The sequence below is a fragment of the Arthrobacter sp. P1_B11 genome, assembly GCF_056406715.1.
Map to the genome: position 1 here is coordinate 1 of NZ_JBFTZQ010000036.1, position 45,761 is coordinate 45,761.

Here is a 45,761-nt window from a genome sequence, read left to right on the forward strand (position 1 = left end):
GCTGGCGCTGGCGGCCTGGCTCACCCTCTCCCTGGACGCCCCGGTGACGATCGTCGCCGACCCCGCGGGCACCGGTATCCGGCGCGTCCGCCTGAGCCGGGCAAGCGGCGACGTCCAGCTGTTCCGGCCCGGACTGTCAGTGGCCGAACTGACCCAACCGGGCCAGCCTGCCCAGCGGATTTCCCTGCCGCGGCGAAGCCTGCGGGACTGCCTGGCCGAGGAACTGCGGCGTCTGGATCCCGACGAAGTGTTCGGCGAAGTGATTACTATTGGACTGCCACGTACCAATCTAAGGAGTGTCCGTCCCAGTGAGCGCTGACCCGAGAGTAAGCATCCATCCAGACTCTTCCGTCCTCATGGCCGCCATCGCGGCTCGCCTGATCACCAAGCTCGTCGATGTCCAGGACAGGTTCGGTGAGGCAACGGTGGTGCTGACCGGGGGCACGGTGGGCATCGGTACTCTCAAGGCGGTGGCGGACTCACCGGCGGCGCCCGCGGTGGACTGGTCCAAGGTGAACTTCTGGTGGGGTGACGAACGCTTTGTCGGCGCCAAGGATCCCGACCGCAACACGCTCCAGGCCCATGAGGCACTGCTGAAGCACATCGCGGTGGACCCTGCACGCGTCCACGAGCCGGGCTCTTCGGACGATTTCGAAGGCCCGGAGCTGGCCGCCGAGGATTATGCCCGCCGGCTCGCCGACGCTGCGGCGTCCGAACACGCCGCTGACATGTCTGACGACAGGCCCGAGAACCCTGGGAACCTGCCGCGCTTCGACGTTGTCCTGCTTGGTGTGGGGCCGGACGCCCATGTGGCGTCGCTGTTTCCGGAACAGGGCGGCGTCCGCGAGAAGCAGCTCACGGTGGTCGGGGTGCGCAACTCACCCAAGCCGCCGCCGGAGCGGATTTCGCTGACGCTTCCCGCGATCAACACGGCGGCAGAGGTGTGGATGGTTGTTGCGGGCGAGGACAAGGCGGGAGCGGTCGGTTTGGCTCTTGCAGGCGCCAACCCTGTGCAGGTTCCCGCGGCCGGACCGGCCGGGCGCTCCCGCACCCTGTGGCTGATCGACGAAAACGCGGCGTCACGCGTGCCTGAGCAGCTAGTCCGCAAGGCCCCCGCGGGCTCGTAGCCGTTGAAGCGCTCCGGCCAGGACATCTTCCGCGTCCTGGCTGGAGCGTCTTTCTTTAACGTAATCCAGGTGGCTCTTGTAGCCATCCTCGTTTGCTTCCTCCCCCAAGGCTGCCCCGGGGTGCCGGGAGGCGGCTTTCCCGCATCTGCGGCAATCCCACACTTCGGGAATCTGCTCTTCGGGCAGCTTAACGAAAACAGGCCGCGTCTCGTGCCCCTGGACGCACCAGTAGGAGACACAAATACGCGGCAACCGCTCACCGAGCGGGTCTTCGCCCTGATTCCTCAGCCCGGTCCCTTCCGTGACACCTACACGGGTACCCCGGAAACCGGAAGATGAATGCGCCACCGGGAACTCCTCGCTACTAGCACCATTGCTGTTAAGGTCAACAGCCACAGTTTAGTGCGGAGTTCCCGATGGCGGCAGGGTCATGCGCGGCGCCGGGCCTGCGGGGCCGGCCAGGCAGGGCCCGCTAGGAGTCAGCGACGCCGGTAAACCGCATCAGCAGACCGAGCGAGATGATGACCACGCCCCAGGTGATCCCGAGGATGATGGTGAACCTGTTCAGGTTCTTCTCGGCAACGCCGGAGGAGCTCAGGCCGGAACTCATTCCGCCGCCGAACATGTCCGACAGACCGCCGCCACGTCCCTTATGGAGCAGGATGAGCAAGGTCAGCAGGAGGCTGGTGATGCCCAGGAGGATCTGCAGAATGACATGAAGAACGTCCACGACGGCCTTTCAGAAGATAGGAAATGCGGGAATCTGGCCTGCGTCCGGACTAGTCCGTCACCAGGTGACTCTCGAACCTGACAATATTAGCAAACTCGGCAGGATCAAGGCTGGCGCCGCCCACCAACACGCCGTCGACGTCGCGCTCATTCAGGATCGCCGCCACATTGTTGGCTTTCACAGAGCCGCCGTAGAGAAGCCGCACCTTGGCCGCGATGTCCGCGCTGAACAGTTCAGTCAGTTCGGCCCGGATGGCGGCACACATTTCCTGGGCGTCTTCGGGCCCGGCAACTTCACCGGTCCCGATGGCCCAGACGGGCTCGTATGCGACCACGAGTTCCGCGGCCTCCTCTGCGCTGAGCCCTTCGACGTCGGCGCGGAGCTGATCCAGGGTGTGCTGGACGTGCGTGCCTGCCTGGCGGATTTCCAGACCTTCGCCGACGCACAGCATCGGCGTGACGCCGTGGCGGTAGGCGGCCTTGACCTTGGCGTTGAGAACGTCGTCAGACTCGTTGTGGATGGTGCGGCGTTCGCTGTGGCCGACCAGGACGTACGTGCAGCCGAGCTTGTTCAGGAACTGCCCGGAGATGTCCCCGGTGTAGGCGCCGGAGTCGAACTGGGACAGGTCCTGGCCGCCGTAGGCTACGTCGAGTTCGTCGCCCTGGACGAGCGTCTGCACGCCGCGAAGGTCCGTGAACGGCGGGAAGACGGCAACTTCCACGCGGCTGTAATCATGCTTTGCGTCGGACAGGGTCCACGCAAGCTTCTGCAGGAGCGTGATGCCCTGGACATGGTCCATGTTCATCTTCCAGTTGCCCGCAATCAGAGGCTTGCGGTCGAAGGTGCCGTTTGTTGACGTTGTCACGTGTTCTCCAAAAGTGCAGGTCAAAAGTGCGTGTCAGGTGAAACAGCCGGCAGGGCGCACGCATACTGGCGCCCTGCCGGCTGGGAGTGCTTTAGCGGTCCAGGACGCTCAGCCCGGGGAGTTCCTTGCCTTCAAGGTATTCCAGGCTGGCGCCGCCGCCGGTGGAAATGTGGCCGAACTGGTCATCGGCGAAGCCGAGGGTCCGGACTGCCGCGGCTGAGTCGCCGCCGCCCACCACTGTGAAGGCATCCGTCTCGGTCAGAGCCTGTGCCACGGCCTTGGTGCCGGCCGAGAACGCCTCGAATTCGAAGACACCCATGGGCCCGTTCCAGAAGACGGTCCTGCCAGCCTTGATCCGCTCGGCGAAGGCCTTTGCGGAGTCCGGGCCGATGTCCAGGCCGATGCCCTGCGCACCAAAGCTGCTGCTTTCGATGGCCTCCGCACTGACGGTCTCGTGGTCCGCGTCGGCGGCGAACTTTGCTGCCACCACTACGTCGGTGGGCACCACGAATTCCGTGCCGGCGTCGGCTGCACGCTTGAGGTAGTCCTGGACGACCGGGATCTGGTCCTCTTCCAGCAGGCTGCCGGCGACCTTGTGGCCTTCGGCCGCAAGGAATGTGAACAGCATGCCGCCGCCAACGAGGATCGTGTCCGCCTTGCCGATGAGGTTGTCGATGACAGCGAGCTTGTCAGAAACCTTGGAGCCGCCAAGCACCACGACGTAGGGACGCTGGGTGTCTGCCGTGAGCTTGCGCAGCACCTCTACCTCGGTGTGGACGAGGTCGCCCTGGTACGACGGAAGCCGGGTGGCGACGTCGTAAACGCTGGCGTGTTTGCGGTGCACGGCACCGAAAGCGTCATCCACATAGGCGCCGTTTTCTCCGGTCAGGGCCACCAGCTCGTCCGCAAAGGCGCCGCGCTCGGCGTCGTCCTTGGTTGTTTCGCGGGCGTCGAAGCGGACGTTCTCGAGAACGAGAACCTGCCCGTCCTGCAGGGAGGAGGCGAGCTCCTTCGCTGCTGGTCCGACCGTGTCTTCCGCCAGCGAGACGGGGAATGACGCGAGCTCGGCCAGCCGCGCGACAGCGGGCTTGAGCGAGTACTTGTCTTCCGGGGCGCCCTTGGGGCGGCCCAGGTGGGCTGTTACCAGCACGCGGGCACCGGCGTCCGTGAGCTTTCCCAGCACTGGCAGTGAGGCCTTGATACGGCCGTCGTCAGTCACTGTAGAGCCGTCGAGCGGCACATTCAGGTCACTTCTGACAAGAATGTACCGCCCGCGGACACCTTCAGCGATCAGTTCGTTGAGGGTGTGAAATGTCATGTAGCTAACCCTAGCCCAGCTTGGATGCGACGAGCTCCGTGAGGTCCACCAGACGGTTTGAGTAGCCCCATTCGTTGTCATACCAGGAAACAACCTTGACCTGGTTGCCAATGACCTTGGTCAGTCCGGAGTCGAAGATGGAGGAAGCAGGGTCGCCAACGATGTCGGAGGAGACGATCGGCTCATCCGTGTAGGTCAGGAAGCCCTGGAGTGCCTCGGACTCAGACGCCTTCTTCAGTGCTGCGTTGACTTCCTCAACCGTGGTCTCCCGGGAAACCGTGACGGTAAGGTCGGTTGCGGAGCCGGTGGGGACCGGTACGCGGATGGCGTAGCCGTCCAGCTTGCCCTTGAGCTCCGGAAGGACCAGGCCGATGGCCTTGGCCGCACCGGTGGAGGTGGGGACCATGTTGATCGCTGCGGCGCGGGCGCGGCGGAGGTCGTTGTGCGGGCCGTCCTGCAGGTTCTGGTCGGCCGTGTAGGCGTGAATCGTGGTCATGAGACCGCGTTCGATGCCGAACTCGTCGTTGATGACCTTGGCCAGCGGGCCCAGGCAGTTGGTGGTGCACGACGCGTTGGAGATGATGTTGTGGGCTGCGGGGTCGTACAGCTCGTGGTTCACGCCCATCACGATGGTGATGTCCTCGTCTGAGGCCGGGGCGGAGATCAGGACCTTCTTGGCGCCGGCGTCGATGTGCTTCTGCGCTGCGGCGGCCTTGGTGAAGAAGCCGGTGGACTCGATGACGATGTCAACGTTCAGGTCAGCCCAGGGAAGGTTGGCCGGATCCCGCTCGGCAAGGACCTTGATGGCGTTGCCGTTGACGACCAGGTTGCCCTCTTTGACCTCAACGGTTTCGGTCAGGCGGCCGCCGACGGAGTCGTACTTCAGCAGGTGGGCAAGTGCCTCGGGGCTGGTGAGGTCGTTGACAGCAACGATTTCGAGGTCCGCACCCTGTGCAAGTGCTGCGCGGAAGTAGTTGCGGCCGATGCGGCCAAAGCCGTTAATACCAATACGGGTGGTCACTTTTTTCAGTCTCCTTGGTGCTTGTTGAAGCACAACTAGTTGAGCGGGCGTTCTAGCCAACTAACAGATCCCGCACGCCATTGGGCAGAGATGATTACCAGATCGGAGGGCGACCAGCCACATTGCTGAAGGCTAACCGCCTTCCGTGATCCATCTTACGTTTAAGAAGGTCTGCCCCCGCAAGTGCGGGGGCAGACCGTCCACAATTCGGCCCTAAAGACGCCGAATGTGAAGTTTGTTACCAGTGTGCGTTGCGCACATCACAGCCCTAGAGCGTGATCAGACCGGTGGCATTGGCGCGGGCGGCGGCGAAGCGCTGCGCGACATCTGCCCAGTTCACGATGTTCCAGAATGCCTTGACGTAGTCCGCCTTGACGTTGACGTAGTCGAGGTAGAAGGCGTGCTCCCACATGTCCAGCATGAGCAGCGGCGTGGTGCCAAGTGCCACATTGCCCTGCTGGTCGTAGAGCTGCTCGATGACGAGGTTGCCGCCGATGGGCTCGTACGCCAGGAAGCCCCAGCCGGATCCCTGCAGGCCGAGGGCGGCTGCGGAGAACTGGGCGCGGAAAGCGTCGAAGGAGCCGAAGGCGTCGTCGATGGCTGCAGCCAGCTCGCCCTCCGGCTTGTCGCCGCCGTCCGGCGAGAGGTTGTTCCAGAACACGGAGTGGTTGATGTGGCCGCCGGTGTGGAAGGCCAGGTCCTTGGAAAGACGGTTGATGTTGGCGAAGTCGCCCTTGTCGCGGGCCTCGGCGAGCTGGGCCAGCGCGTTGTTGGCGCCCGTTACGTAGGCTGCATGGTGCTTGCTGTGGTGCAGCTCCATGATCTTCGCGGAGATGTGGGGCTCCAGCGCTGCGTAGTCGTACTTGAGTTCGGGCAGAACGTACTCGGTCACAAAATCCTCCAATGTAGTGGACAGCTTGTCCGGTTTGGTAACTCTCGGATTGTGCATCCGGATGACTGGTCACCCGGAAATTTCCAATGGCTGGATCCTGGCACCCTCACCGGTTCCTGAGCCGAAGCTCCCGGCCAGCCAGGGTATCTCCACCATCTGGTCTTGATTCTAGGGGCGCCGCTACTCGTCCAGCATTTCCGGCGTCACATTGGCATCCGTCCCGGGAATGCCGAGATCAGAGGCACGTTTGTCGGCCATGGCCAGCAGACGCCGGATGCGTCCGGCGATGGCGTCCTTGGTCATGGGCGGATCGGCGAGCCGTCCAAGTTCATCGAGGCTGGCCTGTTTGTGGGCAACCCTGAGCTCCCCTGCGTATTTGAGGTGTTCGGGAACGTCGTCGCCGAGGATCTCCAGGGCTCGGTCGACGCGTGCTCCTGCGGCTACCGCCGCCTGGGCCGAACGCCGGAGATTGGCGTCGTCGAAGTTGGCGAGCCGGTTGGCGGTGGCCCGCACTTCCTTCCGCATGCGCCGTTCCTCCCAGACCATCAGCGCGTCGTGGGCGCCCATCCGGGTGAGCAGTGCGGCGATTGTGTCGCCGTCGCGGATCACCACGCGGTCCACTCCCCTGACTTCACGCGCCTTCGCCTGGATGCCGAGCCGCCTCGCGGCACCTACCAGGGCCAATGCGGATTCCGGGCCGGGACAGGTGACTTCCATGGAGGAAGACCGGCCGGGCTCGGTCAGGGAACCGTGGGCCAGGAAAGCACCGCGCCACACCGCCTCGGCGTCGGCGGCCGAGCCGTTGACCACCACCGAAGGCAGTCCGCGCACCGGGCGGCCCCGGGTGTCCAGGAGGCCGGTCTGCCGGGCCAGGGCCTCGCCGTCGCGGACTACCCGCACCACGTAACGGCTGCCGCGTCGCAGCCCGCTGCCGGAGACGACGATGATTTCGCTCTGGTGCCCATAGACTTCGGCGATGGCTGCCCGCAGGCGCCGGGCCGTGGAGGCCAGGTCCACTTCGGCCTCGATGACAATCCGGCCGGAAATGATGTGCAGTCCGCCGGCAAAGCGGAGCATGGCCGAGACTTCGGCCTTGCGGACCGAAGACTTCTTTATGTCCAGGCGGGACAGTTCTTCCTTGACTGATGCTGTCAGTGCCATGGCACCTTCCTAACTGTTCCCAAAAATATCCTGGTAGGCCGTTGCGAGCCGCAGGGGGTCGTGTACAGGACGCCGACCCGGAGCCCCCACTTTACCCAAGACAACCTCGGCTCCGATCATCCCGGCGGCCCGCTCAAACTCCTTCATATCCGAAACGGACGCGGGGTCGGCGAGCACCACGTCCGCGCTGAACTCCGGAGCGTAGGTGCGCAGGACGTGCAGGTGGTCGGCGGCGGACATCCCCGAGGTCTCCTTGGTGTCCATGGCGAGGTTCATGGTCAGGCAGCGTTTGGCCGGCGTGTCACACAGCGCCTGCCGCATCTCCGGCAGCAACAGGTGCGGCAGGACGGAGGTGTACCACGACCCCGGACCGAGAACCACCCAGTCGGCCAGTTCGATTGCCGTCAAAGCCTCCACGCACGCCGGTGCATGTTCGGGCAGCAGCCTGACGCTCTCAAGCGAGCCGGCGACGGCGCAGCGCGCCTGGCCTTTGATGGTGGTGAGCGTGCTGCTGCCGTCGGGCGAGGCAACGCGGACGTCACCCTCGATGGTGAGCGGCACCGTGGACATGGGCAGCACCTGGCCGCGGGCCCCGAGCAGTGCGCCGGCCCACTTCAGCCCGGCCACTGCATCGCCGAGCAGCTCCCAGAGCGTAACGATCAGCAGGTTTCCCATGGCGTGGTCGTCCAGCGAGCCGCCGCCCGGCCCTGACCGGAAGCGGTGCTGCATGACGTCGCGCCAGGTGCGGCCCCAGTCGGTGTCGTCGCACAGCGCGGACAGCGCCATCCGGAGATCGCCCGGGGGCAGGACTCCGTACTCTTCGCGGAGGCGGCCGGAGGATCCGCCGTCGTCCGCCACGGTGACAATAGCGGTCAGCTCGGACGTCAGCAGCCGCAGCGCCGACAACGAGGCCGAGAGGCCGTGGCCTCCGCCGAGGGCCACGACCGAAGGTCCCTTTGCCTGCTGGGAGCCGGCCAGGCCGGAGGGCGGAATGAGCGGCAGCGGGCCGGTGAGAACTCCCATTATTCGCGGCCCAGATCCCGGTGGGTGGTGGTCACCGTGACGCGCGGATATTGCGCCAGTTTCTTGGAAAGCTCGACGGCGACCGCCACCGAGCGGTGTTTCCCGCCGGTGCATCCCACGGCGATGGTGGCGTAGTGCTTGTTCTCGCGGCGGTACCCGTCGAGGACGGGTTCAAGTGCCAGGACGTAGCGTTCGACGAAACTCGGAACGCCTTCGGCCTCGAGGACGTAGTCGCTCACGTCCTGGTCGAGGCCGGTGTGCGGGCGGAGCTTCGGCACCCAGTGCGGGTTGGGAATGAAGCGGACGTCCGCCACATAGTTCGCATCCACGGGCAGGCCGTACTTGAAGCCGAAGCTCATGACGTTCAGCCGCAGGGCCACAGGGCCAGTCTCCGTGAACAGTTCCGTGATGGCGGTGGCCAGCCCGTGCACATTGAGCGCGGACGTGTCGAGGACGAGGTCGGAGGAATCCCGCAGCTCCTTGAGGAGTTCGCGCTCGGCGGCAATGCCGTCCAGGATCCGGCCCCCGCCCTGGAGCGGGTGCGGGCGCCTGCCCTGCTCGAACCGGCGGACCAGGACGTCGTCGCTCGCATCCAGGAACAGCACCCGGAATGTGACTCCACTGGCCGCCAGGGCGCCGAGGGCTGCGCGGATGTCCGCGAACAGCGCCTTGCTCCGCACGTCCATGACGACCGCCAGCTTGGGAATGGACTGCGGGGCGTGGGAGACCAGCTCGGCGAGGGTGCCCAGCATCTGCGGCGGCAGGTTTTCGACGACGTACCAGCCGTGGTCTTCGAGGGCGTCAGCCGCTGTGCTGCGGCCCGCCCCGGACATGCCGGTCACCACCAGCAGTTCTGCCTCGACTGGCTTGACCGGTGTGAGGCCGTCCTCGTCCGCGCCCGATCCCGCCGTCGACTCTGCCATTAAATCCAGCCCCATTCCTGCTCTGCGCTTCTTGTGTGCCTGCGCACGCCAGTGCGCGCGGCAGGATTCCCGTACTTACCCTAGCTAAGATTCAGGACGCTAGCTAAGTTTCCAGGACTTCGCCGGTGGTCATGTTGATGGCTGGCATGGCGTCGGCGGACTCGCTCCCGGCTCCGTTCGAGCTGAAGTGGGTGACGATGGCCGCGGCAAGCGACGGGCCGATGCCTTTAGCCGCGGTGAGCTCGTCGATGGACGCCGCCTTGATTTTCTTGGCGGAGCCGAAGTGCGCCAGCAGCGCCTTGCGCTTGGAGTCGCCGAGGCCGGGCACGCCGTCAAGGACCGAGACGGTCATGGCCTTTCCGCGCTTCTGCCGGTGGAACGAAATGGCAAAGCGGTGGGCCTCGTCGCGGATGCGCTGCAACATGTACAGGCCCTGCGACGAACGGGGCAAAATGACCGGGAAATCACTGTCCGGCAGCCACACCTCCTCAAGCCTTTTGGCCAGTCCCACAACATAGACGTCGTCCACACCGAGCCCCGCGAGGGCGCGTGCAGCCGCGTTGACCTGCGGTTTTCCTCCGTCCACCACCACGAGGTTGGGAGGGTAGGCGAATTTGGCCCGCGGTGCGGGAGTGGTGGTGTCCTCTACCGGCGCGTCGGCCGACCCGGCAGGCTTCGCCGTGACGGTTCCCAGGTCGGAGGCCTCCACCTGTGCCGTCTTATCCAGCAGATAGTGACGGAAGCGCCGGGTGAGGACGTCGTGCATGGCCGCGGTGTCATCCGTAGCCGCCGCTCCCGTGATGGAGAATTTACGGTAGTCGGATTTCTTAGGCAGACCGTCTTCCACCACCACCATCGAGGCCACGACGTTCGTTCCCTGGACGTGGGAGACGTCGTAGCACTCGATCCGCAGCAGCGGCACGGGCAGCTCCAGGGCTTCCTGCAGTTCCTGCAGGGCCTGGGACCGCACGGTGAGATCGCCGGCACGCCTGGTCTTGTGGAGCTTGAGCGCGTGCTCCGCGTTCTCCCGGACCGTCGACATCAGTGCGGCCTTGTCGCCGCGCTGCGGCACCCGGATGTCCACTTTCGCGCCCCGAAGGCCGCCCAGCCACACCGCCAGTTCAGCTGCGTTGCTCGGCTCCACCGGAACCAGCACCTCGCGGGGCAGCCGACCCTGGGTATCGCCGTCCTCCCCGTAGACCTGCTGCAGCAGGTGCTCCACAAGGTCCGGCGTCGTGGAATCCTCCACCTTTTCAACCACCCACCCGCGCTGGCCCCTGACGCGGCCGCCGCGCACATGGAACACCTGAACCGCAGCTTCGAGCTCGTCCTCGTACAGCGCGAAAACGTCGGCGTCCGTGTCTTCAGCGAGCACCACGGCGTTGCGTTCAAAGACTTTGCGGAGGGCGACGATGTCGTCGCGGAGCCGGGCGGCCCGTTCGTAGTCAAGTTCGGCGACGGCGGCTGCCATCTCTTTTTCCAGCCGGGAGATGAAGCGCTTGGCCTCGCCTCCCATGAAGGCGCAGAAGTCCTCGGCCAGAGCCCGGTGCTCCTCGGGCGTAACCCGGCCGACGCAGGGGGCCGAGCATTTGTCGATGTAGCCGAGCAGGCACGGCCGGCCGCTGGCCTGGGCTCGTTTGAGGACACCCGGGCTGCAGCTGCGCACCGGGAAGACACGCAGCAGGGTGTCCATGGTTTCCCGGATGGCGCCCGCCGTGTAGGGGCCGAAGTAGCGGGTGCCCTTGCGCCGCTCGCCGCGCATGACCTGCACACGGGGCAGCTTCTCCCCCATGGTGACGGCGAGGTACGGGTAGGTCTTGTCGTCCCGGAACACGACATTGAACCGCGGCTTGAATTCCTTGATCCACGTGTACTCCAGCTGCAGCGACTCAAGCTCGCTGCCCACCACCGTCCATTCCACGCTGCTGGCGGTATGGACCATGGCGTGGGTCTTGGGCAGGAGGCCCGCGGGGTTGGCGAAGTACGAGTTCAGGCGGGAGCGGAGGTTCTTGGCCTTGCCCACGTAGATGACCCTGCCGTGGGGATCCCTGAACCTGTATACGCCCGGATTGGTCGGAATTTCACCCGTCTGGGGTCGGTAACTTGCTGGATCTGCCACGCTTCAAGTCTACTGAGCTTCAGGCAGGCCCGTTGCCCGGCCCTGGAGGCGCCGGACGACGCCTGGGTGCGGGGGCACTGCCTACTCGACGGCCTTGCTCTGGTTGTAGCTCGTGGAGCGCTCCTGGCCGCTCAGCCCGGCAATGGCGTCCATGATGCGGTCAGTGACCTGGCGGCGTGCCGGCAGGGAGTGGTCCGGGCCGGTCTTCTCGAAATAGAGCGGCTCTCCGACCTTCATCGTGAAGTGCTGGGGTTTGACGGCATTGCGGCCGGCGGGTTGCAGCTTCTCGGTTCCGATGAGGCCCACCGGGATGACTGGCGCGCCCGTCGTGAGTGCAAGCCAGCCAACGCCGGTCCGGCCACGGTAGAGGATCCCGTCCCGCGACCGTGTGCCCTCGGGGTAAATGCCGATGCCTTTCCCGTCCTCCAGGATGTCCAGGAGCGTCTTCAGCGCCTGCACGCTGGCGGCCTGCTCCCCGCGCTCAACGGGAATGGAGCCGACGGCTTCAAAGAACGACTTCATGAGCCGCCCCTTGAAGCCTCTGGTGGTGAAGTACTCCGCTTTGGCGAAGAAAGCGACCGGCCGCGGCATCAGCGCCTGCACAATCACGCTGTCCAGGAACGAGAGGTGGTTGGGGGCCACGATGAACGGGCCCTCCTTGGGGACGTTTTCCAGTCCGATGACCGTTGGCCGGCACGTTCCCGAAATCAGCCCGCGGGTGGTCCAGCGGATGCCGTCAAACAGCTCCATCGTTGCGCACCTCACTCAGGGCGGCGGCGCGGACTGATTCCAGTTCCTCGATGGTGGTGCGCAGGCTGGGGGTGTCGTGAACCACGGCGACTGCCCCGGCTTCCTCCAGTTCGCCGTCAAGGGCAAAACCCCAGCCGACACCGACGCAGTCCAGGCCATTGGCGAGTGCTCCTGCCACGTCCTGGGCGCGGTCCCCCACCATCACGGCATGCTGCGTGCGGAGGTCGGCCATGGCGGCAGCAATGATGCCCGTCTTGCCGACCGGTCCGGCCGCCGCTGCGGTTTCGTTGACCGCGGATCCCCGGACGGACTGGAACCGGTTTGCTATCTTGTGGTGCTGCAGGACAAGCTGCGCCAGGGTTTCCGGCTTCTGCGTGGCTACGGCGACGGGCCGTCCTGCGGCCACGTAGCTGTCGAGGAGCTCCACAATCCCTGGGTACAGGCGGCTCTGCGATATGCCGGTGTCAAGGTAATGCATCCGGTAGCTCCGGATGACTGCAGCAAGCATGGCCGGTGGAACGGCCGCGATATTCAGCAGTGAATCGCTCAGCTTGGGCCCGATCATGGCGTCCAGGACGTCCTGGGCGGGGACGGGAAGGCCAAATTCCCGGAGGGCCGACGCAATTCCGTCTGTTATTCCGCCGGCCGGATCGACAAGAGTGCCGTCCAGGTCGAAGATCACGGGCACTGTTGTTGAAGTCACCGGCTTAGTTTCTCATGACAGCACCTTTGCTCAAACTCACATGCCGTGCAGGGAATACTTCCCCGCACGGCATGGTGAATTTCACCGCCGTCCGCCGAATGGGCTGGTCAGCTGCCTGCTCTAGCCGAGGATCTCCGCCAGGAAGCTGGCGGTGTGGCTCTCCGTCGACTTGGCAAGCTGCTCCGGCGTTCCTGATGCCACGATCCGTCCGCCTCCCGAGCCGCCGTCCGGGCCGAGGTCCACGACCCAGTCCGCACTTTTGATGACGTCCAGGTTGTGCTCGATGGTGATGACGGTGTTGCCCTTGTCCACCAGGCCCTGAAGTACCAGCAGCAGCTTCCGGATGTCCTCGAAGTGCAGGCCGGTGGTCGGCTCGTCCAGGACGTAGATGCTGCGGCCGTTGGAGCGCTTCTGGAGCTCCGCAGCGAGCTTCACACGCTGGGCTTCGCCGCCGGAGAGCGTGGTGGCTGGCTGGCCGAGGCGCACGTAGCCGAGTCCGACATCCACGAGCGTGTTGAGGTGACGGGCAATCGGGGAGAATGCCGCGAAGAATTCGGCCCCTTCCTCGATCGGCATGTTCAGCACGTCCGCGATGGTCTTGCCCTTGTAGTGCACTTCGAGCGTCTCACGGTTGTACCGGGCACCGTGGCAGACCTCACAGGGAACATACACATCCGGCAGGAAGTTCATCTCGATCTTCAGCGTGCCGTCACCCGAACAGGCCTCGCACCTGCCGCCCTTGACGTTGAAGGAGAAGCGTCCCGGCAAGTATCCGCGGACCTTGGCCTCGGTGGTTTCCGCGAACAGCTTGCGGATGTTGTCGAACACCCCCGTGTACGTGGCCGGGTTGGAGCGCGGTGTGCGCCCGATGGGGCTCTGGTCCACATGGACCACCTTGTCCAGGTGCTCCAGCCCCTGGACGGTCTTGTGCCGCCCCGCCACCTGCTTGGCGCCGTTGAGCTTGTTGGCGAGCACCTTGTACAGGATCTCGTTCACCAGGGTGGACTTGCCGGAGCCGCTGACTCCCGTCACGGCCGTAAACAAGCCCAGCGGGAAAGCGGCATCGACATTAATGAGATTGTTTTCCCGGGCGCCGATGACTTTCAGCTCACGCTTTTTGTCGTACTTGCGCCGTTTCTTGGGGACGTCGATCTTCTTCCGCCCCGAAAGGTAGTCACCGGTGAGGGACGCCGTGTTCTCGAGCAGGGCTTCGTAGGACCCGGAGTGGACCACCTGGCCGCCGTGCTCCCCTGCCCCGGGCCCGATGTCGACGATCCAGTCCGCTTCATGGATGGTGTCTTCATCGTGCTCGACCACGATGAGGGTGTTGCCCATGTCCCTGAGCCGGGTGAGCGTCTCGATGAGCCGGCGGTTGTCCCTCTGGTGCAGCCCGATGGAGGGCTCGTCCAAGACATACAGCACGCCCACCAGACCGGAGCCGATCTGCGTTGCAAGCCGGATCCGCTGTGCCTCGCCGCCGGAAAGGGTCGCGGAGGGCCGTTCAAGGTTCAGGTATTCCAGCCCGACGTCCAACAGGAACGTCAGCCGGGCCTGGATTTCCTTGAGGACCTGGTGGGCGATCTGTGCCTCGCGTCCGGTCAGCACGAGATTGCTGAGGAATTCGGCGCAATCCCGCATGGGCAGCGCTGCCACCTCCGCGATCGATTTGCCGTTGATGAGGACAGACAGCGACGCCGGGTTGAGCCTCGCGCCGTTGCATGCAGGGCAGGGAACCTGCCGCATGTATTCCTCGTAGCGGTCGCGGGCCCAGTCCGAATCCGTCTCGCCATGCTTGCGGTGCACGTACTGGATGGCGCCTTCGAACCCGGTGCTGTATTTGCGCTCCCGGCCAAACCTGTTGCGGTACTGAACCACCACGTTATGGTCCTTGCCGTGGAGGACGGTCTGGCGGACGTCGGCCGTCAGCTTCTCCCATGGGGTGTCCATGGAGAAGCCGACGTCCTTGGCGAGTCCGTCCAGCAGCCGGTTCCAGTATTCCGTGGTGGCGGTGCCGAGGGACCACGGCGCGATGGCACCTTCGGCCAGCGAAAGCTCCGCATTCGGAACGATGAGGTCCTCATCGACTTCGAGCTTGGTTCCGATGCCGCTGCAGGCCGAGCAGGCGCCGAACGGGTTGTTGAAGGAGAACGACCTCGGCTCGATTTCGTCGATGGCCAGCGGGTGCTCGTTGGGGCACGCCAGATTTTCCGAGAACGCACGCAGGCGGCCGGGGGCATCGGCGTCGAGGTCCACGAACTCAGCCAGCACGCGGCCTTCGGCCAGTCCCAGGGCCGTCTCGATGGAATCCGTCAGCCGCTGGCTGATGCCCTCCTTGACCACGAGCCTGTCCACTACGACTTCGATGGTGTGCTTGAACTGCTTGCCGAGCTTGGGGGGATCGCTGAGCTGAATGAGCTCCCCGTCCACCCGGGCGCGGGAATAGCCTTTTGCCGTCAGTTCCTTGAAGAGGTCGACGAACTCGCCCTTGCGGCCGCGCACCACGGGTGCGAGGACCTGGAAGCGGGTGCCGTGCTCCAGTTCCAGCAGCTGGTCCACGATCTGCTGCGGTGTCTGCTTGATGACGGGCTCGCCGCAGACCGGGCAGTACGGGCGGCCCACTCGCGCCCACAGCAGACGCATGTAGTCGTAGATCTCGGTGATGGTGCCGACCGTGGAGCGCGGGTTCTTGCTCGTGGACTTCTGGTCGATGGACACCGCCGGGGAAAGGCCTTCGATGAAGTCGACGTCGGGCTTGTCCACCTGCCCGAGGAACTGCCGGGCGTAGGCCGAGAGCGACTCGACGTAGCGGCGCTGGCCCTCGGCGAAGATGGTGTCGAAGGCAAGGGACGACTTCCCCGAACCCGAGAGGCCGGTGAAGACGATCATCGCGTCCCGCGGAAGATCGAGGTCCACGTTGCGCAGGTTGTGTTCCCGTGCGCCCTTGACTACCAGGCGGGACAGATCCGGGCGCGCAGGAGTCGCGCGCTCCGGTTTCGCAGGGTTCAGGGGCACGACGGCGGAGTGGGCATCAACGGCTGATTCTTCAGCTACGGCTTTAGGCACCCACTAATGCTAATCGAAAACTTCTTCGAATATCCATGCGGGCCTGCTATTCGGCGTCGTAGGCCGCGGCGAGCAGGTGGACGGCCTCGGCGAAGCTGGCGCCCTGCGACTTGGCGGCGTCGGCGTATGCGGCGGCGGCCGCCGAGAGCGCACCCCAGCGTTCATCCCGGGCACACACGACCGTCCCGTTCCGCCCTTTGGTGGCCACAACTCCGGCGGCTTCGAGCTCCTTGTAGGCCCTGGCGACCGTGTGGGGAGCGACGCCGAGAAGCTCGGCAAGGTTCCTGACAGCGGGCAGCCGGGTCCCGGGGGCAATCTTTCCCTGGTCTGCCTGCTCGATGACGTGGAGCCGGAGTTGTTCGTAGAGGGCCACGGAACTTCCGTGGTTGGGTTTCCACTCTCCGGGGAATGACTGACCGGCGCTCACAGGGCCGACACCCCGGTACCACCGTTGCCGGCGCCCCGGTGCCGTGCACTCCCCTGCCCCGCACCCTCACGCGCCGCTGCCGCGTCCCCGGTGACGTATGCCCGGTCGAGGCGGCGGAACTGTGAGTTGTAGAGGCGTGTGTAATGTCCACCCGCGGACAGCAGGCTTTGGTGGGTTCCCTGTTCAACGATGCGTCCGTGATCCATGACCAAGATTAGATCAGCGTCGCGGATGGTGGACAACCTGTGGGCAATGACGAAGCTGGTCCTTCCCTGCCGCAGCCTGTTCATGGCCAGCCGGATTTGCACCTCTGTCCGCGAGTCGACAGAGCTGGTGGCCTCATCCAAAATCAGGACGCCGCGCCCCGCCAGTTCCGCCCGCGCAATGGTGATGAGCTGCCGCTGCCCTTGGCTCAGCGAGTCGCCGTCGTTCCCGAGCTCTGTGGAGTAGCCGCCCGGCAGGGCGCGGACGAAGTGGTCAACATGGGTTGCTTCGGCTGCAGCAATGATCTCCGCGTCGCTTGCCCCCGGCCAGCCGTATTCAATATTTTCGCGGATCGTCCCGCTGAAGAGCCAGACGTCCTGAAGCACCACACCAAAGTTGGACCGCAGTGAATCCAGCGGCACGGTGGCGATATCGGTGCCGCCAAAAGTGATTCGGCCGGAGTCCAGCTCATAGAAACGCATCAGCAGGTTCACTACCGTGGTTTTCCCGGCGCCTGTGTGGCCGACGATGGCCACGGTCTGTCCTGGCAGGACTGAAAAGGTCAGCCCCCTCACGGCGGGCACGCCCGGGACATACCCGAAGGTCACGTCATCGAAGTCGATGCGCCCACCCAGGTTCTCTGGCTCCCGGAGGGCGGGTGCAGTCTCCGGAGGGATCTCTTCGGCGTCCAGGAGGGAAAAAACCCGTTCCGCTGACGCCGCGCAGGATTGCATCAGGGTCAGCATTCCACCGATCTGGCCCATGGGCTGCGTGAAGAGCCTGCTGAACTGGATGAAGGCCTGGATGCCGCCAATGGTCATGGTCCCGGCCGCGACTTGGAGGGCACCCACCACGGCCACAGCCACGTAGTTGAGGTTTGCAATGAACACCATGAGCGGCTGCACTGCGCCGGAAACGTATTGTGCCCTGGCGGATGTTCGGGCCAGGCGGTCGTTGCCGTGCCCGAAAATCTCCGCCACGGCTTCCTGCTGCCCAAATGCCTTGATCACCTCGTGGCCCGTCACGAATTCCTCGATGTGGGCGTTCAGCGTTCCCGTCGAAGCCCACTGGTCGGCGAAGTCTGCCTGCGACTTCCGGGCTATCAGCACGGTGATGAGAGTGGATATCGGCACGGAAATGAGGGCGATTGCCGCCAGCAGCGGCGAGATCCAGAGCATCATGGCCAGTGAGCCCAACAGCATGAGGACGGCCATGATCACCTGCGTGAGCAACTGGTTGAGGGACTGCGAGATATTGTCGACGTCGTTGGTCGCCCGGCTGAGCACGTCACCGCGCGTCTGCTCCTGGAAGTGCGACGACGGCAGCCGGTGCAGTTTTGCTTCGACGGCAGAGCGGAGGCCGAAGACGAGCCGCTGCACGGCGCTGGCGGTGAGTGCGCCCTGAAGCCAGTTGAAGAGCGACGTGCCGACGTACATCAGCGCCACCAACAGGAGCAGCCCTGCCAGCTTGCCTTCGTCTAAAGTGCCGCCCACAAAGGACGCCACCACTACGTCCGTGGCGTCGCCGAGGAGTTTCGGCGCCGCGACGTTGAGCGCTGCGAAACCGCAGGTGGCAGCAACGGCAATGGACATGCGGCCCCGGACCGGACGCAGCAGCCCGATGAGCCGGGCGGCAGCCGCCAAGAATATGTTCACCGGCCTCACGGCGGCATGTGCGCCTCTCATGGCAGTTCGTCCAGGGCGAGCTGCGATTCGGCGATCTCACGGTAGGTCCGGGAAGTCCGGAGGAGGTCCGGGTGGGTCCCTTGGGCCACCAGCCGGCCGTCATTCAGGACGAGGATTTGGCCGGCGTCCACGATGCTGGAAATCCGCTCGGCAACAATGATCACGGTGGCTGATTCCAGGGCGGGCACCAGCGCCTCCCGGACACTGGCTTCCGTGGCGTAGTCCAGAGCGGAGAAGCTGTCGTCGAAGAGGAAAAGCTCCGCCTTGCGGAGAATGGCGCGCGCAATGCAGAGACGCTGCCGCTGGCCACCCGAAAGTCCGGCCCCGCCCTGCCCGACCGCGGCGTTCAGGCCGTTCGGGAGGTTGCGGACAAACTCTTCCGCCTGCGCCCGCCGGAGGGCCAGCCACAGGTCTTCGTCCGTGGCCGCGGGCGATGCCATGCGCAGGTTTCCTGCGATGGTGCCGGAAAAGAGGTAGGCACGCTGTGGAACCACCGCCATCCGGCCCCGCAGCTCGTCCAGCTGCAGTGTGCGGATGTCCCGTCCGCCGAACCGGATTTCACCGCCGACGGCGTCCAGGAAGCGCGGCAGCAGATTCAGCAGTGTGCTCTTGCCGCTTCCCGTGGAACCGATGATGGCGGTGACGGACCCGGGGCCGGCCGTGAAAGAGATGCCGGCCAGAACCGGAGTTTCTGCGCCCGGATAGGCGAAAACGACGTCTCGGAATTCCACCGTTCCTCCGGTCGGCGTGCCGGCGTCGGATATTCCGCCAGCAGCGGCACCCTCGACGAAAGCGCCGTCGACGAAAGCGCCGGTCGGGGAGATCGGGGACGGACCCGCAATGGCCGGGTCCACGTCCAGCACGCCCTGGATGCGCTCAGCGCAGACGGCCGCGCGGGGAGCGGTCATGAACACGTACATGGCCATCATGATGGCGAGCAGGATTTGCAGGATGTACGCGATGAAGGCCGTGAGTGCCCCCACTTGCATCTGGCCGCTTTGGATGAGGTGGCCGCCGAACCAGACCACCGTCACGGACGACAGGTTCACCACGATCATGATCATGGGCAGCATGCCGGCGACGAGGAGGGCCGATTGGAGGTTGTTGCCCGTCAGTTTGCGGTTCGCCTCGGCAAAGCGTGCCGCCTCGTGGTCCTGGCGTACGAAGGACCGGATAACGCTGGCACCGATGATCTGTTCGCGCAGGATCCTGGTTGCGCCGTCGATCAGAGCCTGGCCCTGGCGGTAGAGCGGAATCAGGCGCCGCACAATGAGGGCCATGATGACCATCAGGAGCGGAACAATGGCGATCACGACGGCGGACAGGGCCGCGTCCTGCTGGATCGCCAGGATGATGCCGCCGATGCCCATGACGGGCGCGGCGGCCAGCATGGTGAAGACCAGCACGGCGAAGGTCTGGATTTGCTGGACGTCGTTCGTGGCCCGGGTGACAAGGCTGGGAGCGCCGAAGGCACCCACTTCCTGGGAGGACATGGCCTGGACCTTAGCGAAAAGTTCGCGCCGGAGACGGTGGCCGATCTTCATGGCCACCGCGGCACCGAGATAGCCCGCGCCGAGGGCGGCGGCCACCTGGACTACGGAGAGTCCGATCATCCAGCCGCCGAGGCGGAGGATCACGTCCGTCCGCCGCGGCAGGATCCCTTCATCGATGACGCTGGCGTTCAGCGTGGGGAGCAGCAGGTTGCCGGCGGTCTGGAGCATTTGCAGCACGATGATGCCCCACACCGTGGCGCGGTGTTCTCCGAGGAGGCGGCGCATCAAACCAAAGAGCACCGCGCCTCCTCCATCGCCGGGGCAGAACACGGGCCTGGTTAACCGGTCCCCATGCCCGCCTCGCCATTGTAAGCTACATCACATTCGTCACTTCGTTGTCTATAAAGACGCGCCGGAAACGCCTACGGTTCACCGCCGGCCCCAATTAAAGAGGGCCGGAGAAGAACCCGGGAACCGCGCCCTAAAGCTTCCGTGCCACGGCGAAGATCCTTCGGAACGGAAAGACGGTTCCATGGGCCGTGGCGGGGTACGCCTTTGCCAGGAGCGCGGCATATTCGGTCTCGAATTCGCCCCCCTCTTCCGGCGTGAGAGCAGCCAGGACAGGCCGCAGGCCTGTCCCCCGCACCCACTCCAACACCGGGTCTTCCCCGGAAAGCAGCTGCAGGTAGGTGGTTTCCCACGCATCAGCCGCGCACCCGGCGTCGAGCATGATCTCCAGGTACCGTGAGGGCTCGGCAACGGCGTCATCGTGGCGGAGGACGCCGTCGAGCCTTGCGGCCCAGCCCGGCGACTCGGCGAGTTCCCGCATGAGCGTGTGGGAAGGGGACTCGAAGTTGCCCGGCACTTGGAGCGCGAACCACGCACCCGGCCCCAGCGCTTCCAGCCAACCTGGGAGCAGTTCCCGGTGTTCCGGGATCCACTGCAGCGCGGCGTTGCTCACCACAACGTCGGTCTCGGGCGACGGCGTCCAGCCGGCAATGTCGCCGAGGCGGAACTCCAGGCGCGGTGCCGCCGCGTGGATTTCAGCCTTGGACAGCATCTCCGGCGAGGAATCGAGGCCCACTACCCGGGCCCCGGGCCAGCGTTCCGCCAGGGCCGCCGTCAGGTTGCCCGGCCCGCACCCCAGGTCCACCACTTCACGGGGTGCGGCGGCGTCTATGCGGCCGGTCAGGTCAAAAAACGGGCGCTGTCGGTAGTCGCCGAACTGGACGTATTTCGCGGGATCCCAGTGCACTTGGCCTCCGGTGGGTCGTGACGGCGCGGTCAGCGTCAGGTGCGGTCAGCCTGCGCCGCGGCCGCCCTGAACGTGCAGCCACCGCGAGCCTAGCGGCGGGCACGGGAGAAAGCACGCAAGGCAGGCACACGCACTAAGCTGGAAAGCAATGAAACTCGTTGAACAGCTCCCCTCCCCGGCCGCACGGATCGCAACGGCGGAGGTTGACCCGGACACTCTTTACCTGCGGTTCGTGGAGTGGACGGAAAGCCGGGGACTGGAGCTGTACGCCGCCCAGGACGAAGCCATCATGGAATTCGCCTCCGGCGCCAACGTGATCCTTGCGACACCAACCGGTTCTGGCAAATCCCTAGTGGCCATTGCCGCGCACTTCCAGGCGATGGCCCGCGGGGAGCGCAGCTACTACACGGCTCCCATCAAGGCCCTGGTCTCGGAAAAGTTCTTCGCCCTATGCGACATTTTCGGGGCTGAGAACGTGGGCATGATCACCGGCGATTCCGGCGTCAACCAGGACGCCCCGATTATCTGCTGCACGGCGGAAATCCTGGCCAACATCGCGCTGCGGGAAGGTGCCGCAGCGGACCTTGGGGCGGTCATCATGGACGAGTTCCATTTCTATGCGGATCCGCAGCGCGGCTGGGCCTGGCAGGTCCCGCTCCTGGAGCTCCCGCAGGCCCAGTTCCTCCTGATGTCCGCCACGCTCGGGGACGTGAGCCGCTTCGAGGCCGGGATGACCGAGCTCACGGGCCGGCCCACCACCACCGTCAGTTCCGCGGAACGTCCTATTCCGCTGCACTACTACTATCACCAGACCCCCGTCCACGAGACGCTCGAGGAATTGCTGTCCACCAGGCAGGTTCCCGTCTATGTGGTTCACTTCAGCCAGGCCGAAGCCATCGAACGGGCCCAGACGCTGATGAGCATCAACGTCTGCAGCCGCGAGGAGAAGGACCGGATCGCCGAGCTGATCGCGAACTTCCGCTTCGCCGCGGGCTTCGGCAAGACCCTTAACCGGCTGGTCCGGCACGGCATCGGCGTGCACCACGCCGGCATGCTGCCCAAGTACCGCCGCCTGGTGGAGCAGCTCGCCCAGGCGGGCCTGCTGAAGGTCATCTGCGGCACCGACACGCTGGGCGTCGGCATCAACGTGCCCATCCGTACGGTCCTGCTTACCGCGCTGAGCAAATACGACGGTGTCCGCACCCGCCTGCTCAACTCCCGCGAATTCCATCAGATCGCCGGCCGCGCGGGCCGGGCCGGCTACGACACCGCCGGCACAGTCGTGGTCCAGGCGCCGGAGCACGTGGTCGAGAACGTCAAGGCGATGGCCAAGGCAACCGCCAAGTTCGGCGATGACCAGAAGAAGCTGCGCCAGGTGGTCAAGAAGAAGCCGCCGGAAGGCTTCGTGTCCTGGGGCGAGCCCACCTACAACCGCCTGGTGGAATCTGTTCCAGACCCGCTCACCTCCAGCTTCACGGTCACCCACGCGATGCTGATGAACCTGATGGAACGGCCCGGTGATCCCTTCACTGCTGCCCGGCGCCTGCTCACCGAGAACCATGAAACGCGGCCTTCGCAGCTGCGGCTGATGAAGAAGGCGCTCGCGATTTACCGCGAGCTGCTCGCCGCCGAGGTGGTAGAGCGCATCCCGCCGGCAGAGCAGGGCGCCGACGGCAGGAGCGTCCGCCTGACAGTCCATCTGCAGGCCAACTTTGCCCTGAACCAGCCGCTCTCCCCCTTTGCCCTGGCCGCGCTGGAACTGCTGGATCCGGAATCGCCGTCGTACGCACTGGATGTGGTCTCTGTCATCGAGTCCACGCTGGAAAAGCCGCGTCAGATCCTCTCCGCCCAGCAGAAGAAGGCCCGGGGTGAGGCCATCGCCGCGATGAAGGCGGACGGCATCGAGTACGACCAGCGCATGGCGATGCTCGATGAGGTCACGTACCCGCAGCCCCTCGGGGAAATCCTTGGTGAAGCCTTCGAGGTCTACCGGAAGGCGGCGCCGTGGGTGGGCGACTTTGAACTGGCGCCGAAGTCCATCATCCGGGACATGTACGAACGCGCCATGAACTTCGGCGAGTTCGTCCAGTTCTACGGGCTGGCCCGCTCCGAAGGCATCGTGCTGCGGTACCTCGCCGACGGCTTCAAGGCCCTGCGGCAGACCGTGCCGCAGGACGCCCTTCGGGATGATCTCGAGGACCTCATCGCCTGGCTCGGCGAGCTGGTCCGCCAGGTCGACTCGAGCCTGCTGGACGAGTGGGAGGAGCTGACGTCCGGTGCGGCGCCGACTCCCCACGACGCCCCGCCTCCCCCGCCGCCGTCGCTGACGTCGAACATCCGCGCCTTCCGCGTCATGGTCAGGAACGAGATGTTCCGGCGCGTGGAGCTTTTCGCGGACGAGAATGCGGCCGCGCTGGGCGAGCTCGACGGCGATGCAGGCTGGGACGCCGACCGGTGGGAGAACGTCCTGGACGACTACTTCGACGAACACGACGACATCGGTACCGGCCCCGACGCCCGCGGGCCGGGACTGCTGATGATCACCGAGGGGCCGGAAGCATGGAAGGTCCGCCAGATCTTCGACGACCCCGCCCGCAACCACGACTGGGGCATCTCCGCCGAAGTGGATCTGGCCGCCTCCGACGAAACCGGCACCGCCGTTGTCCGGGTGACCGAGGTCAACAGGCTCTGACGGCCAGCCCCTTACGGGAGGACACAGTAAGCTCGGATACATGAGCGCAATCCGTCCCGCAACCCCAGACGACGTCCCCGCAATCCTGCAGATGATCCATGAACTGGCCATCTATGAGAAGGAACCGGACGCCGTCCGGAACACTCCGGAGATGCTGACGGCCGCGCTGTTCGGCGACACCCCCCGTGTGTTTGCCCACATGGCGGAGAACGACGCCGGGCAGGTCCGGGGCTTCGCACTGTGGTTCCTGAACTACTCGACCTGGGAAGGTGTCCACGGCATCTACCTGGAGGACCTCTACGTCACTCCGGAGGCGCGGGGCGAAGGCCACGGTAAGGCGCTGCTGCAGCATCTGGCCGCCACCGCCGTCGAACGCGGTTACGCACGGGTTGAGTGGAGTGTCCTGGACTGGAACGAACCGTCCATCAGTTTCTACCGGAACCTCGGTGCCAACCCGATGGAGGAATGGTCCACCTTCCGGCTTACCGGCGCCGCCCTGGCGGCGTTCGGAACCCGCAGCGGGGCCGGCGTCCGTGGCTGAGGCTGCGGTGGATGCCGCCATCCATACTGTCCGCGCGAGGCACGAATACCGCGGGATGCGCACCGCGGAACACTACTTCTCCGTCCCGCTGGACCATTTCAGTCCAGCCGCAAACGGCGCGGACTCCGAGACCATCACGGTGTTCGCCCGCGAATACGTCTCGACAGAACACAGCGAAGCGGCCGCGGAACGCCTGCCGTGGCTCGTGTACCTGCAGGGCGGCCCCGGCGGCCGCGGCAACCGGCTGATGTCCCTGGGCGGCTGGAGCAAGGCGGCCGCGAAGGACTTCCGCATCCTCATGCTGGACCAGCGGGGCACCGGGCTGTCCTCCCCCATCGACCGCAACACGCTGCCCGCGCGCGGTGACGCCCCGGCCCAGGCCCGTTACCTTGAACATTTCCGGGCCGATTCAATCGTTGCCGACGCCGAGCTGATTCGCCATGCCCTGGGCTCGGAGCCGTGGACCATCTACGGGCAGAGCTACGGCGGCTTCTGCGCACTGACCTACCTCTCGTTCGCGCCAGACGGCCTGCGCGAGGTCCTCATCACCGGCGGCCTGGCCCCGCTCACCGGACCCGCCGACAGGGTCTACCGCGAGACGTTCAAGCGCGTGGCCGCCCGCAATGCCGAGTATTACGGCTGGTACCCGGAAGACCGCGGGGCCGTGAACCGGATCGCCCGCCACCTGCGCGACACCGAGGAATTCCTGCCGGGCGGCGAACGCCTGACCGTGGAACGGTTCCAGATGGTGGGCTCCTTCCTCGGCGGGAACACCCGGGTGGACGGTTTGCACCACCTGCTGGAAGACGCCTTCGTGGACACACCCCGCGGTGCGCGGCTGTCCGATGCCTTCCTGGAGCAGGTCCGCTCGCTGGTCTCTCGGGCGGGCAACCCTCTCTACGCGCTGATGCACGAATCCATCTACGGCCAGGGACGGGCAACGGACTGGGCCGCATGGCGGGTCCTCAGGGAGTTCCCGGAGTTTAGCCCGAACGCCCCGGAGGTGCTCCTGACCGGCGAAATGGTCTACCCGTGGTACTTCGAGCAGGACGCGGCACTGCGCCCGCTGAAAGACGTGGCGGAGCTGCTGGCCGCGAAGACGGACTGGAAGCCGCTGTACGACACAGCGCAGCTGGCAGCCAATACCGTCCCGGCCGCCGCCGCCGTGTACAGCGACGACATTTATGTGGAGCGGGGCCTCTCGCTGGAGACTGCAGCAGCCGTCCGGGGGCTGCAGACCTGGGAATCAAGCGATTTCCACCACGACGGCATTGCCGACGACGGCGAGGCGATCTTCAGCCGCCTGCTGGGCATGGTCCGTTCAGTCCGCAGCTGACGACAGCACACAGCCTCCGCCCCGGCGCGAACGGACACTTCAGCCCCCGCCGCCTGCATAGCAAAAACAGACAACCCCGGCCGCCGGCCGGGGTTGTCTGTTCAGCGCCGCCAAGCGTGGCTGCCGCCCGCTGAACTGGGCGCCTGCTAAACCTAGTCGACGTCGCTCAGGCTCTTCCGGGCGTCCTCCTCGAGGCGGGCGTCCAGTTTGGCCTTCTGTGCGCCGGAACTGACCAGGCTCGCGATCACGGCGATGATGATGGTGCCCACGATGACCGCGAGGGAGACGTACGTGGGGATCTCCGGGGCCCACTCGATGTGGTGGCCGCCGTTGATGAACGGAAGTTCGTTAACGTGCATGGCGTGCAGCACGAGCTTCACGCCGATGAACGCCAGAATGACCGACAGTGCGTGCTTCAGGTAAATGAGGCGGTTCATCAGGCCGCCGAGCAGGAAGTAGAGCTGCCGCAATCCCATGAGGGCGAAAATGTTGGCGGTGAAGACGATGAACGCGCTCTGGGTCAGGCCGAAGATTGCCGGAATGGAGTCCACGGCGAACAGCAGGTCCGTCATGCCGATGGTCACAAAGACGATCAGCATCGGCGTGAAGACCTTCTTGCCGTTCACAACGGTGCGGAGCTTGCCGCCGTCGAACTTCTCCGACATCGGTATCACCTTGCGGATGCGGGCAATGAGGGGATTTTCCTTGTCCTCTTCGTCTTCGCCTTCGTCCTGGGCCTGCTTCCAAGCGGTCCAGAGCAGGAAGGCACCGAAGATGTAGAAGACCCAGCTGAACTGCTCGATGACAATGGCGCCGAGCATGATGAAGATGCCGCGCAGGATCAGGGCGATGATGATGCCCACCATCAGCACTTCCTGCTGGTACTTACGCGGCACGGAGAAGCGCGCCATGATGATGATGAACACGAAGAGGTTGTCGATGCTGAGGCTGTACTCAGTCACCCAGCCAGCAACGAACTGGCCGCCGAACTCCGGGCCGGTAAACAGGAACATTGCGCCGGCAAAAAGCAGGGCCAGGGCCACGTAGAACGTCACCCAGAGGCCGGCTTCCTTCATCGAGGGCTCATGCGGGCGCCGCAGCACCAGGAGCAGGTCCAGAGCGAGGATGATGCCGAGGACGACGAACGAGCCGACCTCGAACCAGACGGGAAGTTGCACAGGGATACCTTTCGCAGGGTACAGAAAACCGGTGTAAGTCTCTCCGGCGAACCTATGCACTTGGTGCTGATGTGGTTGCCCGCTACGCCCGGCAGGGCATCTGTGCCTTGCGTGTTGACGTTCGTAGCGCTTGGGATACTCCCCTACGTGACCTCAACTTTACCCCACACCGGCACTTGCCCGCGCCCTGGACGTGCCAAAGCCCGGACAGCGTTCCACTGTCCGGACACAACGCCCCCGCATTGGCTTTGGCCAACCCGCTCAGGCGTGGCCGGCAGCCTGCATCTGGCGCAGTTCCTTTTTGAGCTCGGACACTTCGTCGCGGAGCCGGGCCGCGAGCTCGAACTGAAGTTCCGCGGCAGCTCCGTGCATCTGCTCGGTCAGCTGCTCGATCAGTCCCACCAGGTCCTCGGCCGGCGCGGCCGCGAGCCCGTCCGCGCGCACGGTAGCTGCCCCCTTTGCCGCGGACTTACCCCGCTTGCCGCCCTTGGCCAGGCGGTTGTTGTTCAGCAGCTCCTGGGTGTCGGCGTCCTCCTTGGCGAGCTGGTCCGTGATGTCCGCGATCTTCTTCCGGAGCGGTTGGGGATCGATCCCGCGCTCCGTGTTGTAGGCAACCTGGATAGCGCGGCGCCGGTTCGTCTCGTCGATCGCGTGCGCCATCGAGTCTGTGATCCGGTCCGCGTACATGTGAACCTGGCCGGAAACGTTGCGGGCGGCACGCCCGATGGTCTGGATCAGGGATGTCGAGGAGCGCAGGAAGCCTTCCTTGTCCGCGTCCAGGATGCTGACCAGCGACACCTCCGGGAGGTCGAGGCCTTCTCGGAGCAGGTTGATGCCTACGAGAACGTCGAAGACACCCATGCGCAGTTCGCGGAGCAGTTCCACACGGCGGAGGGTGTCCACGTCCGAGTGCAGGTACTCCACTTTGACGCCGTGCCCCAGCAGGTAGTCGGTGAGGTCCTCTGCCATCCGTTTGGTGAGGGTGGTGACCAGGACGCGTTCGTTCTTCTCGGTGCGGGTCCGGATCTCACCCAGGAGGTCGTCGATCTGGCCCTTGGTGGGCTTGACGACGACCTCGGGATCGATCAGGCCGGTGGGCCGGATGATCTGCTGGACGAAACCGTCGGCCTTGCCGAGCTCGTACTTGCCCGGGGTAGCGGACAGGTAAACCGCCTGACCCACGCGGTCCTGGAACTCGTCCCACTTGAGCGGTCGGTTGTCCATCGCCGAGGGCAGCCTGAAGCCGTGGTCCACCAGGTTCCGTTTGCGGGACATGTCGCCCTCGTACATGGCGCCGATCTGCGGCACGGTGACGTGGGACTCATCAATCACCAGGAGGAAGTCGTCCGGGAAGTAGTCGATGAGGCAGTGCGGAGCGGTCCCGCGGGCGCGGCCGTCGATATGCGAGGAGTAGTTCTCAATGCCGTTGCAGAACCCCATCTGCTGCATCATTTCCAGGTCATAGGTGGTGCGCATCCGGAGCCGCTGGGCTTCGACGAGCTTGTTCTGGCCTTCCAGTACCGCGAGGCGCTCGGCCAGTTCGTCTTCGATTCTCTTGATCGCCCTGCTCATGCGTTCCGGACCGGCCACGTAGTGCGATGCCGGGAAGACGTACATTTCCTCCTCGTCCCGGATCACTTCACCGGTCAGCGGATGAAGGGTGTGGATGTTCTCAATCTCGTCCCCGAAGAACTCGATCCGGATGGCCAGCTCTTCGTACATCGGAATGATCTCCACGGTATCGCCGCGGACGCGGAACGTGCCGCGGTGGAAGTCCATGTCGTTGCGGGCGTACTGCATGGAGACAAATTTCCGGAGCAGATCGTCGCGGTTCATCTCCGCCCCCTTCCGGAGGGTCACCATGCCGGCGATGTATTCTTCCGGAGTGCCGAGGCCGTAGATGCAGGAGACCGTAGCCACCACAATCACGTCCCTGCGCGTCAGCAGAGCGTTGGTGGCGGAGTGCCGGAGCCGCTCCACTTCCTCGTTGACGGACGAGTCCTTTTCGATGAAGGTGTCCGTCTGCGCCACGTAGGCTTCCGGCTGGTAGTAGTCGTAGTAGGAGACGAAGTACTCGACCGCGTTGTTCGGGAGCAGTTCGCGGAATTCGTTGGCCAGCTGCGCAGCGAGGGTCTTGTTCTGCACCATCACCAGGGTAGGCCGCTGGACCTGCTCGATCAGCCAGGCCGTTGTCGCGCTCTTGCCTGTACCGGTGGCGCCCAGCAGCACGACGTCCTTCTCACCGTTCTTGATTCGTTCGGTCAGTTCCGCGATGGCGGCTGGCTGGTCACCCGCCGGCTGGAACTCGCTGATGACCTCGAAGGGCGCCACGATGCGGTTGATTTCCTGGGCAAGACTCATGTACCTAATCTACAGCGGGGCACGGACAGGAACTCCTGATTCAGCTTTAGGCTGTGCCGGACGTGCCGCCGGAGGTGCTCCCGGATTCCCACGACGGCGGCCGCCAGCCGCTGCTTTCGGCCCACCGCTCCATTTCCGGTCCGGCGGTCTCCGTGAACCAGGGTTCCTTGTCCGCGGCGTACCCGGACGTGGAGGAGTCTGAGGCATGGAGTGCCGCGACCCGGTGTTTCTCGGCCCCGTAGGCATCCCGCGCAGCCTGGTCCGCGGTGAGCCAGTCGCGGAAGCACAGGGCGAACCGCCAGCCAGGCGAGCCGGCCACGCGGACATGGACGTTGACGGGACGTCCCGGATCCGCGCTGCCGTGGAGCCGCTTGGACCACGCTGCGGGATCCGAATGTTGTGAGGTGGGGCTGTCGAGCAGGACCCCTGGCCAGACGGGGAAGCCGGCGTCGCCCAGCAATGGCGCGATGCGGTCCGCCGCGTCCATGTCCTTCACCGCCAGCTGAAGGTCGATGACGTTCTTGGCGGAGAGTCCGGGCACGGCCGTGGATCCGATGTGGTCCACGGCCAGGACGTCGTCAGGGGCGGCCGCCCGGAGCCGGGCCATGAGCAGGGATGCCTGACGTCGCCAGTCAGGGTCGTGCGCGGCCAATACCGGTCCACCATGCCGGGGAGCAACGGCAGCTTTGCTGACGTTCCGGGCAAAGGGCACGAGCCGGTCCTCCCACAGCCGGTCCACGGCAAGCCGCAGGTCCTCCGGCGTCCCGGAGTTGTCCAGCACGACGTCGGCGGCCGCGAGCCTGACATTACGGGCCGCCTGGGCCGCCATCCGGGAGCGGGCCTCTTCCTCGGTCATGTTGCGGTGCTCGACCATCCGCCGGACCCGGACGTCTCCCGCCGCATCCACCACAACCACGAGATGAAAACTGCTTTCCTGACCGGTTTCCACCAGGAGCGGGATGTCCTGGACCACGACGGCGTCCGCGGGGGCGGCGGCGATCACCGCGGCGGCCTGCTGCCGCACCAGGGGATGGACAATGCCATTCAGCACTGCCCGCCGTTCCTGGTCCCCGAACACGACGGCCCCGAGCCGCGGCCGGTCCAGCCGCCCGTCGGCGCCGAGGATATCCGGCCCGAACGTCTGCACCACCGCGGCTAGGCCAGGCGTGCCCGGCTCCACAACATCGCGGGCTATGGCGTCTGCGTCGACGAGGACCGCCCCCAGCTCCTGAAGGCGTGACGCCACCATCGATTTCCCCGAGGCGATGCCGCCCGTCAATCCGATCTTCAGCACTCCCCAAGACTAAACTGAACCGGTGGCTGACGACGCAGATTCCCAGGAGAGCAGGACGTCGTCATACACGACCCTTGCCGCTGGACCCGATTTCCGCCACGAGCTGGAGATCAAGCGATCGCGTTTCATAACAGTGCTGCGCCGCACGGACAGCGAAGACGGCGCACGGGCCCTGGTGGCGGGCCTGCGCCGCGAATTCCACGACGCCCGGCACCATTGCTCGGCGTTCGTTCTGGGCCCGGACCGGGACATCCAGCGCTCCAGCGACGACGGCGAACCCTCCGGGACGGCCGGGATCCCCATGCTGGAGGCGCTGATCCGGCGGGAAACCGCCCCGGGGGTGACGGACCTCAGCGACATCAGTGCCGTCGTCGTGCGTTACTTTGGCGGAATACTCCTGGGTGCCGGCGGGCTGGTGCGCGCCTACTCCGAATCGGTGTCCGCAGCCCTCGAACTCGCTCCCCTGGTGAACCGCAGCCGGCTGCGCCTCTGTGCCGTCCGGGTGGCCCATGCCGCGGCCGGGCGCCTGGAGAACGATCTCCGGGCCGCCGGCTACGTCATGGCCGAAACCGGTTATGAGTCAACAGTCCTGCGGCTCGCCCTGCCGGACTCACCGCGTGTCCTGGCAGATGCGGCCGGGCGGCTCGCCGCCATGACGGCCGGAAGAGCGGACCTGGAGCCGGAGGGCACGGACTGGGTTGACGGGCCGCTCCGCTGCTGATTATTAATCAGCTTAGTTTCTTGCTTCCCAGGGTTACTGGTGTTAGCCCACACAGCGCGCGGTGATACGCACCGGACATATGCAAAAAGGTGGCCGTCCCCGAWGGGACGGCCACCTTTCCGCGTGCTGTGCCGGCGTCCTGCTCTCCGGCCTTAGGGGCCGGCTAGCAGCACGCCGGTGTCACCAGCGCTGGGGCAATTAGTTGCCGGTCAGCTTCTCGCGCAGTGCTGCAAGAGCCTCGTCCGAAGCAAGCGTGCCTGCACCGGTCTCGGTTGCAGCCGGCTCGGAGGAGTAGCTGGTGGTGCCGGAGTCGCTGTCGCCGGACGTTGCAGCTGCAGCGTCGTCGGCAGCGTGCTGGGCAACCTGCTTCTTGTGTGCTTCCCAGCGGGTCTGGGCGTCAGCGTACTGCTGCTCCCAGGCAGCGCGCTGGTTCTCGTAGCCTTCAAGCCACTCGTTGGACTCCGGGTCGAAGCCCTCCGGGTACTTGTAGTTGCCCTCTTCGTCGTACTCAGCGGCCATGCCGTAGAGTGCCGGATCGAATTCGGTGCTGTCGGCGTCAACGCCCTCGTTAGCCTGCTTGAGGGAGAGGGAGATGCGGCGGCGCTCGAGGTCGATGTCGATGACCTTGACGAACAGCTCGTCACCAACGGAGACAACCTGCTCAGCCAGCTCAACGTGGCGGACAGCGAGCTCGGAGATGTGGACCAGGCCTTCGATGCCGTCTTCGACGCGAACGAACGCACCGAACGGAACCAGCTTGGTGACCTTACCCGGAACAACCTGGCCGAGGGCGTGGGTGCGGGCGAAGGTCTGCCACGGGTCTTCCTGCGTAGCCTTGAGCGACAGGGAGACGCGCTCGCGGTCCAGGTCGACCTCGAGAACCTCGACGGTGACTTCCTGGCCAACTTCGACAACCTCGGACGGGTGGTCGATGTGCTTCCAGGACAGCTCGGAAACGTGGACGAGGCCGTCTACGCCGCCAAGGTCCACGAAGGCACCGAAGTTGACGATGGAGGAAACGACGCCGGGACGGACCTGGCCCTTTTCCAGCTTGTTGAGGAACGTGGAGCGGACCTCGGACTGGGTCTGCTCGAGCCATGCACGGCGGGACAGCACAACGTTGTTGCGGTTCTTGTCCAGCTCGATGATCTTGGCTTCGATCTGCTGACCGATGTACGGAGCGAGGTCGCGCACACGGCGCATCTCGACGAGGGACGCGGGCAGGAAGCCACGCAGACCGATGTCGAGGATAAGACCACCCTTGACAACCTCGATGACGGTACCGGTGACGACACCGTCTTCTTCCTTGACCTTCTCGATGTCGCCCCAGGCGCGCTCGTACTGAGCACGCTTCTTGGAGAGGATCAGGCGGCCTTCTTTGTCTTCCTTGGTGAGCACCAGGGCTTCGACCTGATCGCCAACGGAGACGACGTCTCCGGGGTCAACGTCGTGCTTGATGGAAAGCTCGCGGGAGGGGATGACACCTTCGGTCTTGTAACCGATGTCGAGCAGAACTTCGTCGCGGTCGACCTTGACGACGGTACCTTCGACGAGGTCTCCGTCGTTGAAGTACTTGATGGTGGCGTCGACAGCTGCGAGGAAGTCCTCAGCGGTACCGATGTCGTTAATCGCGACTACGGGGGTACCGGGCTTCTCGGTGGAGGTGATGGTCATGTAGTAGGGGCTCCGTTGTGGATAGTTAGTCGGTCAGGCAAACCACCACGCCCGCGTTATTGAACGCAGGCGCAGGTCTCGGCAAATCCGGTGGATTTGCCGGGTCATCCTGATTTTGTGGATTGTAGATACGTGCACGTAGTACACGCCCGTTTATTATAGTGGCCCGCGCCAAGGCCGGTCAAAGCGCCTGGGCTGCCGTGCAGGCCCGCGACCTGCGCGAACACCGTCAGAAGTGCGTCAGGCAGTGCGGCGCGCGTTCGACGGCGAACATGAGGCGCGCTTTCAGCGCAGCTCCCAGGGCATGCTCGGTGATCCGCCCGGCCGAGGCCAGCGTCACCGGACAGACCGCACCAAGGTAGATGGAACCGAGTTCAGCGACGTCCAGCGAAAGCTCCGGGCGCGATCCGGCCGGAGCCTCCGTGACCCTCGCGCTGCCTCCGGTGACATCCAGGATGAACGTGCCGCCCGCAAAGCCAAGGCCGTCGCTGACCCCAAGAACCAGGGACCCGTCCGCGGAATAGTGCCGCGCGGAAAGGGCCTTGCCGGTGTCCAGGATCCGGAGCCACAGCATGTCCCTCTGGTCCGAAGACTCGATGCACCGCGGATCCTCCAGCGCCCACGTCAGGGGGTCGTCCACAGGGGCGTCTGCCCAGCTGACCCGGCCGGTCAGGTCGATGCTGCCGAGGAACTGCCAGAGTTCCAGGTAGGCGGCATCGGTGGCTGCCACCAGGTCAACCAGTTCGATGGTGTAGGGCTTGGTGTCCCAGCCGGCGAACTTGTATGAAACGTAGCCGTCGACCGAGCCCGCCGCGTCATAGTGGAGGGCGCACTTGATGGACTCATCCTCGGCGCCGTCGCGGCCGCACGTGCCGGACACAGTCTGGCGGTAGGCTTCCTGCCGCACGATCGAGCCCGGAGTCAGCCGGTGGACCCCTTCGAACACCTGGGGCGCCAGGTCCAGGAGGACTTTCCGGTCCGCGATTTCCACCGTGCCGGTTGCGGTATGGCGAAGCCGGAACCTGGGCCCGGTATCCACCTTCACCGTGCGCTCGAACGTGGCAACGCCGTAGCCGAAGCGGCCGTAGATCGACCCCTCGGACGCAGTGAGCGCGGCCACCGCCAGGCCGTCGGCTTTTGCGGCCGCGAGGTCCTCGGCCATCATCCGGCGCAGCAGCCCCTGCCGCCGGTGCGTCCCCCGCACTGTCACTGCGGTGACCAGCTGGGCCTCCAGCTGCCGTCCGTAGCCGATGTTCAGATTCTTGCGCAGCGTCCCGAACGTTGCCACGGGAATCTCAGCGCCCAGGGAATGCGGCGCCACCTCCCCCGTCTGGTAGACGCCGGTGAGCTCGCGGTTGTCCGCCCGGTACATGGCCATGAGCTTGTCCACGAACTCGTCGTTCCTGCGGCTGTCATGGAAACCGAAGCCCACGGCGCGGATCCAGTCGGTTCCCCAGGGATAATCCGGAGCTCCCTTGTCCGCTGCCCTGAACCGCCTGATCTCATACTCGTCTGCCACGTACTGCTCCCCCTTGAACGCGAATGTATGACGCGCGCAGGGCGCCGCTCCGGCGCCCTGCGCTTCCTGAAACTGCTAGTGGCCGGCGTCGTACCAGCTGGGGCCGACGCCGATCTGGACGTCCAGCGGAACGCTCAGCTGGGCCGCGGCGCCCATCTGTTCGGTGACCAGCTTCTCCACCGCCTCGCGTTCCCCCGCTGCGACCTCCAGGACCAGTTCGTCATGGACCTGCAGGAGCATGCGCGATTTGAGGCCCTGGGCTGCGAGTTCGGAGTGCACGCCCAGCATGGCGCGTTTGATGATGTCAGCCGCCGACCCCTGGATGGGAGAGTTCAGGGCAATGCGCTCAGCGTTCTCGCGCAGCTGCCGGTCCGTGCTGGTGAGGTCCGGGAGGTAGCGGCGGCGCCCCTCGATCGTGGCGGTGTAACCGTCGATCCGGGCCTGGTCCACCACGCCGCGGAGGTAGTCGCGGACGGCGCCGAACCGGTCGAAGTAGTCCTTCATGAGTGTCCGTGCCTCGTCGACGGAGATCTCCAGCTGTTTGGAGAGGCCGAACGAGGTCAGGCCGTAGGCGAGGCCGTAGGACATCGCCTTGACCTTCGATCGCATGGCACTGGTCACCTGATCGGTGGGCACATGGAAGATGTTGGAACCCACGAAGCGGTGGAGGTCTTCGCCTTCCTTGTAGGCCTGGATCAGGCCGGCGTCCCCCGAGAGGTGGGCCATGATGCGCATTTCGATCTGTGAGTAGTCCGCGGACAGCAGGCAGTCGTAGCCTTCGCTGACCACAAAGATGCCGCGGACGCGCCGGCCTTCCTCGCTGCGGATGGGGATGTTCTGCAGGTTGGGGTTGTTGGAGGAGATCCGGCCGGTGGCTGCCACGTTCTGCGCATACGTGGTGTGGATCCGGCCGTCTTCGGTAACGGACTTCTTGAGCGATTCCAGCATCTGGCGCAGCTTCGAGGACTCGCGGTGGGCCATGAGCTGGACCAGGAATTCGTGCCCTGTTTTCTCCAGCAGGTTCTTGAGCGACGCGGCGTCGGTGGTGTAGCCGGACTTGATCTTCTTGGTCTTCGGCAGCTGGAGTTCTTCGAAGAGTACCGTCTGCAGCTGCTTGGGCGATCCGAGATTGACCTCGTGGCCGATCGCGGCGAAGGCGAGTTCCTGGGCGTTGTCGATCACCTTCGCGAGATCCGCAAGCTGTTCGTCCATGCGCGGCATGTCGATGGCGATGCCAGCGAGTTCCATGTCGGCCAGAACCCGGCTGACGGGCAGCTCCAGGGTGGTCAGCAGGTCCGCCGCCTTGCGTTCCGTCAGTTCCGATTCGAAGAAACGGCTCAGGGCCTGGACTACCGCGGCTACCCGGACCAGCGCGTCGGCAGCGGCGGCGTCGTCGCCGTCGAACGACAGCTCAAGCTGGCCTGCCTTGGCGGTCTCGGCTGACATGCTGATGTTGAGGTGGTGCTGAGCCAGTTCGGCGAGCTCATACGTGCGGCGGTCCGGCTGGATGAGGTACCCGGAGATGGAGGTGTCATCCACTACACCTTCCAGGCCCAGGCCACGGCTGGACAGGGCTTTCAGGGCTGCCTTGTAGCCATGCATGACCTTCGGGGCTTGCCCGTCACGCAGCCACTCCGCCAGGACGTTTTCCGCTGCGGCGTCCTGGGCGGCGAGGTCGATGTAGACGGCGGCGTCGTCACGGACAATGGCCAGTGCTGCGGCGTCTTCGCCGATGCGGCCGGGCACCAGGTCAACGGCGACGGCCGACCGCTTACCGGCTCCGGCCGCCAGGAAAGCACTCAGCTCAGTAGCGCCGGAAGGGGCCACAAAAGCCGGCGTGTCGATGCTCTCCCGCTTAGCGGATTCCACGTCGTCGCTGCCGTAGAGGGCGAAGAGCCGCGTACGGATGGTCTTGAATTCAAGGTCGTCGAACAGTTGCTCCAGGGCGGCCTCGTCCGGGCGGGGTTCCGCGAGTTCGTCCAGCGTTACCGGGAGCTGAAGATCAGTGTGGAGCCTGTTCAGCCGCCGGTTGCGCTTGACGTCCTCGACGTTTTCGCGGAGGGCGTCCCCCACCTTCCCGCCGATCGCGTCGAGGTTCTCCAGAACCCCCTCCAGCCCGCCGTACAGGTTGATCCACTTGGCCGCCGTCTTGGGGCCGACGCCGGGAACGCCAGGGAGGTTGTCCGCGGTCTCCCCGACCAGGGCGGCGAGGTCCGAGTACTGGGCCGGGCTGACAAAGTACTTTTCCTGGATGGCTGTGGCATCCATCCGGGGAATGTCGCTGACGCCCTTCCTGGGGTACAGCACAAAGACGTTGTCCGTAATCAGCTGGAAGGCATCACGGTCGCCGGACACGAGAAGTACCTCGAAGCCTGCCTGTTCACCCATTGCGGCGAGGGTCGCCAGGATGTCGTCCGCTTCGTAGCCGGGCATCTTGATGGTCTTGATGCCCCACGCGCCCATGACTTTGTCGATGAGATCGATCTGGCCGCTCATCTCCCTGGGCGTCTCGTTGCGCCCGCCCTTGTACTCGCTGTACTCGGCCTTGCGGTGGGTGGTTTCGTCCGAGACATCGAAGGCCACGGCAATGTGGGTGGGCTTCTGCTCCTTGATCAGGTTGATGAGCATGGACGTGAAGCCGTGGATGGCGTTGGTGTGCTGGCCAGCGGACGTGGAGAACTTGTCAGCAGGGAGGGCAAAGAAGGCCCGGAACGCCATGGAGTGTCCGTCCAGCACCAGGAGGCGCGGCTGGTCCGTCAGGGGAATAACCGGGGCCACGGTCGCGGAAGCAGCGGGGCCGGCGGGACGCGGGACCGCAATATCCTGCAGGGTGTCGGCGTCGGACGGGAAAGGGGCCGGTTTGGTAGTTTCACTCACAGGTGCCAGCCTAGTTGCCATGATGGACAATTTCACGCCCGGCCAGCCCGCCGAAGAGGTGCGGTTCAAGGACGAACTGATCACGGCCGGCGTCCCGGAGCAGCTGCACGATTGGCTCGGCGAGTTCGGCATCGGCGCCCTGGTGGTGAAGATGGGGATCCGCTTCCTGGAAATGAGCCCCGAGCGGACGGTGGCCACCATGCCGGTGGAAGGGAATACCCAGGTGGCAGGGATCCTGCACGGCGGCGCCCATGTAGTGCTCGCGGAAACCCTCGGTTCCTTCGCGGCCGGCATGCACGCCGGCCCCGGGCGCCAGGCGCTTGGCATCGAGGTGGGCGCTACGCATCACCGGGCCATCGCGGCTGGCACCGTGACGGGAACCTGCACGGCCATCCATCTCGGCCGCACGCTCACCACCCACGAAATCGTCATGACCGATGAGCACGGCCGCAGGCTTTCGACAGCCCGGATCACCAACCTGATCCGGGACATCAACACGTAGCATCACCGGGCCGGCCACACTGGCGTCTGGCGGCGCTCAGGCCGCCTTCCGGCGTGCCGGGTACGCTATCCGGCCTATCCGGCCTCTCCGCCGAAACGGTAGCGGAGCTCCACGATCCCCCGCCCCTGGGTGCGGGACTCAACCAACTCAAGTGGCGGCGTCGGGACGTTCAGGGGAAGCAGCCGCTTCCCCTGGCCCAGCACCACGGGGATGATCGAGACGATGAGCTCGTCCAGCAGGCCGGCATCGGCGAACTGGGCCGCAAGGTCACCGCCGCCCACCACCCACACATTCCTCCCGGCGGCATCGCCCGTGAAGTCCCTGGCGAACTCCTGGACCTGCCCCCGCACGAAGGTGACGTCTGCGCCCGGGGGTGCTGTGAATTCGTGGTGGGTGAAGACCCAGCAAGGGGTTTCGGGATAGGGCCAATTGCCGGACTCGTGGTCCATCAGCCACTGGTAGGTGGTGCCGCCCATGACGATGCAGCCGACGCCGGCCATGAACGAGTCGTAGCTCTCCTTGCCGCCGTCGAAGCCGTCGAACTGGAGCAGCCAGGCAAGATCGTCATCAGCGGTGGCGATGAATCCGTCGAGGGACGATGCAACGTAGTACTGGACGCTGGGCATGGTCTAAGACTAGCCATCCCCGGCCGTGGTTCCCAGAGGCCGCAGAGGCTTGTGTGGCGTCGGTGGGTTAGCCGCTGAAGTAAGGGATGATCAGGTACAGCCCGAAGAGTACGGCGATGCCGCAGAGCCCAAAGCAGGCGTAGGCGAGGTAGCGGACCCACACGGGAGCGGTGACCTGGCGGTCTCCGGCAATGGCAGTCAGGCGGACACCCAGGGAATAGAGGACCACTACGGTTACCGCGGCCACGAGCGTGGCTCCGGCTACTGTGAGGAGTTCCAACCACTTCATTGCTGAGAATCCTTCGGATTGTTCGCCTTGGCACGTGCCCGGGCGAGGGCTTTCTTCTTCGCGAAACGGACAGCCTGTCCGGCTTCTTCGACCTCCACGGCGTTGTGGTGGCCCACTTCGGACTTGCGTGAAACCAGGAACATATAGAGCACGGCTCCGGTGCCGGCGACCGCAGCGATGACCACGCCCACAACACCTGTCTTGACGAGGAGCGCGGTGAGGGCGCCAACGATGCCGGCAGCGGGAAGGGTAAAGAGCCAGCCGAGGGCGATGCGCCCCACCATCCCCCAACGGACGGTTGTGCCCTTGCGGCCCATCCCCGAGCCGATCACTGATCCGGAGGCCACCTGGGTGGTGGAGAGGGCGAAGCCCAGATGCGACGAGGCAAGAATGGCGGAGGCGGTGCTGGACTCTGCCGCGAAGCCCTGCGCGGGCTTCACTTCGGTAAGCCCGGCGCCCATGGTCCTGATGATCCGCCAGCCGCCCGCATACGTGCCAACGGCGATGGCCAGGGCGCAAGCGCCGATGACCCACAGCTGCGGTCCGGTGCCCGGACTCTGCGTGCCGGCCGCGATCAGCACCAGGGTGATGATGCCCATGGTCTTCTGGGCGTCGTTCGTGCCGTGCGCCAGTGCCACCAGGCTTGAGGTGAAGATCTGGCCGGTCCGGAAGCCGCCGCGTTTCTGCGTGAGCTTGCTGCCGGTCTCGGGATCGTGCCGGGACGTGAGCGCGTAGGCGATGCGGGTACAGATGTAAGCGACCACACCGGCGATGACCGGGGCGAAGACGGCCGGCAGAATGACCTTTTGCAGCAGGGTCTCGAGGTTCACGGAATTAAACCCGATGCCTGCAATGGCTGCGCCGATCAGTCCGCCGAACAGGGCGTGCGAGGAACTCGACGGCAGCCCTTTGAGCCAGGTGACCATGTTCCAGAGGATGGCACCCATGAGCCCCGCGAAGATGATGTCCGGGGTGATCTGGACGCCGTCGGCTCCCTCGCGGATGATGCCGCCTGAGACGGTCTTTGCCACTTCCGTTGACAGGAAGGCGCCCACCAGGTTCAGGACCGCTGCGAGCGCAACTGCCGTCTTCGGTTTGATGGCACCGGTGGCAATGGGTGTAGCCATCGCATTCGCCGTGTCGTGAAAGCCGTTGGTGAAGTCGAAAAATAATGCCAGCGCTATGACCAGCGCCACCATGAAGGTGATATCCACCTGTTGCCCAATCTGCAGAGTCGACGGTCAGCAGTTCCACTTTCCCCTGCCTGCCCTGCAAAGCATAGTTCACCGGCTGTTCGGCCGGTGTGACTTGCGGGTGGTTGCAGGACGGGTTTGAAACCTTATAGATCGTACGCGCCCTGAGGATCAGGTCAAACCGTGTCCTCCGCGAAAATCCGGATGGAGTCGAGCTCCACCGGTGACAGTCCGCGCCTCGGGTCAGGCGAAACCAGCAGGGCGCGGGCACCGAGCACTCCTGCCCATGCCTGGGCCCGGCCCTCGAAGGCGAGCTGGTCGTCAATCCAGATGATCCGCTCGGGACGGGTGAATTCGACGTCCGCCTGGATTGCCTCGAGCTTCCACCAGTCCGCCCCGCCTCCCGCGCCGTCCGCGGTCAGCACCGGCCACTGGCCGCCGTCGAGCCCGGTGACCGGGCAAAGGACCGCCGGTGCCAGTTCTTCCCAGCTCGTGAGCCACACGCAGCGGAGACCGGGGGTCGGTGCCAGCCGGTTCAGGGCCACCACCAGCTCCCCCGCATACGCAACCTCAAGCATCCCGGCGTAGGCGTACGTCCACGCCGAGCCCCAGGGGGTGTCGCCGGTGGCCCCGAACGGGCACACCACGCCGTCGACGTCCAGGTACAGCGACACGTTTCCCATGGCTTGGTCCTTCCGGCGCGGTCCTGGCCACGGCCTCTCCCGCCAGGCCGCCTGGCGATGCGTCTGGGCGGACGCCGGCTTTGGGCGGCCCGGGCTCGGGCCGCCCAAGGCTCTGAGGCCAACGCTACGGAACTGGCGTCCGGGCGGGCAAGGGCCTGGCACTTCGACGGTCCGCCACGCCCTTCAGGTATGGGCCGCCCAGATCCGCTATGGGCGTCCGGGCCGTCTCCCGGGAGAAGTAGGCAGCTATTCCGGCGATCACCATGCAGGCTGCGGCAAACAGGGCCACAGGAATCCAGCCGTTCCGTCCAGCGCCCAGCAACAGCCCGGCGATCATCGGGGCGAATCCTGCCACCATCAGGCCAAGCTGGTTTCCGATGGCCATGCCGGAATACCTGATGGGCGCTGCGAACTGTTCCGCGAAGAAGGCCGGCCAGATGCCGTTGAAGCATGAGTAGAAGAGGGTCATGTTGACGAAGGCGGCCAGGAAGATCAGGGTCATGTTCCCGGTGCCCAGGGCCCAGAAGTACCCGAAGATGGTCGCAGAGCAGCCAAGGGCTGCCGTGATGAGGAGCGGGCGCCTCCCCACGCGGTCCGAGAGCTGAGCCGTCACGGGCATCACGAACATCGACAGCCCAATGGAGACGGCATTCACCGTGAGGACTGAGGCCTTGTCCAGACCTACCGTGCCGGTGGCATAGGAGAGGCCGAACACCGTGAAGACTGTCTGCATGACGGACATGATGGACATGCCGATCACGCGCAGCACGTCAGGCGTCTGGAATCTGAACACATCGCGGATAGGCAGTGACTTGACCTCGTCGAACTGCTGGGCGGCCTCTTCGAAGACGGGGGTCTCGTCCAGATGCGTGCGGACCCAGTAAGCGATGGCCAGCACCGCCACAGAGAGCCAGAAGGGGACCCGCCAGCCCCAGCTCATCAGCTGGTCCTGCGGCAGGGCTGAAATCGGGATGAATACCAGTGTGGCCAACACCATGCCGGAGGCGTAACCGGTCATGACAAAGCTGGTGAAGAAGCCGCGCCGCCCCTCCGGGGAATGCTCAAGCGTGAGCGTGGAGGCACCCGCTGACTCTGCGCCCGCGGAGAATCCCTGGAGCAGCCTGCCGGCGGTCAGCAGGATGGGCGCCCAGACACCCACCTGCTCATAGGTGGGAAGGAAACCGATGCCCAGCGACGCCAGTCCCATCATGCCGAGAGTGAACAGCAGCGTGCGTTTCCGTCCCAGCCTGTCGCCGAAGTGCCCCATGACCAGCCCGCCGATGGGCCGCGCCACATAGGCGACGCCGAAAGTGGCGAAGGAGGCCACCAGCCCGACGGCCGGGTTGCCGCTGGGGAAGAACAAGTGGCTGAACACCAGCGCTGCGGCAGAGCCGTAGATGAAGAAGTCGTAGTACTGGAGCGTGCTGCCCAGGAAGGATGCGAGCGCGGCCTTGCCAGGCGTCTTGCGCGGTGGCGCAAGCTCTGCTGCGCCGGCAGGTGAATTTGTGGACATGTGAAATCTCCTTGGGACGTCGTAGTCCGGGCGGACGGGGTCTTGTCGGGATGGACGGGATCTTGTCCACCCGGACGGGACCGTATCCGGATGGACGGGACTAGAGGTGGAAATCGACCGAGAGGATTTGTTCGCTGTTCGGAAAGGAGTATTTCTTCAGCGGTTCGTGCAGCGGGTGCGTGTTGTAGACGGCGACGTCGTCCACTGACGCGAAGTCGGCCACGATGGCGTAGTCGAACGACCGTTCGGTGCCCATGACGTCGGGGCCGTGGGTGAGGCGCAGCAGGCCGGGGATGCTTCCGTCCATGCGGTTCAGGCCGTCGATCCAGGCCTGCCGGTCGGACGCCGGGAAGTCCGGTTTGAAGCGGAACAGGACGGCGTGCCGCATCATGGCCGGGCTCCGGCGAGAGCGGCTGCCCGCTCCCCGGCCGGGTAGCTGGCATTTTGGCCGGCGGCTGTCCGTCCTGCGAGGTAGCCCATCGTCATGATGGGGCCCAGGGTCGCCCCGGCGCCCGGGTAACCGGCCGCGTAGGCATTTTCGGTGGTGTTGCCGGCGGCGAACAGCCCGGCGATCGGCTGGTTGTCGACGTCGAGCACCCGTCCCCGGCCGTCGGTGGCCACGCCGCCGTTGCTGCCGAACGCACCGTTGACTACTTCCAGGGCGTAGTAGGGACCGTTCTGCAGCGGTCCGAGGGACGGGTTGGGCCATGGGCAGTCGTCGTCACCCCAGTACTTGTCGTAGGCGCTCTCACCCCGGCCGAAATCGGGGTCCTCGCCCTTGACGGCGAACTCGTTGAACCGGTCCACGGTGGCGGTCAGCTTGCCCGCAGGCACGCCGATCCTGACTGCCAGTTCTGCCAGGGTGGGCGCCTCAATCAGGTAGTCCGGCGTCTGCATGCCTGCGCGGTGGGCCAGGACGCCGTAGCGCTCCAGGTACGTGTGGTCGAACACCACATGGGCCGGCGTGTTCAGTGTCCGGTTGTTGGGCGAATCCCACGACTGCAGGCAGCGGGCGAGGTCGTTGTAGTTCTGGGATTCGTTGGCGAAGCGCTCGCCGTTGCGGTTGACCATGATGGACCCGGGACCCTGGCGTTCGAAGCGGAGCAGGGTGCCCACAGGCTGTCCGTCCCGGGTGTCCCCCGTGATCGCCATCGGAGCCCACCATGCTTCGCGCGTGCCCCGGGTCTGGCCGCCAACGCGCTGGGACATCTTCAGCCCGTCACCGGTGTTCGACGGCGTGGAGCACATCGCGTACAGCCGGGACGCCAGCAGGGAGTCGGCCAGCTGACGGTCCCATTCAAAGCCACCGGTGGCAAGGACCACGCCGTCGTTGGCCTGAATCTGTTCCCCGGTCTCCAGTTCAACGCCGGTCACCCGGCCGCCGCTGGTCAGAAGCCGGTGCCCCCGCGCGCCGACGGCGAGGGCCGCGCCGTCGCGGACCAGGCTGGCGAGCAGCATGGTAACAAGGGCGTGTCCCTTGGCCACGAGGCCCTCGGCCTGGCGGCGGTTGAGGTCGGCCCACGGGAACTTGGTGAAGGCACCCCACTTTTCGTATTCCTGCATGGTGAAGGGTGCCCGGCCGTCGGAGCGCACGTGCGCGGCGAGGTCGCCGAGGGCTTCGCGGATATTGAAGAGCTCGGGCTCCACGGTGCGTCCGCCTTCCACGGAGCCTGGCAGGTCCTGGCGGTAGTCGGGGAAGTTGTTCAGGAACAGGAACCTGAGGCCCAGTTCCTCTTCCGTGTAGCGGAGCATGGTGTCCCCATAGTCCAGGGCGGCGTCCAGGAGCTCACGGCGCCCCCGCCCCCGCGCCACTGCGGCGACGTATGTCCGGGCGGCTTCCTTGGAGTCGGTGATGCCGGCAGCCCTGGCGTGGTGGTTGTCCGCCACCCACAACATCCCGCCGGAGACGGCGGACGTTCCGCCCAGCAGGGCAGACTTTTCGAGGACAACGACGGACTTGCCGGCGTGCGCCGCGGTGGCGGCGGCAGTCAGGGCACCGGCGCCGGAGCCGACGACGACGACGTCGTAGCGGTCCGCGGGGGTTCCGTAGAGGAATTTCATGGCATGGCCTTTCAGCTGAAGCTTGGTTGTGCGGAAGGAATGGTGCGGCGCTCGCAGGCGCGGATCAGACGGCGGTGTAGCCGCCGTCGATCACAAGTTCGGAGCCGGTGGTGAACCGGGACTCGTCGGACGCCAGGTAGAGGACGCCGTAGGCGATTTCGTCCGGCTCGCCCTGCCGGGGCAGCGGGTTGGAGCCCACCAGCTGCCTGTAGTAGCGCTCGGCTCCGACGTCGGACTGCTCCGCGGAGCGCCGGCTCATCCTGGTGTTCATGGATCCGGGATGGATGGAGTTGACGCGGATTCCGTGGGCGCCGTAGGCGGCGGCATCTGATTTGCTCAGGAGCCGGACTGCCCCCTTGGTGGCATGGTAGAGCGGGACGTTGCGGCCGCCGGTGAGCCCGTGGATGGAGGAGAAGTTGATGATGCTCCCGGCCTTGTTTTCCATCATGCCGGGCACCACATGCTTGGTCATGAGCCAGACGCCCTTGACGTTCACGTTGAAGATGAGGTCGAAGTCCGGGACCGAGGCGGTGTGCGATGCTCCTGCCGGGCCGATAATGCCGGCGGCGTTGACCAGGATGTCGGGGGCGCCGAGGTCGTTGCGGATCCTGGCCACCGCGGCGGCGACGCTGTCCTCATTGGTGACGTCGACGTCGTACTCGGTGACACCGCTGTGCCTCACAGCAGGCGGCGTTCCGGCGATGTCCAGGCTGGCCACCTTTGCGCCGTGCTCTGCGAGGAGGCGGACAGTGGCGCTGCCCAGGTCTCCCCTGCCGCCGGTGACCACCGCGGTTTTTCCTGCTACCCGACTGGCGTTCATTGCATGCTCCTCCTGCCGCTCCGATGCGGCTGGTGTGATCGGGCACCGATCCTGCGGGCAGCACGAAACAGAGCCGGGTCGGCTCGTGCGTGGGGTGGGGTGGCCCCGTACGGGGTCTCTACCGGTTCTGCTCCGCAGTGTTTGGTGCGGTTCTTTTACCTCTCACCACAGACTGGCAGGGCGGATGTGAAGGGAACCACATCATTTCCGTTCATCGGTAATCCGGGACGTCCCTGCTCTGCCGCACCGTACCCGTGAGCTGTTCTCGCCGGCCGAGGGACCGGGAAATGCCGCGGGCGGCTGCCATGAGCACGGGGACGCGGGTCTGGATGTTTTCCTCGTTGCGCGGCACCACCACACTCAGGGCTGCAATCACCGTGTTGTCGGGGCCCGTGACCGGTACGGCGATGCCGCTGGATTCGGGAACGATGAATCCGGGCATGGCCGCGTACCCGCGCTGCCGGATCTCAGCCAGCTGCCGGCGGAGGGCCAGCGGGTCTGTGACGGTAGTTTCCGTGTACTTCTTAAGCGGCCGGGACAGGATCCTGTCCTGGTATTCCGGGGCGGAGTGGGCCAGCAGGACCAGGCCTGACGAGGTGCCGTGCAGCGGAAGCCGGCCGGCGATCCGGGTGATGTTGACGATCGACGAGCTGGCGCCGAGCCGCTCGATGTAGAGCACCTCGTCCGAATCGAGGATGCCGAGCGTGGTGGAGTACTGGACTACGGCCTGGACGTCCTCCATGAAGGGCAGGGCGGCCTCGCGGAGTCCGAGCATTCGCGAACTGCGGAAAACGAGTTCCCAGAGGCGCGTGCCGATCTGCACGCCGGCCGGTCCCCGCTCCAGCAGGCCCTCGGACAGCATTTCGTCCACGAGCCGGTAGGTGGTGGTGACGGGCAGTCCGGTGCGGCGGGCGAGGGCCGCGACGGTCATGCTTCGATGGATCTCGTCGAAGGCGCCGACGATCGTGACGAAGCGGCGGATGACGGATTCACCCGAGGATGAATTGGCCACGATGCCTCCTGATCACAGTGCCTCTTGGATAAAGCGCCGTCCTGCACACGGCGCCTTGAACACCGAGCCGCCCGATTCGGTCCATCTCCAGCTTATGGGGACACAGGAAG

The 45,761-nt window shown here is 65.4% G+C and carries 39 protein-coding genes; 7 read left to right on the top strand and 32 right to left on the bottom strand.

The window, feature by feature from the left end:
• Window positions 1-319 (top strand): OpcA/G6PD domain-containing protein (locus AC1D14_RS20315; protein WP_476969097.1); only part of this gene is annotated, 319 nt, incomplete at its 5' end.
• Complete coding sequence (pgl, locus tag AC1D14_RS20320; protein WP_230117197.1) at window positions 309-1,127, top strand: 6-phosphogluconolactonase; 819 nt, start codon at window positions 309-311, stop codon at window positions 1,125-1,127. The genes AC1D14_RS20315 and pgl, both read left to right, overlap by 11 nt.
• Here pgl and AC1D14_RS20325 read toward each other — a convergent pair.
• The 17 genes from AC1D14_RS20325 to AC1D14_RS20405 form a co-directional block, all read right to left on the bottom strand.
• Window positions 1,098-1,523 (bottom strand): RNA polymerase-binding protein RbpA, encoded by a 426-nt coding sequence (locus tag AC1D14_RS20325; RefSeq protein WP_354962124.1) that lies wholly within the window; start codon window positions 1,521-1,523, stop codon window positions 1,098-1,100. The two genes, pgl and AC1D14_RS20325, sit on opposite strands and share 30 nt — an antisense overlap.
• A 76-nt stretch (window positions 1,524-1,599) precedes the next feature.
• On the bottom strand, window positions 1,600-1,857 hold the full coding sequence (gene secG / locus AC1D14_RS20330) for a preprotein translocase subunit SecG (protein WP_230117199.1): 258 nt from the start codon (window positions 1,855-1,857) through the stop codon (window positions 1,600-1,602).
• Between the two features lie 49 nt (window positions 1,858-1,906).
• Window positions 1,907-2,722, bottom strand: a complete 816-nt coding sequence (gene tpiA / locus AC1D14_RS20335; protein ID WP_230117200.1) for a triose-phosphate isomerase — start codon at window positions 2,720-2,722, stop codon at window positions 1,907-1,909.
• A 91-nt stretch (window positions 2,723-2,813) separates the two neighbouring features.
• Window positions 2,814-4,040, bottom strand: a complete 1,227-nt coding sequence (locus AC1D14_RS20340; RefSeq protein ID WP_476881829.1) for a phosphoglycerate kinase — start codon at window positions 4,038-4,040, stop codon at window positions 2,814-2,816.
• A 10-nt stretch (window positions 4,041-4,050) separates the two neighbouring features.
• Window positions 4,051-5,061, bottom strand: a complete 1,011-nt coding sequence (gene gap / locus AC1D14_RS20345) for a type I glyceraldehyde-3-phosphate dehydrogenase (protein WP_230117202.1) — start codon at window positions 5,059-5,061, stop codon at window positions 4,051-4,053.
• 268 nt (window positions 5,062-5,329) lie between these two features.
• Entirely contained in the window at window positions 5,330-5,953 is a 624-nt protein-coding gene (locus AC1D14_RS20350; RefSeq protein WP_230117203.1) for a superoxide dismutase, read from the bottom strand.
• A 180-nt stretch (window positions 5,954-6,133) separates the two neighbouring features.
• Window positions 6,134-7,114, bottom strand: a complete 981-nt coding sequence (gene whiA / locus AC1D14_RS20355) for a DNA-binding protein WhiA (protein ID WP_230117204.1) — start codon at window positions 7,112-7,114, stop codon at window positions 6,134-6,136.
• A 9-nt stretch (window positions 7,115-7,123) separates the two neighbouring features.
• Window positions 7,124-8,137, bottom strand: a complete 1,014-nt coding sequence (locus AC1D14_RS20360; RefSeq protein ID WP_230117205.1) for a gluconeogenesis factor YvcK family protein — start codon at window positions 8,135-8,137, stop codon at window positions 7,124-7,126.
• Window positions 8,137-9,060: an RNase adapter RapZ gene (rapZ, locus tag AC1D14_RS20365; protein WP_230117314.1), complete on the bottom strand. Its 924-nt coding sequence runs from the start codon at window positions 9,058-9,060 to the stop codon at window positions 8,137-8,139. Before rapZ ends, AC1D14_RS20360 begins: the two co-directional genes overlap by 1 nt.
• Window positions 9,061-9,163: 103 nt before the next feature.
• Window positions 9,164-11,179, bottom strand: coding sequence for an excinuclease ABC subunit UvrC (gene uvrC / locus AC1D14_RS20370; protein ID WP_230117206.1), 2,016 nt, complete (start codon window positions 11,177-11,179; stop codon window positions 9,164-9,166).
• 81 nt (window positions 11,180-11,260) lie between these two features.
• A complete protein-coding gene (locus AC1D14_RS20375; RefSeq protein ID WP_230117207.1) occupies window positions 11,261-11,929 on the bottom strand; it encodes a lysophospholipid acyltransferase family protein in 669 nt (222 codons plus the stop codon).
• Complete coding sequence (locus AC1D14_RS20380) at window positions 11,916-12,632, bottom strand: HAD hydrolase-like protein (RefSeq protein ID WP_230117208.1); 717 nt, start codon at window positions 12,630-12,632, stop codon at window positions 11,916-11,918. Before AC1D14_RS20380 ends, AC1D14_RS20375 begins: the two co-directional genes overlap by 14 nt.
• Before the next feature lie 120 nt (window positions 12,633-12,752).
• Complete coding sequence (gene uvrA / locus AC1D14_RS20385; RefSeq protein ID WP_230117209.1) at window positions 12,753-15,695, bottom strand: excinuclease ABC subunit UvrA; 2,943 nt, start codon at window positions 15,693-15,695, stop codon at window positions 12,753-12,755.
• A gap of 46 nt (window positions 15,696-15,741) precedes the next feature.
• Complete coding sequence (locus AC1D14_RS20390) at window positions 15,742-16,122, bottom strand: GntR family transcriptional regulator (RefSeq protein WP_230117210.1); 381 nt, start codon at window positions 16,120-16,122, stop codon at window positions 15,742-15,744.
• Window positions 16,119-18,011 (bottom strand): ABC transporter ATP-binding protein, encoded by a 1,893-nt coding sequence (locus tag AC1D14_RS20395; RefSeq protein ID WP_476876813.1) that lies wholly within the window; start codon window positions 18,009-18,011, stop codon window positions 16,119-16,121. Before AC1D14_RS20395 ends, AC1D14_RS20390 begins: the two co-directional genes overlap by 4 nt.
• Entirely contained in the window at window positions 18,008-19,804 is a 1,797-nt protein-coding gene (locus AC1D14_RS20400) for an ABC transporter ATP-binding protein (RefSeq protein WP_476969098.1), read from the bottom strand. Before AC1D14_RS20400 ends, AC1D14_RS20395 begins: the two co-directional genes overlap by 4 nt.
• A gap of 181 nt (window positions 19,805-19,985) precedes the next feature.
• Window positions 19,986-20,759 (bottom strand): trans-aconitate 2-methyltransferase, encoded by a 774-nt coding sequence (locus tag AC1D14_RS20405; protein WP_476969099.1) that lies wholly within the window; start codon window positions 20,757-20,759, stop codon window positions 19,986-19,988.
• 148 nt (window positions 20,760-20,907) lie between these two features.
• Here AC1D14_RS20405 and AC1D14_RS20410 point away from each other — a divergent pair, with 148 nt between their 5' ends.
• From AC1D14_RS20410 to AC1D14_RS20420, 3 genes are read left to right on the top strand one after another with little or no spacing between them, the layout of a single operon-like run.
• Complete coding sequence (locus AC1D14_RS20410) at window positions 20,908-23,451, top strand: DEAD/DEAH box helicase (RefSeq protein WP_230117214.1); 2,544 nt, start codon at window positions 20,908-20,910, stop codon at window positions 23,449-23,451.
• 40 nt (window positions 23,452-23,491) lie between these two features.
• On the top strand, window positions 23,492-23,992 hold the full coding sequence (locus AC1D14_RS20415) for a GNAT family N-acetyltransferase (RefSeq protein ID WP_230117215.1): 501 nt from the start codon (window positions 23,492-23,494) through the stop codon (window positions 23,990-23,992).
• A 55-nt stretch (window positions 23,993-24,047) separates the two neighbouring features.
• Window positions 24,048-25,328: an alpha/beta fold hydrolase gene (locus tag AC1D14_RS20420; RefSeq protein WP_230117315.1), complete on the top strand. Its 1,281-nt coding sequence runs from the start codon at window positions 24,048-24,050 to the stop codon at window positions 25,326-25,328.
• 152 nt (window positions 25,329-25,480) lie between these two features.
• Here the strand turns inward: AC1D14_RS20420 and AC1D14_RS20425 are convergent, their stop codons facing one another.
• From AC1D14_RS20425 to coaE, 3 genes are all read right to left on the bottom strand, one after another.
• Window positions 25,481-26,506: a TerC family protein gene (locus AC1D14_RS20425; RefSeq protein ID WP_476876818.1), complete on the bottom strand. Its 1,026-nt coding sequence runs from the start codon at window positions 26,504-26,506 to the stop codon at window positions 25,481-25,483.
• A gap of 261 nt (window positions 26,507-26,767) precedes the next feature.
• Complete coding sequence (gene uvrB / locus AC1D14_RS20430; protein WP_230117217.1) at window positions 26,768-28,867, bottom strand: excinuclease ABC subunit UvrB; 2,100 nt, start codon at window positions 28,865-28,867, stop codon at window positions 26,768-26,770.
• Window positions 28,868-28,913: 46 nt separating this feature from the next.
• Complete coding sequence (gene coaE / locus AC1D14_RS20435) at window positions 28,914-30,161, bottom strand: dephospho-CoA kinase (RefSeq protein WP_476969100.1); 1,248 nt, start codon at window positions 30,159-30,161, stop codon at window positions 28,914-28,916.
• A 22-nt stretch (window positions 30,162-30,183) separates the two neighbouring features.
• Between coaE and AC1D14_RS20440 the strand changes: the two genes are divergently transcribed.
• Window positions 30,184-30,882 (top strand): IMPACT family protein, encoded by a 699-nt coding sequence (locus AC1D14_RS20440; protein ID WP_476969101.1) that lies wholly within the window; start codon window positions 30,184-30,186, stop codon window positions 30,880-30,882.
• A 198-nt stretch (window positions 30,883-31,080) separates the two neighbouring features.
• On the opposite strand, the gene rpsA is transcribed toward AC1D14_RS20440, so the two are convergent.
• The 3 genes from rpsA to polA all read right to left on the bottom strand — a co-directional run bounded on the left by rpsA (window position 31,081) and on the right by polA (window position 36,793).
• On the bottom strand, window positions 31,081-32,556 hold the full coding sequence (gene rpsA / locus AC1D14_RS20445; RefSeq protein WP_230117220.1) for a 30S ribosomal protein S1: 1,476 nt from the start codon (window positions 32,554-32,556) through the stop codon (window positions 31,081-31,083).
• A 229-nt stretch (window positions 32,557-32,785) separates the two neighbouring features.
• A complete protein-coding gene (locus AC1D14_RS20450) occupies window positions 32,786-34,075 on the bottom strand; it encodes a GNAT family N-acetyltransferase (protein WP_230117221.1) in 1,290 nt (429 codons plus the stop codon).
• A gap of 75 nt (window positions 34,076-34,150) precedes the next feature.
• Window positions 34,151-36,793 (bottom strand): DNA polymerase I, encoded by a 2,643-nt coding sequence (gene polA, locus AC1D14_RS20455; protein ID WP_230117316.1) that lies wholly within the window; start codon window positions 36,791-36,793, stop codon window positions 34,151-34,153.
• 178 nt (window positions 36,794-36,971) lie between these two features.
• Here polA and AC1D14_RS20460 point away from each other — a divergent pair, with 178 nt between their 5' ends.
• Window positions 36,972-37,454, top strand: a complete 483-nt coding sequence (locus AC1D14_RS20460; RefSeq protein ID WP_230117222.1) for a hotdog fold thioesterase — start codon at window positions 36,972-36,974, stop codon at window positions 37,452-37,454.
• 74 nt (window positions 37,455-37,528) lie between these two features.
• Here the strand turns inward: AC1D14_RS20460 and AC1D14_RS20465 are convergent, their stop codons facing one another.
• The 9 genes from AC1D14_RS20465 to AC1D14_RS20505 all read right to left on the bottom strand — a co-directional run bounded on the left by AC1D14_RS20465 (window position 37,529) and on the right by AC1D14_RS20505 (window position 45,651).
• Window positions 37,529-38,080: a dihydrofolate reductase family protein gene (locus AC1D14_RS20465; protein WP_230117223.1), complete on the bottom strand. Its 552-nt coding sequence runs from the start codon at window positions 38,078-38,080 to the stop codon at window positions 37,529-37,531.
• Between the two features lie 67 nt (window positions 38,081-38,147).
• Window positions 38,148-38,369, bottom strand: coding sequence for a hypothetical protein (locus AC1D14_RS20470; RefSeq protein WP_230117224.1), 222 nt, complete (start codon window positions 38,367-38,369; stop codon window positions 38,148-38,150).
• Window positions 38,366-39,583 carry an inorganic phosphate transporter gene (locus tag AC1D14_RS20475; protein WP_290369706.1) on the bottom strand — a complete coding sequence of 406 codons (1,218 nt, stop codon included), beginning with the start codon at window positions 39,581-39,583 and terminating at the stop codon, window positions 38,366-38,368. The genes AC1D14_RS20470 and AC1D14_RS20475 overlap by 4 nt, the downstream gene beginning before the upstream one ends.
• 155 nt (window positions 39,584-39,738) lie before the next feature.
• The gene (locus AC1D14_RS20480; RefSeq protein ID WP_230117225.1) at window positions 39,739-40,245 is read right to left on the bottom strand and encodes an HAD domain-containing protein; all 507 of its coding nucleotides are present in this window, start codon (window positions 40,243-40,245) and stop codon (window positions 39,739-39,741) included.
• 124 nt (window positions 40,246-40,369) lie between these two features.
• A complete protein-coding gene (locus AC1D14_RS20485; protein ID WP_476969102.1) occupies window positions 40,370-41,758 on the bottom strand; it encodes an MFS transporter in 1,389 nt (462 codons plus the stop codon).
• Between the two features lie 100 nt (window positions 41,759-41,858).
• Window positions 41,859-42,149, bottom strand: coding sequence for a Dabb family protein (locus AC1D14_RS20490; protein ID WP_476969103.1), 291 nt, complete (start codon window positions 42,147-42,149; stop codon window positions 41,859-41,861).
• Window positions 42,146-43,819, bottom strand: a complete 1,674-nt coding sequence (gene chcC1 / locus AC1D14_RS20495; RefSeq protein ID WP_476969104.1) for a 4-oxocyclohexanecarboxylate 2-dehydrogenase — start codon at window positions 43,817-43,819, stop codon at window positions 42,146-42,148. Before chcC1 ends, AC1D14_RS20490 begins: the two co-directional genes overlap by 4 nt.
• Before the next feature lie 64 nt (window positions 43,820-43,883).
• Window positions 43,884-44,639, bottom strand: a complete 756-nt coding sequence (locus AC1D14_RS20500) for an SDR family NAD(P)-dependent oxidoreductase (protein ID WP_476876824.1) — start codon at window positions 44,637-44,639, stop codon at window positions 43,884-43,886.
• A 211-nt stretch (window positions 44,640-44,850) separates the two neighbouring features.
• The gene (locus AC1D14_RS20505; RefSeq protein WP_476876825.1) at window positions 44,851-45,651 is read right to left on the bottom strand and encodes an IclR family transcriptional regulator; all 801 of its coding nucleotides are present in this window, start codon (window positions 45,649-45,651) and stop codon (window positions 44,851-44,853) included.
• Window positions 45,652-45,761: the final 110 nt, after the last annotated feature.

What these genes read in the sequence shown, in the direction of transcription:
- AC1D14_RS20340 (WP_476881829.1), bottom strand. Translation starts at nt 4,040, where the DNA reads ATGACATTTCACACCCTCAACGAACTGATCGCTGAAGGTGTCCGCGGG.
- whiA (WP_230117204.1), bottom strand. Translation starts at nt 7,114, where the DNA reads ATGGCACTGACAGCATCAGTCAAGGAAGAACTGTCCCGCCTGGACATA.
- AC1D14_RS20360 (WP_230117205.1), bottom strand. Translation starts at nt 8,137, where the DNA reads ATGGGAGTTCTCACCGGCCCGCTGCCGCTCATTCCGCCCTCCGGCCTG.
- rapZ (WP_230117314.1), bottom strand. Translation starts at nt 9,060, where the DNA reads ATGGCAGAGTCGACGGCGGGATCGGGCGCGGACGAGGACGGCCTCACA.
- AC1D14_RS20375 (WP_230117207.1), bottom strand. Translation starts at nt 11,929, where the DNA reads ATGGAGCTGTTTGACGGCATCCGCTGGACCACCCGCGGGCTGATTTCG.
- AC1D14_RS20395 (WP_476876813.1), bottom strand. Translation starts at nt 18,011, where the DNA reads ATGAGAGGCGCACATGCCGCCGTGAGGCCGGTGAACATATTCTTGGCG.
- AC1D14_RS20410 (WP_230117214.1), top strand. Translation starts at nt 20,908, where the DNA reads ATGAAACTCGTTGAACAGCTCCCCTCCCCGGCCGCACGGATCGCAACG.
- AC1D14_RS20415 (WP_230117215.1), top strand. Translation starts at nt 23,492, where the DNA reads ATGAGCGCAATCCGTCCCGCAACCCCAGACGACGTCCCCGCAATCCTG.
- AC1D14_RS20420 (WP_230117315.1), top strand. Translation starts at nt 24,048, where the DNA reads ATGCGCACCGCGGAACACTACTTCTCCGTCCCGCTGGACCATTTCAGT.
- uvrB (WP_230117217.1), bottom strand. Translation starts at nt 28,867, where the DNA reads ATGAGTCTTGCCCAGGAAATCAACCGCATCGTGGCGCCCTTCGAGGTC.
- rpsA (WP_230117220.1), bottom strand. Translation starts at nt 32,556, where the DNA reads ATGACCATCACCTCCACCGAGAAGCCCGGTACCCCCGTAGTCGCGATT.
- polA (WP_230117316.1), bottom strand. Translation starts at nt 36,793, where the DNA reads ATGGCGTTCCGGGCCTTCTTTGCCCTCCCTGCTGACAAGTTCTCCACG.
- AC1D14_RS20460 (WP_230117222.1), top strand. Translation starts at nt 36,972, where the DNA reads ATGATGGACAATTTCACGCCCGGCCAGCCCGCCGAAGAGGTGCGGTTC.
- AC1D14_RS20465 (WP_230117223.1), bottom strand. Translation starts at nt 38,080, where the DNA reads ATGCCCAGCGTCCAGTACTACGTTGCATCGTCCCTCGACGGATTCATC.
- AC1D14_RS20470 (WP_230117224.1), bottom strand. Translation starts at nt 38,369, where the DNA reads ATGAAGTGGTTGGAACTCCTCACAGTAGCCGGAGCCACGCTCGTGGCC.
- AC1D14_RS20480 (WP_230117225.1), bottom strand. Translation starts at nt 40,245, where the DNA reads ATGGGAAACGTGTCGCTGTACCTGGACGTCGACGGCGTGGTGTGCCCG.
- AC1D14_RS20485 (WP_476969102.1), bottom strand. Translation starts at nt 41,758, where the DNA reads ATGTCCACAAATTCACCTGCCGGCGCAGCAGAGCTTGCGCCACCGCGC.
- AC1D14_RS20490 (WP_476969103.1), bottom strand. Translation starts at nt 42,149, where the DNA reads ATGATGCGGCACGCCGTCCTGTTCCGCTTCAAACCGGACTTCCCGGCG.
- chcC1 (WP_476969104.1), bottom strand. Translation starts at nt 43,819, where the DNA reads ATGAAATTCCTCTACGGAACCCCCGCGGACCGCTACGACGTCGTCGTC.
- AC1D14_RS20500 (WP_476876824.1), bottom strand. Translation starts at nt 44,639, where the DNA reads ATGAACGCCAGTCGGGTAGCAGGAAAAACCGCGGTGGTCACCGGCGGC.